The sequence below is a fragment of the Methyloversatilis sp. genome, assembly GCF_030698125.1.
In the GTDB taxonomy this organism is placed as follows: Bacteria; Pseudomonadota; Gammaproteobacteria; order Burkholderiales; family Rhodocyclaceae; genus Methyloversatilis.
In genome coordinates this window covers 1-45,270 of the sequence record NZ_JAUYNV010000009.1, presented here as the reverse complement: position 1 = coordinate 45,270, position 45,270 = coordinate 1, and the positions used below count along the sequence as shown (strand labels likewise).

Genomic DNA, 45,270 nt, shown 5'->3' with positions numbered 1-45,270 from the left:
CATCAGCCCAAAAGTCAGGATATGACCAGATTCAGGCCGCTGTGAACAGTCCCCTGCTATGCCTTTGACCGTGAACGACTTTTTCGATGGCGCTTCCATTTGGCATACCGTTAATTCGACAAATGAGAACACGCCCTAGCGTCAGGGCGACGGCAATACGCAGCATCGGTGAACGGCCAGCGACGATGGCGCGCCGCCCGGAACGCGGCGCGTCGTGCCGCCGCCGTACTCAGCCGGTGATCTGCTTGAGCAACTCTGCCTTGGCGGCGGTGTAGTCCGCTTCTGTGATCAAACCGCCATCAAGCAGGGATTTCAGCTTGCCCAGCCTGGCTTCCGGCGTGTCGGCCGCCGCCGGGGTTGCCGGGGTTGCCGCTGCAGGCAATACCGAACCGCGCATCGCTTCGGTCATCACCTGCCCCATGCTCAGACCGGCGCCCAGACTGGCGCCGATGCCGGCCAGCCCGCCTTCATTCTGCGCCGCCATCGGAATGGCCGTGGCGGTCTGATACTGGGTGAAGGCGGCCAGATTGCCCGCCATGCCCATCGACACCCGGGCATCGAAGGCCTTCTGCAGCTCTTCAGGCAGCGACACGCTTTCAACCGCGAAATTGTCCAGCGCAACGCCATAGCGTTCGAACACCGGCGCCATCGCACCCTTCATCCGTTCGCCCAGCAAGCCGAAATTGGTCGCCATGTCGAGGAACGGCAGTTCCGACGCGCCGAGCGTATTGCTCATCGCCGACACGATCAGGTTGCGCAGCTGCATCTCCAGATCATCGACCGTGTAGATGTCGCGCGTGCCGCTGATTTCCGCAAAGAACTGCTTCGGGTCGGCCAGCCGGTAGGAATACACGCCGAATGCGCGCAGCCTGACCATGCCGAAATCCTTGTCGCGCACCGTCACCGGTTGAGCCGTGCCCCACTTGCGGCCCAGTTGCAGCCGGGTACTGAAGAAATAGACGTCGCTCTTGAAGGGCGATTCGAACAGCTTGTCCCAGTTCTGAAGGTAGGTCAGCACCGGCAGCGTACTGGTCTTCAGCACGTGGCGACCGGGACCGAGCACGTCGGCGATGCGCCCCTCGTTGACGAACAGTGCCGCCTGCGACTCGCGTACCGTCAGCTGCGCCCCGTACTGGATTTCGGCGTCCTGCATCGGATGCCGCCAGGCCAGCGTGCCATCGCCGTCCTCCTGCCACTGCAGAACGTCGATGAACTGTTTCTTGATGAAGTCGCCGATACCCATTTCACATCCTCTCAGGAAAGACCTGCCATGCAGCCACCGCGCACTCCGGCGCCGCTCCCCCGGTACCGTAGCGCGTCCCGGGTCGTCGTATCAAGTTGCTGTTTCCATTTCCATTTGCGTTGATTCCGTCGAACTGTCGTCCGCCTCGCGCGCCGCCAGCCAGATCTCGATGCAGGCCCCGCAGTCGTCACGCGTGGCCGCCCGTATCCAGCCGCCGTGCAGATTGACGATCTCGCGACAGATGGCGAGGCCGAGCCCGGTACCGCCTTCGGCGCCGCGCAGGCGCGCTGCCTGCTCGAACTGATCGAAGATGCGTTCGCGATCTTCTTCAGCGATGCCCGGTCCGTGATCGGACACGCGCAGCAGCACACCCGCCACACCTTCATGTTCATGCCGCTCGAGCGAAAGCAGCACTTCGGCAGACGCTGGCGAAAAGCGGATCGCATTGTCGAGCAGCGTGCGCAGCACCTGTGCCATCCGCTGCGCGTCGGCCTGCAGCGGCACCTGCTGGAACAATCCGGTCATCCGCATATGCACACCACGTTCGACCGCAACAGCCTGCATCTGCGCAATCGCCTCAGACACCAGCGATTCCAGATCGCAGCTCGACGCGTTCAGCTTGATCGCGCCGCCTTCCAGGCGCGACAAGTCGAGCAGATCGTCGACCAGCGCAAGCAGACGGTCACCGTGTTCGCGGATCACCTCGAAGCGCCGGCGCGTGACGTCGGCCAGAGGCGGCCGATCGCGCAACGCCAGCCGGGAAAAGGCGAGGATGGCGTGAATGGGCGTACGCAGTTCGTGCGACATGCTGGCCAGGAAGCGGCTCTTGGCGCGGTTGGCGTGTTCCGCCATGCGCCGCGCCGACATGCTGTCCGACAGCTGCTCTTCGATCAATTCACTCAGGCGGTCGCGATGCCGTTTCAGTTCGGTCTCGGCGCGCTGCCGGTCACGGTCGCGAATGCCCGCCTGCAGAATCAGGCCGAAAGTGCTGGTCGCCGCCTGCACGCCGGTCCGGCACGCTTCAGGTAAAGCATGGGGCAGATCAAGACCGACCAGACCGACCAGACGCCGGTCGCTCATGACCGCGAAGCACACCCGTTCCCCCGGCGGTTCATCGAACGCAGCCAAGGCGACAATGGCGCCGGATTCCTGCTCGCTTCGATCCGCTGTCAGGGCTTCATCGATCAATTCGGGATGCGCGCCAAGCCAGTCGCTGTCGCGGCAGGCCAGCAGATTCACCTGCGGTTCGTGCCGCGGATCGTGCATGACTTCGGCGATGAAGCCATCGCTTGCGCCGGCCAGGTCGAGCAGGATGTCGAGCATGGCGGCGAACAGTGCGTCACCCGATTCACCGCGGATGAAGCGCGCCTGCAGGCGCCCCAGCATGGCCAGTTGCTCGCGGCTGCGCTCGAGCGCCTGTTCGCTGCGCTTGCGCTCGCTGATGTCGCGCGCAAAACCGACCGTGCCCAGCAGTTCTCCGTTCTCGTCGAGCACCGGTGCCTTCCACACTTCGAGGCAGATCGATGCCGTACCGGATGCGACGAAGGATTCCGAACAGCGTGGCTGGCGGCTTTCGAGCACTTCGAGATCATCGGCGCGATAGGCATCGGCACAGTCGTTCGGCCACAGGTCGTAATCCTGCAGGCCGCAGGCCTCATCCGGATCGTTCAGCCCGCCGGCCAGCGCGAGCGGCTTGTTGACCGCCAGAAAGCGCAGGTCGCGGTCCTTCAGCCACACCATGAAAGGGAAATTGTCGAGCAGCGCGCGCTGGTAGCGCATCGCGCGGTGCAGTTCGCGCTCCATGCGCCAGCGGTCGGTCATGTCCTGCACGATGCCGGCCAGCACCGGCAGGTCGGTGACCGAACCGCCTGCTGCCGCGCCAGCGGACTCGACGCGGCCTTCGAACAGCACGCGTCGTTCGCCGTCCGGGTGGCTGACGCAGAACTCGGTGCGGTAGTGCGCACCGGCCTGCGCAGCGCGCAACGCGCGTTCGAGTGGCAGACGATCGTCCGCCGCAACGTGGGCGAGCAGCTGTTCGAAAGACGCCAGTGCAGCGCCGTCGATACCAAGTATTCGCCGCGCGCGCGACGACCATTCGAACACGCCATTCGCGTACGACCAGTTGCCGCTGCGGCCCAGCGTCTGCGCCCGGTCGAGTTCGACGTGCAGTTGCTCGAGCTCGCGCCGCGCGGCATCAAGCCGCACACCGACCGCCCAGAGCGCCAGACAGACGATCAGCACCGGCACCAGCAGGGGCGCCAGACCGAGGCGGGACACGCGACCCGCACCGGCCAGTCCGGTCGCGCCGGCCAGCTCGGCCACCAGCAGACCGATCACCAGCGCGGTCAGCAAGTAGGCGAGCCAGTAACGGGCAAGATGTCGGGCAGACTGCAACGACAGGTTCATGGCGGGAGGGGGCGTGGCGGGATCGAAGTATTGAGCCATCTGAACGGCCGGCGACGCTGGTTCTTGAGTGCCGCCGGCAATGTTTCCGGCGCTCGGCCGACGAACGGGTAGAATCCGCGCCGGAAGTCCGCCGGGCAACCGCGGCGCGCAAGCGCGGAGGAAAGTCCGGGCCCCGCAGAGCAGGATGCCGGCTAACGGCCGGGCGCAGCAAGCCGTGCGAAAGCGCGGCCCAAGGCGACGGAAAGTGGAACAGAAAACATACCGCCGATGGCCGCAAGGATCAGGCAAGGTTGAAATGGTGCGCCTGCGGGCGGGCGGCAACGCCGGGTAAGAGCCCACCGCGTGCGCGGCAACGCGCACGGCACGCAAAACCCCATCCGGGGCAAGGCCAAATAGGGAAGCGATGACGCGGCTCGCGTCGCTTCCGGGTAGGCTGCTCGAGCGACGTGGCAACACGTCGCCCAGATGAATGGTTGCCGGTGCGTTCGCGCACAACAGAACCCGGCTTACAGGCGGACTTCCACTCCTTACCTGCTTGGCCTCGCTTTCGAAGACCTCCCGCCGCCTGCTCGGCCCTACCCGCTCGATTCCCAGCCCCTTCCCTTCTGTTTCCCACGCCGGTTTGCATCGGCCGGCGCTGTATTCCGCTCCACTTCCGCCCCACTTTGCCCCACCGCGTCCAGGTCTGCGCGTCGCTTCTCATCAAGCACATTCAATTCATTTTCTATCCCATTAAAAACAAAAGCTTTTTACCTGAAACAGCGTGAAAAATTCACGCTAAGTCATTGTTGCGACAACAGTTTTGCTTGCATCCGTCTATTGACCCTGGGGCAGTCGAAAGCTAAAGTGGAGCAATATTGGATATATAGTGGATTGAAAGTGGGAATGCGGTGATTCGCCAGCCAGGCCGCATTCGCGAATCACCCCACAATCAACTGTATATATCCACAGTATTCGATTCACTTTCTCGGGCATACGAATGTTCTACGGGACAACCCGGCTCACGATGGATGACAAGCACCGGCTTGTCGTCCCCGCTCGTCCGCGCAAGAATTTGCTGGATCTGTGCGGCGGCGAGGTCGTGATGACGGCGCGTACCCGCGAGTTCGTACTGCTCTATCCCGAGCCTGAATTCCTGGCGCTGATGAGCCGGCTCGAGGTCATGCCCGATCTCGACCAGGCCAGTGACGATTTCAAACGCAGCTTCACCGCCAATGCGCGCAACGAAACCATCGATCGCGCCGGCCGGCTTTTGCTGTGCAGCGACCTGCGCGAGCGGGCCGGTCTGAACAAGAGCGTGATGCTGGTAGGTCGCGGCAACCGCTTTGAAATCTGGGATGAGGCGCGCTGGAACGAAGAGGCCCGGGCGCGCGACGAGCGCGAACAGGCGGCGGAACTGCCGCCCGACGTCGTCGGCAACTTCAGGTTCTGACATGGCGCACATCCCGGTACTGCTCACCGAAGCACTCGATGCGCTGGCGGTGCGCCCCGACGGCGTCTACGTCGACGGCACCTTCGGCCGCGGCGGCCACAGCCGCGGGCTGCTCGCCCGGCTGGGCGCGAACGGCCGGCTGATCGCGCTGGATCGTGATCCGGGCGCCATCGCCGCCGGGCAAGCCATCACCGATGCGCGCTTCACGCTGGTGCATGCGCGCTTCGCCGAACTGGCCGACGTGCTGGACGAGCTCGGCGTAACCGCGGTCGACGGCGTGCTGCTGGACATCGGCGTTTCATCGCCGCAGCTCGACGACGCTGAACGGGGCATGAGTTTCAGGCAGGACGCACCGCTGGACATGCGCATGGACACCAGCCGGGGCGAAACAGTGGCGCAGTGGTTGGCGCGGGCAGACGAAGCAGACATCAGGGAGGTCATCAGGGACTATGGCGAAGAACGGTTTGCTTCAGCGATTGCAAAGGCGATTGTTGCTGCTCGGAGCGAGCGGCCTGTCGACACCACATACCAGCTTGCCCAGATCGTGGCGTCCGCTGTCCGTACGCGGGAGGCGGGCCAGCATCCGGCGACGCGGAGCTTTCAAGCTCTACGGATTTTCATCAATAAGGAGCTTGAAGAGCTTTCGCTAGTGCTGCCGCAGGCGCTGGCTGCGCTGAAGCCGGCCGGCCGGCTGGCGGTGATCTGCTTCCATTCGCTGGAAGACCGCATCGTCAAGCGCTTCATGGCCGACCAGGCCAATCCGCCGCAGCCCCCGCGCGGCCTGCCGCTGCGCGCCGACCAGCTACCCCGGCCGACGATGACCCTGATCGCCCGCATCCGCGCCGGCAGCGACGAGGTGGCGGCGAACCCGCGCGCGCGCAGTGCCACGCTGCGCGTGGCCGAGAAGGCGGCCTGACATGCTGCGCCTCCATGTGGTCCTGATCATGCTGCTGCTCGCCAGCGCCATTTCGCTGGTGTCGGCACAGCACCGTTCGCGCAGCCTGCACACGCAGCTCGAACGCGAGCACCAGCGCATGCGCATGCTGGAAACCGAGTGGGGGCAACTGCAGATCGAACAGGGCACGCTGGCTGCTCACGCGCGGATTTCCGATCTCGCCGAAACAAAGCTGAAAATGCATGCGCCGGCACGCAATCAGGTCATCGTGCTCGACAGCCCGGAGGCCGTGCAATGAAGCTCGCGCACAATCCGCTGCTGGCCGAACTGCTGCCTGCCTGGCGCGCGCGCGCCATGCTGATCATCATGATGGTGCTGTTCGGCGGCCTGTTCGTGCGCGCCTTCTGGCTGCAGGCGATCGACAACGAGTTCTACCAACGCAAGGGCGAAGAGCGCTTTTCGAAGGTGCTGCCGACACCTGCGTCGCGCGGCCGTGTGCTCGACCGCAATGAACAGGTGCTGGCGATGAGCACCCAGGTGTCGGCGATCGTCGCCGAGGCGCGACCGAGCCGCACCGAAGCAAAGGCCAAAGCCAATCCGCGCGACATCGGCGCGGAGAAACTTTCGGCGGCGCAGATCCGCCAACTGGCCGACCTGCTCGACATGGACCATCGCGAGGTCGCGCGCAAGATTCCCGAGCAGCGCGGCCGCGGCTATCTGAAGCGTCAGGTGGCACCCGACGTCGCCGAGCGCATCCTCGCCCTGAAGCTGCCGGGCATCCGTGCCGAGCCGGAGTACCGCCGCTACTATCCGCATGGCGAGGTCAGCGCGCACGTCGTCGGCTTCACCGGCATGGACGACAAGGGTCTGGAAGGCATCGAACTGGCAATGAACCGCCCGCTGACCGGGCAGGAGGGCTCGCGCCGCGTCATCACCGACGCGCGCCGCAACGTCGTCGAGGACGTCGAAACGCTCAAGCCGCCGCGCGACGGGGGCGATGTGCGTCTGTCCATCGACACCCGGCTGCAGTTTCTCGCCCACAGCCGCCTGAAGCAGGCGGTGGCCGAACACAAGGCACGGGCCGGCAGCGCCGTGGTACTCGACTCGCGTACCGGCGAGGTGCTGGCGCTGGCCAACTGGCCGACCTACAACCCGAACAACCGCGCCCAGCTGTCCGGCCCGCCGCTGCGCAACCGCGCCTTCACCGACACCTACGAACCGGGCTCGACGATCAAGCCCTTCGTCGCCGCCATGGCGCTGGACGCCGGACGCTACAGTTTCGAAACGCCGGTCGACTGCACCGGCAAGCTGCACTTCGGCCGCTACGCGATCGGCGACGCACATCCGCACGGCGTGCTGAGCGTGGCCGAGGTGATCCAGAAATCGTCGAACGTGGGCGTGGCCAAGATTGCCGCGCAGTTCACGCCGGAAGAAATGTGGCGCGTCTATGACCAGCTCGGCTTCGGCAGCCCGCTCAAGCTGGGCTTCCCGGGCGAAGCCGCCGGTCGCCTGCGCAACCCGGCCGGCTGGAAGCCGGTCGAGCAGGCCACCATGTCCTACGGCCACGGCATGTCGGTCACGCTGATGCAGATGGCGCGTGCTTATATGGTGCTGGCCCGCGACGGCGACCTGATTCCGCTGTCGCTGACCCGCGTCGACACGCCGCCGATCAACGGCCTGCAGGTTTTTTCGGCACAGACCGCGCGCGAAGTGCGTCGCATGCTCGAACTGGCCGCCGGCCCGGGTGGCACCGCACCGAAGGCGCAGATTCCGGGCTACCGGGTTGCCGGCAAGACCGGTACCGCTCACAAGCTCGAAGGCGGCACCTACGCGAACAAGTACATCGCATCGTTCGTCGGCTTCGCCCCGGTGTCCGACCCGCGCTACATCGTCGCGGTGATGATCGACGAGCCCTCGAATGGCATGCACTACGGCGGTCAGGTGGCCGCGCCGGTGTTCTCCGACATCATGAACGCAACCTTGCGCGCAACCGGCGTGGCGCCGGACGCCGCCATGCCACCGCTGCAGATGGCGCGCGTCAGCGTTCCGGTGAAAGGCGTCCCGTGAGCGCGGCCGTGATCGCACAGGTTCGCGCCGCTCTGTTCAGGCACGGGGTCGAGCCGCGCACGCTGCGCGCCGACTCGCGCCACATCGCGCCCGGCGACATCTTTTTCGCGCTGCCCGGCGAGCGCACCGACGGCCGTCGCTTCATCGACGTCGCGATCGATCGTGGCGCGGCCGCCGTGCTGTGCGAAGCCGGCACCACCACGATGGCAAACCCGCAGGTGCCGGTGATCGAGATCGACAATCTGCACCGCCATGCCGGCGCACTCGCCGATGCGCTGCTCGATCAGCCGTCGGCGCATCTGCACGTGATCGGCATCACCGGCACCAATGGCAAGACTTCGGTCAGCCAGTGGATCGCCCAGGCGCTGCGCGCACTCGGTCGCGAATGCGGCGTCATCGGCACGTTGGGCAACGGCCTGCCGGGCCGACTGACCGAGTCCGCCAACACCACGCCCGACGTGGTGAGCGTGCATCAGACCCTGGCCGACCTGCGGCGCGCCGGCGCCACCGCCTGCGCGATGGAGGTGTCGTCGATCGGCTTGCATCAGCATCGCATCGACGGCGTACGACTGCATACCGCGGTATTTACCAATCTGACGCGCGACCATCTCGACTACCACAGCGACATGCAGCACTACGCCGACGCCAAGGCGGCGCTGTTCGCCCAGCCGGGTCTGCAGGCTGCGGTGATCAATACCGATGACGCGTTCGGTCGCCTGCTGGCGCAGCAGTGCGCCGGGCAGCTCGCCGTGACCACCTGCGCCTTCGACCACGCGCCGCCGGCGGGCACGACCGGGCTGCGCGCGCGCAGTGCGGAGCTGTCGCACGGCGTATCGTTCGACCTCGTGCATGGCCTGGACCAGCATTCGGCGCACATCAGCACCGCGCTGATCGGGCGTTTCAATGTACAGAATCTGATGGCGGTGGCTGGCAGCCTGCTGCATGCCGGCGTGTCGCTGAATGACGCGGCGCACGCACTCGCGGGCCTGACTCCGCCCCCCGGTCGCATGCAGGGCATTGGCGGTCAGGGCAAACCGCTGGTCGTGGTCGACTACGCGCACACCCCGGACGCCCTCGAACAGGCCTTGATCGCGCTGCAGCCGGTCGCCGCAGCCCGCGGCGGCAAGCTGGTGTGCATCTTCGGCTGCGGCGGTGAGCGTGACGCAGGCAAACGACCGCTGATGGGCACCGTGGCGTGCGAACAGGCACATCAGGTGTGGCTGACCTCGGACAATCCGCGCGGTGAAGACCCGGACGCCATCCTCGATGACATCGCCCGCGGCACGGTCGAAGGCCGGCGCGTCCATCGCATCACCGACCGCGCGCAAGCGATCCGGCAAGCGGTCGCCGAAGCGGTCGTGGCCGATGTCGTGCTGCTGGCCGGAAAAGGTCACGAGAGCTACCAGGAACGCAACGGCCGGCGCACGCCGTGGTCGGACATCGAACAGGCACATGCCGCGCTGGCCGCCTGGGGGGTGTCCGCATGAATACGTTATGGACGGCGTCGGACGTGGCTCGCGCCTGTGCCGGCACGCTGATCGGGCCTGACGTCGCACTGGGCGGCTTTTCGACCGACAGCCGCGCCGTGACGGCGGGTGACCTGTTCGTCGCGCTGCGCGGCGAACGCTTCGACGCCCATGATTTCATCGCCGACGTGCAGAGCGCAGGTGCCGCCGCAGTCGTGATAGCGGCCGACTGCGAGCACACGGCCGGCACCCTGATCCGTGTCGCCGACACGCGCATCGCGCTGGGCGACATCGCACGCGCCTGGCGCAGTCGCTTCACGCTGCCGCTGATCGGCGTCACCGGCAGCAACGGCAAGACGACGGTGAAGGAAATGATCGCCGCCATCCTGCGCGCGCATGCACTGAGCGTCGGCTGGCCGACCGGATCGGTGCTGGCGACGCGCGGCAACCTGAACAACGACATCGGTGTGCCGCTGATGCTGTTCGGCCTGCGCGACACGCACCGGCTGGCAGTCATCGAAATGGGCATGAACCACCCGGGCGAAATCGCCTGGCTGGCCGGCATCGCGAAGCCGACCGTCGCACTGGTGAACAACGCCCAGCGCGAACATCTCGAATTCATGAACAGCGTGGCCGAAGTGGCCAGCGAGAACGGCGACGTGTTCGACGCGCTCGGCGCCGATGGCATCGCCGTCATCAACGCCGATGACGACTTCGCCGATTACTGGGCCGGCCGCAACACGGCTCGCCACACACTGCGTTTCGGTTTTTCGCCGGACGCCGACGTCGGCGCGACCGCGACGCCGGCCGGGCTCGGTTACCGGCTCGACCTGCACGGCGTATTCGGCACGGCGCAGGTCATGCTGCGCGTGCCCGGCCTGCACAACGCGCGCAACGCGCTGTGCGCCGCCACCGCCAGCCTCGCCGCCGGTGCCGACATGGCGGCCGTGGTGTGGGCGCTGAATCACTTCGAAGGCGTCAAGGGGCGCCAGCAGGTCAAGCCGGGTGCGTCCGGCAGCACGGTCATCGACGACAGCTACAACGCGAATCCGGATTCGGTGCGCGCTGCCATCGACGTGCTAGCCAGGGCCACCGGCCGGCGCGTCCTTGTGCTCGGCGACATGGGCGAGGTCGGCAACCAGGGACCGGCATTCCATCGCGAAGCCGGCGCCTACGCACGCGAACACGGCATCCATGCGCTGCATGCGCTGGGTGAAGCCAGTATCGACGCAGTCTCCGCCTTCGGTCCGGGCGCCCTGCACTACACCGATCACGCCGCCATTGCCGCCGCGCTGCGTCCGCAACTCGATGCCACCACGACGGTGCTGGTGAAAGGCTCGCGCTTCATGCGCATGGAGCGCATCGCCGAAGCGCTACTCGACCCTTCCGGACAGGATTCCCATGCTTCTTGAACTGACCCGCTGGCTGGCCCAGGACACACGCGCCTTCAACGTGTTCAACTACATCACGTTGCGCGCCGTGCTGGCCATGATGACCTCGCTGGCGATCTGCTGGACTTTCGGTCCGCTGCTCATCCGCAAGCTGACCGAATACAAGATCGGCCAGTCGGTGCGCGACGACGGACCGAAATCGCACCTGACCAAAGCCGGCACGCCCACCATGGGCGGCGCACTGATCCTCATTTCGCTCGGCCTGACCACGCTGCTGTGGGCCGACCTGTCGAACCGCTACATCTGGGTGGTGCTCATCGTCACGCTCGGCTTCGGCGCCGTGGGCTGGGTGGACGACTGGCGCAAGGTGGTGCATCGCAATCCGAAGGGCCTGTCGGCGCGTGCCAAATTCTTCTGGTCATCGATCTTCGCCGCCGGTGCCGCCGTCTACCTCGGGCTGACGCCTCAGGTGCCGGCCCAGCTCGATCTCATCGTGCCGTTCTTCAAGTCGGTCGCCTATCCGCTGGGTGCCTTCGGCTTCATGATATTGACGTATTTCGTCATTGTCGGCACCAGCCATGCAGTGAATCTGACCGACGGCCTCGACGGGCTGGCCACGATGCCGGCCGTCATGGTCAGCGGCGCGCTCGCCATCTTCGCCTACGTCGCCGGCAACGCAGTGTTTTCGCGCTACCTCGGCGTGCCCTTCATCCCGGGGGCCGGCGAACTGGCCATCTTCTGCGGCGCGCTGTGCGGCGCCGGTCTGGGTTTTTTGTGGTTCAACGCCTACCCGGCGGAAGTGTTCATGGGCGACGTCGGCGCACTGGCGCTCGGTGCTGCACTGGGCACCGTCGCCGTCGTCGTGCGACAGGAAATCGTGCTGTTCATCATGGGTGGCCTGTTCGTCGCCGAAACGCTGTCGGTGATGATCCAGGTGCTGTACTTCAAGTGGTCCGGCGGCAAGCGCATTTTCCGCATGGCGCCGCTGCACCACCACTACGAACTGGGCGGCTGGAAGGAAACGCAGGTGGTCGTGCGCTTCTGGATCATCACGCTGATGCTCGTGCTGTTCGGTCTGTCCACCTTGAAGCTCCGTTGATGAGTCTTCACGGAACCCACGTCCTCGTGCTCGGCCTCGGTGAGTCCGGGCTGGCCATGGCGCGCTGGTGCGGGCGTCAGGGCGCGGTGCTGCGCGTGGCCGACAGCCGTGCCGCGCCGCCCGGACTCGATGCACTGGCACGTGACATCCCGGGCGCCGAACTGCGCTGCGGCCCGTTCGATGACAGCCTGCTCGACGGCATCGCGCTACTCGCGCTGTCACCCGGACTGGCGCCGCACGAGCCGCTGGTGCAGGAGGCAACGCGCCGCGGCATCGAGGTGGTCGGCGAGATCGAGCTCTTTGCGCGCGCACTGCGCGCGCTCGGCTGGCGCGAACGCGCGAAGGTCATCGCCGTCACCGGCACCAACGGCAAGACCACCACCACCGCGCTGACCGGCGCGCTGTGTCGCGCCTGCGGCCTGCGCACCGAAGTGGCCGGCAACATTTCTCCGGCAGCGCTCGACGCGCTGATGCGTGTGCTTGACCAGGGTGTCGTGCCCGACGTGTGGGTCCTGGAGCTGTCGAGCTTCCAGCTCGAAACCACCGATACGCTGGATGCCGACGCGGCCACCGTGCTCAACGTGACGCAGGACCACCTCGATCGTCACCCCGAGGGCATGGCCGCCTACGCTGCGGCCAAGGCACGCATCTTCGGCACGCACACGGTGCAGGTGCTGAACCGCGACGACAGCCATGTCGGCGCCATGCAACGCGACGACGCGCGCTCGATCCGCTTCGGCGACGGCGTCCCGTCGGGCGAAGACTACGGGCTGAGCGCCCTCGACGGCAGCGTGCATCTGATGCGCGGCACCCGGCCGCTGCTGGCGCTCGACGACATGCAGCTCGCCGGTCGCCACAACGCACATAACGCACTGGCCGCCCTTGCGCTGTGCGAAGCGATCGGCCTGCCGACCGACCGCTGCATCGCAGCGCTGAAGGATTTCGCCGGCCTGCCGCACCGCGTCGAAACGGTGCTGGACATCGACGGCATCCGCTTCATCGACGATTCCAAGGGCACCAATGTCGGCGCCACGGTCGCTGCGATCGAAGGACTGGGCCGTCCGCTGAACATCATTCTCGGCGGCGACGGCAAAGGTCAGGACTTCGCGCCGCTCGGGCCGGTATGCGCGCGCCACGCAAGGTTCTGCGCGCTGATCGGCCGCGACGCGGCGGCCATCTCGTCGGTGCTGACCGCACATGGCGTGGCGCATCGCACATTCGGCTCACTGGAGGAGGCCACCCGCGCCGCCTTCGACGCCGCGCGCCCCGGCGATGCCGTGCTGCTGTCGCCGGCCTGCGCCAGCCTCGACATGTTCCGTCACTACGCGCACCGCGCCGAGGTGTTCATCGCCGAAGCACGCCGCCTCGCGACCCTGCAGGGCGCGCACTCATGAGCAGCAGCATGCGCCTCGACGGACCCCGCCTGCCGGGCAGCGGCCCGCGTGCGGCCGAACTCGACCCCTGGCTGCTGTGGCCGGCGGTTGCGCTGCTGCTGATCGGACTGGTGATGGTGTATTCGGCGTCGATCGCGGTCGCCGACAGCAGCCGCTTCACCGGTAACCGGTCGGACTTCTTCCTGATCCGCCAGGCGGTGTTCCTCGCCATCGGCGGCGTGGCGGCGCTGATGGCTTTCCAGGTCCCGGTGCGCACCTGGCAGGCGTGGTCGATGTGGCTGTTCCTCGGCGGCATCGTGCTGCTGGTACTGGTACTGATCCCCGGCATCGGCAGTGTGGTGAACAACTCGCGCCGCTGGATCAATCTCGGCCCGGTGAACATCCAGCCGTCGGAACTGGTGAAGCTGTTCACCGTGCTGTACGCCGCCAGCTACATCGTGCGCCGGCTGCCTGAAATGGGCTCGTTCCGGCGCGCCTTCGTGCCGATGGCGCTGGTCATCCTGCTGGTCGGCGCGCTGCTGGTCGCCGAGCCGGACTACGGCGCCTTCGTGGTCATCGTGCTGATCGCCTTCGGCATGCTTTTCCTCGGCGGCATCAACGGCAAGCTGTTCTTTTCACTCGGGCTGGTGGCGATCATCGGCTTCGCGACGCTGATCCGCTTCAATGAGCTGCGCTGGGGGCGCTTCATCGCCTTCCTCGATCCGTTCAACAACGATCCGCTGGGCAAGGGCTATCAGCTGACGCACTCGCTGATCGCGTTCGGGCGCGGCGAATGGTTCGGCGTCGGGCTGGGCGGCAGCGTCGAGAAACTGTTCTACCTGCCCGAGGCGCACACCGACTTCCTGCTGGCGGTGATCGGCGAGGAACTCGGTCTGATCGGTGTCGCCACGGTAATTGCATTGTTCGCCCTGGTGGTGCATCGCGCGTTCGCGATCGGCCGGCGCGCACTGCTGCTGGAGCGCGCCTACGCCGGCCTGGTCGCGCAGGGTGTGGGCATCTGGTTCGGCGTGCAGGCCTTCATCAACATGGGCGTGAACGTCGGCATCCTGCCGACCAAGGGCCTCACGTTGCCGCTGATGAGCTACGGCGGCTCGGGCATCCTGGTCAATTGCATCGCGCTGGCCATCCTGCTGCGCATCGACTGGGAGAACCGGCGATGAGCGGCACGGCACTCATCATGGCCGGCGGCACCGGCGGTCACATTTACCCCGGTCTTGCCGTGGCGGACGAACTGCGCAGCCGCGGCTGGCGCGTGGTGTGGCTGGGCAACGCCGACGGCATGGAAGGTCGCATCGTGCCGCCGCGCGGCTACGAACTGCAGTCGATCCGCTTCAGCGCACTGCGCGGCAAGGGCGTGCTGCGCAAGCTGCTGCTGCCGCTCAACCTGCTGCGCGGCTTCTGGCAGGCGCTCGGCGTGCTCGGTCGTGTCAGGCCCCAGGTGGTGCTGGGTCTCGGCGGATACGTCACCTTTCCCGGCGGCATGATGGCCGCGCTGCGCGGCACGCCGCTGGTGCTGCACGAACAGAATTCGGTCGCCGGACTGGCCAATCGCGTGCTCGCGAAAGTGGCCGACCGCGTGCTCGCCGGTTTTCCGGAGGCGCTGTCCGGCGCCGAATGGACCGGCAATCCGGTACGCGCCGACATCGCCGCGCTGCCCGACCCGGCCGCGCGATTCGCCACGCGCAGCGGTCCGCTGAACCTGCTGGTGGTCGGCGGCAGTCTGGGCGCACAGGCGCTGAACGACGCGGTACCGCAGGCGCTGGCGCTGATGCCGGAAGGCGAGCGACCGCAGGTCGTGCATCAGGCCGGCGAGAAGAACATGCCGGCACTCGAAGCGGCGTACGCGAAGGCCGGCGTGACCGGCACGCTCGCGCCCTTCATCCAGGACATGGCCGCCGCCTACGCCGGCGCCGACCTGGTCATCTGCCGTGCCGGCGCATTGACCGTGGCCGAACTGGCCGCGGCCGGCGTGGCGTCGATACTGGTTCCCTTCCCGCACGCCGTCGACGATCACCAGACCGGCAACGCCCGCTTCCTCGCCGACGCGGGCGCAGCGCTGTTGCTGCCGCAGACCGAACTCGACGCGACATCGCTGGCCGCCCTGCTCGGCTCACTCGATCGCGCGCGACTGCTCGACATGGCGCAGCGCGCCCGCGCGCTGGCGCGCCCCGGCGCCGCAGCCGAAGTGGCCGACATCTGCGCGGCCATCGCGCGCAAGGACCCGACATGAAACACAAGATCAGCCACATCCATTTCATCGGCATCGGTGGCTCCGGCATGAGCGGCATCGCCGAAGTGCTGCTCAACCAGGGCTATGTCGTCAGCGGCTCGGACCTGGCCGACAACGCGGTGACGCGCCGGCTGGCCAGCCTGGGTGCCCGGGTGGTGCAGGGCCATGCGGCGCACCACATCGCCGGCGCAGACGCGGTGGTCACTTCGACCGCGGTCAGCGCCGACAACCCCGAGGTGGTCAGCGCACGCGAAGGGCGCATTCCGGTGGTGCCGCGCGCGCAGATGCTGGCCGAACTGATGCGCATCAAGCAGGGCGTTGCAGTGGCCGGTACGCACGGCAAGACGACCACCACGTCGCTCATCGCCAGTTGCCTCGCCGAAGGCGGACTGGATCCGACCTTCGTCATCGGTGGTCGACTGAATTCGGCCGGCGCCAACGCCCGGCTCGGTACCGGCGAATTCCTGGTCGCCGAAGCCGACGAATCGGATGCGTCCTTCCTGTTCCTGTCGCCGGTGGTGTCGGTGGTCACCAATATCGACGCCGATCACATGGACACCTATGGCCACGACTTCTCGAAACTGAAGCAGGCCTTCGTCGATTTCCTGAACCGTCTGCCCTTCTACGGCGTAGCCGTGCTGTGCATGGACGACGCGAACGTGCGCGAAATCATGCCGCAGGTACCCAAGCAGATCATCCGCTACGGCCTCGATCCGGACGCACAGGTGCGCGCCGAAAACGTGCGCGCCGACGGCACACGGATGCTGTTCGACGCCGTGCGTGTCAATGGCACCACAGCGCGCATTCCGGTCGAACTGAACCTGCCCGGCGTGCACAACGTGCGCAACGCGCTTGCGGCGATCGCCGTGGCGAACGAGGTCGGCGTACCGGATGAAGTCATCGCGCGCGCGCTGTCGGAGTTCAAGGGCGTGGGCCGTCGCTTCACGCGGCATGGCGACATCGCACTGCCGGCCGGCGGCCACTTCACGCTGGTCGATGACTACGGCCATCACCCGGTCGAAATGGCCGCAACACTGGACGCGGCCCGCGGCGCCTACCCCGGCCGGCGCATCGTGCTGGCCTTCCAGCCGCACCGCTACACCCGCACCCGCGACTGCTTCGAGGATTTCGTGCGCGTGCTGTCGGGCGCCGACGCAGTCGTGCTGACCGAAGTCTATGCCGCAGGCGAAGCGCCCATCGTCGCCGCCGACGGCCGCGCACTGGCGCGCGCGCTGCGCGTTGCCGGCAAGGTCGAACCGGTGTTCGTCGAGGACATCGCCGAACTGCCGCAGACGCTGCTCGACACGGTGCGCGACGGCGACGTCGTGGTCGGCATGGGCGCCGGCTCCATCGGCCAGCTGCCATCGAAATTTGCACAGGATCAGGACCGCACATGAGCACACCCACTCCACAGTCTCTCGGCAAGGTCGCCGTGCTGTTCGGCGGACGTTCCGCCGAACGCGAGATTTCCATCATGTCGGGCAGTGCGGTACTTGCGGCACTGTGCGAACAAGGCGTGGACGCGCACGCCTTCGACCCGGCCGAACGCGACCTGTGGGAACTGAAGCGCGACGGCTTCGAGCGCGCCTTCATCGCGCTGCATGGCCGCGGCGGCGAGGACGGCACGATCCAGGGCGCGCTCGAGTGCCTCGGCATTCCCTACACCGGGAGCGGCGTGATGGCGTCGGCGATCGGCATGGACAAGTGGCGCACCAAGATGGTGTGGCTGTCGGCCGGATTGCCGACACCACGCTACAAGCTGCTGCACGCCGGCAGCGACTTCGCCGCCGTGGCGTCCGAGCTCGGGCTGCCGCTGTTCGTCAAGCCGGCACGTGAAGGATCAAGTGTCGGCGCGACCCGCGTGAATACGCTGGCGGAACTGCCCGCCGCCTACGAATCCGCCGCGCGCTGCGACCCGCTGGTGCTGGCCGAACAGTTCATCTCCGGCCAGGAACTGACCGCACCCTTTCTCGGCGAGCTGGCGCTGCCGCTGATCCGCATCGAAGCGCCGCGCGGCAACTACGACTACCAGAACAAGTACTTCACCGATGAAGTGAAGTACCACTGCCCGAGCGGACTGGACGAGGAGCTCGAACAGGAAATACAGGCCCTGGTGATGCGCGCTGCGCGCCTCATCGACTGCCGCGGCTGGGGCCGTGCGGATCTGATGCTGGGACAGGACGGCAAGCCCTGGCTGCTCGAAATCAACACCTCGCCGGGCATGACTTCGCATTCGCTGGTGCCGATGGCTGCGCGGGCCGTCGGCATCGAATTCGGCGAACTGTGCCTGCGCATCCTGGAGTCGGCCCGCCTTGGCTAGAAAGCCCTCCATTCGCCGCAAGTCCGGTGGCCCGGCCGATGAGGGCGGGCTGTGGGACAGTCCGCGCGCGCTCACGATGATTGCCGACTGCATCCTGCTGCTGGCCGGTGCGGCGCTGATCTACGCGCTGGTGCTCGGCGTCACGCGCCTGCCGCTGCTGCCGCTGCAGGCCGTCACCCTGGACCGAGCGCCCGCTCACCTGACATCCGCCCAGATCGAGGACGCGGCGCGGCGCGCGGTGAATGGCAATTTTCTGACCACCGACATCGAGCGCGCGCGCGAGGTGTTCGAACAGCTGCCATGGGTACGCAATGCAGCGGTGCGACGCGTCTGGCCCGGCTTCATCGAGGTCGAGCTCGAGGAGCACCGGGCGGTCGCGCGCTGGTGGGTGCCCGACAACACGCCGGCCCGCATGGTGAATACGCAGGGCGAGTTGTTCGCCGCCGATCACGACCGCACGCTGCCACTGTTCATCGGCCCGGACGAACAGGCACCGACGATGCTGCAGCGCCATCTTGAATGGAGCGCAACGCTGTCGCCGCTGCAGCGCCGGATCGACAAGATGGCCCTGACCCGCCGCGAAGCCTGGCAGCTGCTGCTCGACGACGGCTCGCGCATCGAGCTGGGTCGCGACGACGACAAGACGCCGATCGCCGCGCGCCTCACGCGCTACGTCACGACCCAGCCGGCCGTGTCGCGCGAGGGCGCTCAGAAAATCCTGTACGCCGACCTTCGTTACCCCAACGGCTACGCGATACGTACCGGCAGCACAGCCACCCAGGAAAGACCATGACACGAGACAGCAAGGACCTCATCGTCGGACTCGACATCGGCACGTCGAAGATTTCGGCCGTCATCGCCCAGCTGGGACCCGATGGCCGACTCGACATACTCGGCCTTGCCTCGCAGGAATCACACGGTCTGAAGAAGGGTGTCGTGGTCAATATCGAAGCCACCGTGGATTCGATTTCGCGCGTCATCCAGGAAGTCGAACTGATGGCCGAATGCAAGGTGCGCGAAGTGTTCACCGGCATCGCCGGCAGCCACATCCGCAGCTTCAATTCGAACGGCGTCGTGGCGATCAAGGACAAGGAAGTCACCCGGCTCGATCTGGAGCGGGTGGTCGAAACCGCGCGCGCCATGCCGATTCCCGCCGATCAGGAAATCCTGCATACGCTGACGCAGGAATTCATCATCGACGGCCAGGACGGCGTACGCGAGCCGATAGGCATGAGCGGCAAGCGACTCGAAGTACGCGTGCACATCGTGACCGGCGCGGTATCGGCAGCGCAGAACATCATCAAGTGCGTGCGCCGCTGCGGCCTCGAGGTCGTCGATCTGGTGCTGCAGCCGCTGGCGTCCAGTCAGGCCACTTTGTCGGACGACGAGAAGGATCTGGGCGTCTGCCTGGTCGACATCGGCGGTGGCACGACCGATATCGCCATCTTCACGCAGGGTGCGATCCGCCACACGGCGGTGATTCCGATCGCCGGCGACCAGATCACCAACGACATCGCGATGGCGATGCGCACACCGACGGCCGAAGCCGAAGACATCAAGCTGCACTTCGGCGTCGCGATGTCGGCACTGGCCGACGCGGAGGACATGATCGAAGTGCCGGGCATCGGCGACCGCGGACCGCGCCGCATGTCGCGACAGGCGCTGGCCGACGTGATCGAGCCGCGCGTATCCGAGTTGTTCGAACTGGTGCAGGCCGAACTGCGGCGCAGCGGCTACGAGGAATTGCTGTCATCCGGCATCGTGCTGACCGGCGGCAGCGCGACCATGCGCGGCATGGCGGATCTGGCTGAAGACGTGTTCCACCTGCCGGCTCGCGTCGGGGTGCCCGAATACAGCGGAAACCTCGCCGACGTGGTGCGCCACCCGCGTTACGCGACCGCGATCGGGCTGGTCATGGAAGGGGCTGCACAGCGTCGCCGCGGGCAGGTTGCACGCGACGGCCGCAATGTTCGCCAGGTGTTGGCAAACATGCGCTCATGGTTCGAAAGAAATTTCTGAAAATGCGACTCAAACGGCATCTACGTCATGCGTTGCACTATGTTTAGTCGTATACTTGCGAAAAATCACTAAATGTAGTGGTTAACCACAAGTATTCGACTTTTCGCTGCTCGCTAGCCCTCGGGCTTCGAGGCATCTTTGTATAGACAGGAGGCGGTATGTTCGAGATTCTCGACAAGGAACCCGTGGGGGCAGTGATCAAGGTCATCGGCGTCGGCGGAGCAGGCGGCAATGCGGTCGATCACATGATCCGCGAAGGTGTGAATGGCGTTGAATTCATTGCCGCCAACACCGACGGCATGGCACTGAACCGCAGCCTCGCCCCGATCAAGATCCAGCTCGGCAAGAACGGCCGCGGCGCCGGTGCCAAGCCGGAAGTGGGCCGCAGCGCGGCCGACGAATACCGCGAATACATCGCCGACCAGCTGCGTGGTGCCGAAATGGTGTTCATCACCGCCGGCATGGGCGGCGGCACCGGCACCGGCGCGGCGCCCATCGTGGCCGAAGTCGCCAAGGAAATGGGCATCCTGACGGTCGCCGTCGTGACCAAGCCGTTCGATTACGAAAACCGCATGCGTGCGGCCGAAACCGGCATCGACGAACTGGCGAAGAGCGTCGATTCGCTGATCGTCGTGCTGAACGAGAAGCTGATGGAAGTGCTCGGCGAAGATGCCAGCCTCGAAGACGGCTTCAAGGCAGCGGACAACGTGCTGCGCAACGCCGTCGGCGGCATCGCCGAAATCATCAACATTCCGGGTCTCGTCAACGTCGACTTCCAGGACGTGCGTACCGTGATGGGCGAAATGGGTCGCGCCATGATGGGTTCGGCCGAAGCGGCCGGCATGGACCGTGCGCGCATCGCCGCCGAACAGGCGGTCGCCAGCCCGCTGCTCGAAGGCGTCGAGCTGTCGGGCGCACGCGGCGTGCTGGTCAACATCACCGCCAGCCGCTCGCTGAAGATGAAGGAAGTGAAGGACGCGATGGAAACCGTGCGCGCCTTCGCGGCCGAAGGTGCCCATGTGATCTTCGGCACCGTGTTCGACGAAACGATGGATGACCGCCTGCGCGTCACCGTCGTGGCAACCGGGCTCGGCGCCCCGCGCGCGATGAGCAGCAAGCCGCCGATGACCATCATCCGTACCGGCACCGACGACATGGCCATGACGTCCGGCAACGGCACCGACTACTCGCACCTCGACATCCCGGCAGTGATGCGCGGACGCGGCGGTCGCACGGCCTCCAGCGCCGTCGAGGCGATGCGCGCCAACGGTGTCGAAACGCTCGACATCCCGGCCTTCCTGCGCAAGCAGGCGGACTGAACCGACGTTTGCAGTCCGGGCTCAGCCTTGCTGCAGCCCGGAAACGTCGTGTTACACGGGTATTACACCGAGCTGGGATAAAATCCGCTTTTCGAATCGGTCATCCCCACACGCCATGATCAGGCAACGCACGATCCGCTCAATCAGCCACGCGACCGGCGTAGGCCTGCATTCGGGATTAAAGGTGAATCTCGACCTGCGCCCGGCGCCCGTCGATACAGGCATCGTCTTTCGCCGCACCGACCTCGACCCGCCGGTTGAAATACGCGCCGATGCGCGCGCCGTGGGCGACACGCGCCTCGCGTCGTGCCTGAGCAGCGGCGGTGCGACGATATCGACCGTCGAGCACCTGATGTCGGCTCTGGCCGGCCTCGGCGTGGACAATCTGTTCGTCGATGTCGACGCGTCCGAGCTACCGATCATGGACGGTTCGGCATCCACGTTCGTCTATCTGATCCAGCAGGCCGGTGTGGTCGAGCAGGCCGCACCGAAGAAATTCATTCGCGTGCTCGACACCATCGAAGTCAGCGACGGCGACAAGTGGGCGAAGCTCGAACCCTACGAAGGGTTCAGCCTCGAATTCTCGATCGAGTTCCGGCATCCGGCGATCGAGCGCACCGGCACGAAGGTGAAGATCGATTTTGCGCACCAGTCCTATATCAACGACGTGGCGCGTGCGCGTACCTTCGGCTTCATGCACGAAGTCGAATATCTGCGCCAGAACGGGCTTGCCCAGGGCGGCAGTCTCGACAACGCGATCGTGATGGACGAGTACCGTGTGCTGAACAGCGACGGCCTTCGCTACGCCGACGAGTTCGTGAAGCACAAGGTGCTCGACGCGATCGGCGACCTGTACATCATCGGCCATCCGTTGCTGGCTGCCTTCAGCGCACACAAGTCTGGACACGCGTTGAACAACCAGTTGCTGCATGCGCTGCTGGCGCGCCAGGACGCCTGGGAATGGGCGGATTTCGCCGCTTCGCACCCTGCCCCGGCTGCGGTGTCGAACCAGTTCATGCCGCTGCCGGACAACGGGCCGTCCCTTCCGGCCTTCGCCTGAGGCCCGCCTGTGCTCATCCTGCGCCTGATCGGCGTCCTGCTGATCATTTCGATCGCCGCCTGCTTCATCACTTATGTCATCACGCGCAACAGGCGCTACCTGACACTGGCCGGGTTGCTGCTGAAGTACTCGATCATCGCGGCACTGCTGATCGGTGCGCTGTTGGTGCTGGAACGGGTGCTGGTCATCTAGGGTCTGTTCAACCCGGACTGGCCTGCGCGCACCGCATCAGCTGCGGTCGATCAGCTTCTGCAATGCACGACGCAACTCGCTGTCCGGTGCGAGCCCGGCATTGCCTTCGGCAAGCCTGGCGCGCGCCTGCTGGCTGACTTCGCGACGGGGTGCGGATACCGGAAGCTGTTGTCCTTCATGGGCTTGCACCTTGACCCTGACTTCGGTAACCTCCCTGCAACTTTCCCGGAGGGTTGTCAGTACGCTGGGTAACACTTGCCTGAGCCGGTTGGCGACGGCACCCGAAGGCGCACTGACCACCACCACTCCCTGCTTCACGTTCAATACACGGCTGATATTCGCCAGTTCCGGTGGCAGGAATTTTTCATAAGCCCGCTGCACGCGCCCGATAGTTCTGGCGTGCAGGGCAAGTTGAGCCAGGCTGTCCTGCGTTGTTAGATGGTCGTGCAGGCGGCGGGCTGACATAGACAAGAACTCGGGAGCGAGCGTGCAGATTATTCTTGTTTCCAGTCGCCTGACAACAGCAAAGGCCATCACGGTCCAGCCCTGGCACCTCGTCAGCGCGCTCGTTGCCTTCACGGTGCTGGTATTTTCCCTCGCATCGGCCTTCTCCTTCATCACCCTGAAGCACGCCAGTGAATGGAAGCTGCCGCTGATCGATGACATGATCGCGACCGCCCGCAACGAGGAAATCCGGCGCAGCGAACTGTTCGTGCGCGAAAACCTGAACACCATGGCGGTCAAGCTGGGGCAGATGCAGGCGCAGCTGATCCAGCTCGACACACTCGGTTCCCGCCTTGCGAAGTTCGCCGGCGTCAAGGCGCCGGAGCCGGTCCGCACTTCGCCACCGCCCGGCCAGGGTGGTCCGCTGGTGAGCGAAAATGCTTTGTCCGCGATCGAACTCGAAGCACAGATGAAGCACTTTGCCGATCTGCTTTCGCAGCAGGACGACTACCTCGGGGTGATCGAATCCGAACTGCTGCTCGACCAGGCCAGCCTCTCCCTCGTGCCATCCACATTGCCGGTCATCGGCAGTGCCTGGAACACGTCGGGCTTCGGTTGGCGCATCGATCCCTTCAACGGTTCGCGCGCCATGCATGAGGGGGTCGATTTCGTTGCGGAAGTGGGTACGCCCATCATCGCCGCCGCGGCAGGCGTGGTCACCGCCGCGTCGTACCATCCGCAGTACGGCAACATGATCGAAATCGACCATGGACGCGACTTGAGCACGCGTTACGCGCATGCAAGCAAGCTCTCGGTCAGCGCCGGCATGATCGTGAAGCGCGGCCAGAAGATCGCCGAAGTCGGCAGTACCGGGCGCTCCACCGGCCCGCATCTGCATTTCGAGGTCCGGGTGAAGGACGTGGCACAGAACCCGAACCGCTTCCTGGAGCTGGCGCGCAAGGCACAGCCGGCAGGTCTGCAGCAGGCGAAAGCAGGCCGGCACACACACTGAGCGCGCCTCCCGGCGCCCGGCTCTCCCCGCTTGCGCATGCACGGCTGCCCCCGGCTGGAGGCTGCGCGGTCGCATGCTAGAATCGCACCCTTTTCCGCCTTCGGTTTGCCCGAAACGGGCCCCAGTCTTCGATGATTGCTTCCCTGTTCACCAAGATTTTCGGCAGCCGCAACGATCGGTTGCTGCGCAAATTCCGCTCGGTCGTCAATCGAATCAATGCTCTCGAATCCGAATTATCGGCTTTGAGCGATGAAGCACTGGCGGGCAAGACAGTCAGCCTCCGGCAGCAACTCGCCGACGGCAAGACGCTCGACGACATCCTGCCGGAAGCCTTTGCTGTCGTGCGCGAGGCGAGCAAGCGCGTGCTGGGCCTGCGCCATTTCGACGTCCAGCTGCTGGGCGGCATCATGCTGCACAGCGGCCGCATCGCTGAAATGCGGACCGGTGAAGGCAAGACGCTGACCGCGACGCTGGCGGTGTATCTGAATGCGTTGTCCGGCAAGGGCGTGCATGTCGTCACGGTGAATGACTACCTCGCCAGCCGCGACGCCGAAATGATGGGACGCCTGTACGGTTTTCTGGGCATGACCACAGGCGTGAACCTGTCGCGCATGCAGACCGACAAGAAGCGCGTTGCCTATGCGGCCGACATCACCTACGGCACCAACAACGAATTCGGATTCGACTACCTGCGCGACAACATGGTGTATTCGCTGGATGAACGCGTCCAGCGCGGGCTCAACTACGCCATCGTCGACGAGGTCGACTCCATCCTGATCGACGAGGCGCGCACGCCGCTGATCATTTCCGGACAGGCCGACGACCATACCGACCTCTACCTGCGCCTCAATGTCGTGGCACCGCGGCTCACACGTTGCGAAACGGAAGATGGTCCGGGCGACTACTGGGTCGACGAAAAGGCACACACGGTGCTGCTGACCGAAGTCGGTCACGAACATGCCGAGGAAATCCTCAGCAGCGAGGGTTTGCTGGAAGCCGGCAGAAGCCTGTACGAGCCGGCCAACATCACTTTGGTTCACTTCCTGTACGCCAGCCTGCGCGCGCACAACCTGTATTTCCGCGATCAGCAGTACGTGGTGCAGAACGGCGAAATCATCATCGTCGACGAATTCACCGGCCGCCTGATGCCGGGCCGCCGCTGGTCGGACGGCCTGCATCAGGCCGTCGAGGCGAAGGAAGGCGTGCAGATCCAGTCGGAAAACCAGACACTGGCGTCGATCACCTTCCAGAACTACTTCCGCATGTACGGCAAGCTGGCCGGCATGACCGGCACGGCGGATACCGAAGCCTACGAGTTCCATCAGATCTACGGCCTCGAAACCGTCGTGATTCCGACGCATCGTCCGATGATCCGCAAGGACATGAACGATCTGGTGTATCGCACGGCACCGGAAAAGTATGCGGCCGTGATCGTCGACATCAAGGACTGCCACGAGCGCGGCCAGCCGGTGCTGGTCGGCACCACCTCCATCGAAAGTTCGGAACTGCTGTCCGGCCTGCTGAACAAGGACAAGCTGCCGCACCAGGTGCTCAACGCGAAGCAGCACGAACGCGAAGCGGAAATCATTGCGCAGGCCGGTAGCCCGGGCGTGATCACGATCGCGACCAACATGGCCGGTCGCGGTACCGACATCGTGCTCGGCGGCAACGTCGAGAAGTCCATCCAGGCGCTGCGGGCAGACAGCAGCATCGACGAGGCCGATCGCGCGGCGCGCATCGAAAAGCTGCGCACCGAATGGACATCGCTGCACGACAAGGTCATTTCGGCCGGCGGCCTGCACATCATCGGCACCGAACGCCACGAGTCGCGCCGCATCGACAACCAGCTGCGCGGTCGTTCCGGTCGTCAGGGCGACCCGGGTTCGTCGCGCTTCTACCTGTCGCTGGAAGATTCGCTGATGCGCATCTTCGGCGGCGAGCGCCTGAATGCCATCATGATCCGGTTGAAGATGCCGGAAGGCGAGGCGATCGAACATGCGATGGTCAACCGCTCGCTCGAATCCGCGCAGCGCAAGGTCGAACAGCGCAACTTCGACATCCGCAAGCAGTTGCTCGAATACGACGACGTGGCCAACGACCAGCGCCGCGTCATCTACGAACAACGCAACGCGCTGCTGGAAGCCGGCAACATCGCCGAAACGATCACCGCCATGCGCCACAGCGTGCTTGAAACCACATTCCGCCAGTACCTGCCGGCGGAGACCGTCGAAGAGCAATGGGACCTGCCGGGTGCCACGTCTGCCTTCCTGTCCGAGTACCGCATTGACGCGCCGCTGGCCGACTGGCTGGCTGCGGAACCGAATCTGGCTGATGACGACCTGCTCAAGCGCATCACCGGCATGTCGGACGACCTTTACGCAGTGAAGGTTGCGCTGGTCGGCGGGGAATCGTTCGGCCAGTTCGAGCACAACGTGATGCTGCAAAGTCTGGACAGTCACTGGCGCGAACACCTGGCCGCGCTCGACCACCTGCGTCAGGGCATCCATTTGCGCGGCTATGCGCAGAAGAACCCGAAGCAGGAATACAAGCGCGAAGCGTTCGAACTGTTCGAAGGCCTGCTCGATTCGGTGCGTGCCAACGTCACGCGCGTGCTGATGAACGTCGAAATCCGCTCACCGGAGCAGATCCAGGAAAGCGAACCGGTGGCGCCCGATCTCGAGAACGTGCGCTACACGCACGCCGAATTCGATCCGTCGCTGGCGGGCGAAGGCGTCGATCCGATGGCGCCGCCGGCCGGTGGCAACGCGGCCGCGACGCCGGCGGCAGCCGGTCCGAAGATCGGTCGCAACGACCCCTGCCACTGCGGCTCGGGCAAGAAGTACAAGCAGTGCCACGGCAAGCTGGTCTGAACGGCGGCCGGCAGAAGTCAAAAGGGCGACCCGATGAGGTCGCCCTTTTTCATGGTGCAGCCCGCCAGCGTGGCACGGGTCTGAACTGGCACGTGTCGTCGAAGTACGTGGCGCAGGTATTGTCCGCCGTCATGCCCGGCAGACCGAGCACCGGCAGCGGCTGCAGGTCGCGCGGCGAACGGGGCCACAAGCCATCACCGATCTGGCACGCCAGCCAGGCATCGACCCGTGCAGCGGACACGTCGGCTGCCGCGCTACCCAGCTGCCCGCTGAACACCAGATGTGCGCGGGCGCACAGCCCGACGTGCGGTGCGCGCGCCTTGTCCAGCAGCGCATGACCGATCACGAATACCCGGGCGGCCTCCAGCATGCCCCGGCGATCGAACATCGCCTCGCGCCAGCGGTGATGACGGATGGCGTCCAGCAGGGCGCTGTCGTCCGACACCAGCACCAGCCCGTCCTCATCGAACTGGGTCAGCGCATCGCGCACCGGCCCGCGGGCTCCCGCGCCATCTACCGTGTGCGCGAGCTGCTCGACGTGGCACTGGTTCATCGCCGCCTTGGTCAGCGGAAAGGCCAGCCACACCAGCGCGTTGAAGGTGTCGTGCCAGTTGTGATCGCGCGTCGGCACGCAGCCGGTGCCGGCAATTGTCGACTCGTATGGCTGATCGCCGGGTGGCGCTGCGGAAAAAGTCAGCGCGTGTCCGGTGCTTGTTCGCGGACGGCCGATGCGCGCTGCCTGCGCGTCCAGCCAGGCGGCGGCGGGCGCCGTCAGGTCGGGCAGCAGCGCATCCAGCAGCGGCCGCATGCCAGCATGCAGCGGGCCGGCCGGCAACGCAGCAGGAAGGCTCAGCGCTGCTCCGCCTCGGCCGTCGTGCTCTTGACGAAGGTGAGCACGTCATCCTTGCGACGGAACACACCGATCGCTTCCGGCACTTCAGGCGGCTTCTCGACCACCGCGAAAGCGCAATCGGTGGTGTTCACGGCATACCAGCGACTGCCCTGCCGCAACAGGTAGCGGTTCGGCTCGCCACCGCCGAATACGCTGACATTGGCGGCGGTCAGTCGTGCCGGCTTCATCACGTAACGGCGCTGGCAGGTCGGCATGCGCGACACGATGATGGCCAGCTTGTATTCGTCGCTCCAGAAATAGGTCTTTTCACGATTGAGCGTCAGGGCGTGATCCTTGTTCTCGATCATGAAGGCGGCGTTCTCGATATCGCATCCGGCCAGCAGGACGGCGAACGGCAGGATCAGCAAGGTCAGTCGTGTCATGGGATCACTCATTCAACCTTTTCAGGTTCGATGCGCCAGGCGACGCGCTCTCCCGCGCGCAGTGGCACCAGCACATCACCATCGGCAAATTCCTGCTCCGCCTTGACCTCCCACGACTCGCGCAGCAGCGTGATGCGCGACGTATTGCGCGGCAGACCGTACCAGTCCGGGCCGTTGAAGCTGGCGAAGGCTTCGAGCCGGTCCAGCGCCCCGACCGAATCGAAGGCCTCGGCATACAGTTCGATGCCGGCGTGCGAGGTGTAGCAGCCGGCGCAGCCGCACGCTGTCTCCTTCGTGCCTTTCGCGTGCGGCGCCGAATCGGTGCCGAGAAAGAAGCGCCGGTTGCCCGACGTTGCGGCGGCGACCAGTGCAACGCGATGCACCTCGCGCTTCAATACCGGCAGGCAGTAATGATGCGGCCGCACGCCACCGGCAAAGATCGCATTGCGGTTCAACAGCAGATGATGGGCCGTGATCGTGGCAGCAATGTTGTCGCCGGCTGCCACCACGAATTCCGCCGCGTCCCTGGTCGTGATGTGTTCGAACACGACGCGCAGCGTCGGGTGGCGCGCCAGCAGGGGGCGCAGCACGCGCTCGATGAACACCGCCTCGCGATCGAACACGTCCACCTCGGCGTCGGTCACCTCGCCGTGGATCAAAAGCGGCAGGCCGCGCGCGGCCATGCGTGCCAGCGCCGCATCGCAGCGCGCCACATCGGTCACGCCCGAGTCGGAATTGGTGGTGACCCCGGCCGGGTAGAGCTTCACCGCCTTGACGAAGCCGCTGTCGCAGGCGCGGTCGATTTCGTCGGCCGGCGTGTTGTCGGTCAAGTAAAGCACCATCAGCGGCTCGAAGGGCGGCAGACCCGGTGTGGCGGCGTGTGCCGCCATGATGCGGTCGCGGTAGGCCGCAGCCAGCGCCACCGTGGTGACCGGCGGACGCAGATTGGGCATGACGATGGCGCGCGCGAAACGGCGTGCCGTATCGGGCAGTACCGCCTTGAGTGCCGCGCCGTCGCGCAGGTGCAGATGCCAGTCGTCGGGGCGGGTGAGCGTCAGTCTGTTCAAAGCGGGTGTCCCATTCGTTTTCGGAGCCCGCGCGCAACACGCGCACGCTGGCTGCACGATTATCCCGCATAGTCGCTTCGCAGCCCATCGGCGCGGACAGGGTCCGCTCCTACAAGCGATGTCGCCAGTCATGAAGCCGTCGCGGTTTTCGTAGGAGCCTGCCCCGCAGGCGATTCCGGTCTCTGCAAAGGCGGCACTGCTTGATCAACGCACCTATCGCGGACAGGGTCCGCTCCTACAAGCGACGTCGCCAGTCGTGAAGCCATCGCGGTTTTCGTAGGAGCCCTCCACGGCCGGCCCAGCATGGCCGGCCGGCTCTGCGGGCAGCGAGCAGTGCTCGCCGAAACCCCCGCTCCGCCCCCGCAGGCGATCCCGGTCTCCCAACACGCGATGGCGCACGATCAACGTGCGGATCGCGGACAGGGTCCGCTCCTACAAGCGACGTCGCCAGTCATGAAGCCATCGCGGTTTTCGTAGGAGCCTGCCCCGCAGGCGATTCCGGTCTCCGAGACGGCGACGTCGCTTGATCAACGCGCCTATCGCGGACAGGGTCCGCTCCTACGAAAAACGTCGCCAGTCATGAAGCCGTCGCGGTTTTCGCAGGAGCCATCCGCGGCTGGCTCTGCGTGCGATCACACGGCATCCTCGTCCTGCGGCGCATCCGTGCCGTGCGCTATCGCGTGGTCGTACAGCAGCTTGCGCGGCGCGCCGGTGATGGCCTGCGCCACCTTCACGGCGCGGCTCGGCGGCAGTTCGTCGAGCAGCAGATCCAGCGTGCGACGCGCCGCGGCATCGAGACCTTCTTCCGGCTGCGCGGCCGCGAGCAGCAGCACGAATTCGCCGCGCTGGCGGTTGGGGTCTGCCGCCAGCCAGGCGGCAGCCTCCGATACCGGCAGGCGCACGATCTGCTCGAACAGCTTGGTCAGTTCGCGGGCGATCACCAGTTCGCGCTCCGGCTGGATCACCGCGGCGATATCGTCGACGCATTCGACGATGCGATGCGGCGCTTCGTAGAACACCAGTGCGCAGTCCTGTTCGCGCAGCGACTCCAGCACCTTGCGGCGCGCAGCCGACTTGACCGGCAGGAAGCCTGCGAAACGGAACTGTGCGTCGAGCAGACCGCTGGCCGACAGCGCCACCACGGCGGCACTCGGCCCGCTGATCGGTATCACGCGAAAGCCGGCGTCCTGCACTGCGCGCACTACCCGCGCGCCGGGGTCGGACACCGCCGGCGTGCCCGCATCGGACACCAGCGCCACGCGCCGGCCGTCGCGCAGCGCTGCGATCAGGCGTTCCGCACCGCTGCGCTCGTTGTGTTCATGCACCGCCACCAGCTGCGCGGTCAGCCCGAGGTGGCGGGCGAGACGCGACGTTTCCCGCGTGTCCTCGCAGGCGATCAGGTCGGCCGCGCGCAGCGCCGCGATGGCGCGCGCCGACAGCTCGCCCAGATGGCCGATCGGCGTGCCGACGACATACAATGCCGATGTCGTAAATTCTCGCGCGAGGTCATCATGGGGTGTCACGGCATCGGTCATCGGGTACTTTCCTGCGGGCGGGCCGCCATTCTGAGCGTGGCAGCGGTCCGCCACAAGCCGGCATGACGCTGCGCGCTGCGCACGGCGCAGCGGCCGAGGCGCTGGCTGCACGTCATCTCGAAGCGCACGGCCTGCGGGTGATCGGCCGCAACCTGCGCTGGCCGGACGGCGAACTCGATCTGGTGTGCGAACACGGCGACAGCCTCGTTTTCGTCGAAGTGCGCCTGCGTCGTGATGCGCGCTTCGGCGGCGCGGCCGCCAGCGTCGGCCCGACCAAGCAGGCGCGGCTGATCCGCGCCGCGCAGCACTATCTGGCCGAACAGGGCCGGCGTACGCGCCAGCGACCGGCACGCTTCGACGTGGTGGCGCTGTCGGGGCTGGACGGCAGGCAGATCGAATGGATACGCGATGCGTTCGGCCTGTAGCGTGCTGGCGCTGCTCGCCTCGCTCGCGGCCGACCTCGCATCCGCCCAGAGCCTGCGCCTGCTGGCGCAGCGCTCGCCACTGGCCGGCGCCCAGTTCCACCAGCTGCACGCGGTACGCCCGGGCCTGCGCGAAGGCGATGCGCTGACACTTGAACGCGAACCCGGCAATCGCCATGACCGGCGCGCCATCCGCGTGCTGTGGCGCGGCCACATGCTGGGCTATCTGCCGCGCGCCGCCAATTTCGAGGCGGCAGCCGAAATGGATGCCGGACAGCGGTTGAGCGCGCGCATCGGCCGCCTGACCGACGACCCCGACCCGTGGCAGCGCGTGCGCATCGACGTCTATGTCGAACTGGCGCCCGCGCAATGAACGCCGGCTTCGTTTCCGGCTGTAAGAAAACGGGGCAACACGGGGGATGTTGATAAACTCCGCGCTTCACCCTGCCCTGTGTCCTCATGAACCTGGTTTCACGCATTTCCGAGCATTTCTTCGACAGCGCGCAAACCAAGCTTTCGTCGGTCGAATTGCTGGCGGCACCGATCGGCGATGCCATCGAACTGATGGTGTCCAGCCTGATGGCCACCGGCAAGATTCTGGCGTGCGGCAACGGTGGTTCGGCGGCCGACGCGCAGCATTTCGCCGCCGAACTGGTTGGCCGCTATGAACGCGAACGACCCGAGCTCGCAGCCATCGCGCTGACCGTCGACACCTCCATCCTGACCGCCATCGCCAACGATTACGGCTACGAACAGGTGTTCGCGAAACAGGTGCGTGCGCTCGGCCAGCCGAACGACGTGCTGCTCGCACTGTCCACATCGGGCAATTCGGGCAACGTGATCGAGGCCATCCGCGCCGCGCACGAGCGCGAAATGCGCGTGGTGGCGCTGACCGGCCGCGGCGGCGGACGCATCGCCGAAATGCTCACCGAACGCGACATCCATATCTGCGTGCCAGCCGAACGCACGGCGCGCATCCAGGAAGTTCACCTGCTCACCCTGCATTGCCTGTGTGACGGCATTGATTGCATGCTTCTAGGAACCGAATGATGACCCACACACCGATCATGACCACCCGCGCGAAACTCGCGCGTCCGCTGCTGATTGCCGCACTTGCTGCGGCCTGCATACCGATGCTTCAAGGTTGCTTCCCGATCGTCGCGGCCGGTGCCGGGGGCGCCGTGCTGTCGGCGCTCGATCGGCGCACCAGCGGCACCCAGGTCGAAGACGAAGGCATCGAACTGCGGACCAGCTCGCGCCTGCGCGAAAAGCTGGGCAATCGCGCCAACATCAGCGTCACCAGCTACAACCGCAATGTGCTGCTGACCGGCCAGGTGGCCGACGACGCCACGCGCGCCGAAGCCGAAACCATCGCGGGTGGCGTGCCGAATGTGCGCGGCATCAGCAACGAGACCGAAATCGCCGGGGTGTCGTCGCTGACCCAGCGTTCGAGCGACGCGCTCATCACCTCGAAGGTGAAGGCGCGCATTCTCGATTCGCAGCGCGTGTCGGCCAACCACGTCAAGGTGGTGACCGAAGGCAGCAAGGTCTATCTGATGGGCCTCGTGACCGAAGCCGAGGCGAACGCCGCCAAGCAGGTCGCTGCCGCGACCGGTGGCGTCGCCAAGGTGGTGGCGATCTTCGAAATCGTCAGCCCGGAAGAAGCACGCCGGCTGGATCAGGCAGGCGCCCGCAAGTAGCCGCTCTGCCAATCGCCGGGCGTCGTCAGAGGCCCGGCACGGCGAGTCGGCGGCGCAGCCAGCGCATCGCACCGCCGATCACCGGCAGCTTTTCGTACAGCTCCTGCGCGGCATCCCAGTAATCGCGATGTTCGGCGACGCACCCCGCGTCGTCGAAGCACAGCCGCGTCGCGCCCACGATCTGCAGCGCCTGCCCGCGCATCGTGAAGTGCATCGTCCAGTCCAGCCACGCCGCATCGCTTTCGCTCATCGCCGAGTGCACCTCGAAGCGCGGTGCGCCGACCTGCTCGAACATGTGGCTGAAGATGCGCGCCACGGCAGCCCGACCGCGCACGTCATTGAACGGATCGCGGAAGCGCGCGTCGGTCGCATACAGCGCAGCGAGCGCATCCACGGTATCCGGCGTCAAGGATTCGAACGCCGCGATCAGCGTGCGCAGGCGCGGGTCGGTGTCAGCAGACATGTCGTGTCATTCCGGAATTTTTCCCATCGGCCATTCTTGCAGAGAGTGACCGTGGGTTGCATCTGTGGGAGCGGACGGCAGGCCGGTCACGCCCGCGCACGCGATTCCCATATTTTCTGCAGCCGCTTCACCGACACCGGCACCGGGGTGCGCAGTTCCTGGGCGAACAGGTTCACGCGCAGCTCTTCGAGCAGCCAGCGGAATTCATCGATGAACGGATCGGCCACGCCGGCGCGGGCACGCACGATGCGTTCGCGGTCCCACAGGGTAGCCAGTGACTGCCAGTCGGCCAGCGCGCGGGCGTCGCGTTCCGGGTCGGTGCGCAGCTTGTCGATGCGCAGGGCGATCGCCTTCAGATAGCGCGGGTAGTGGGTCAGCCGCTCGAACGGCGTGCGTTCGATGAAGTGCTTGCCGACCAGCGCATCGAGCTGGGCGCGCATGTCGGCGCCGGCGTCCGGATGCGCCTTCAGCGCGACCAGCTTCTTGCTCAGTGCGGCGTATTCGGTCAGCACGCTGCCGGCGAGGCGGCCGATTTCCTGCGCCACCAGCGAAATGCGCGGCCGGGCTTCGTCGCGGCGCGCGGCGAAGCTCGCGGCATCCTGCGGCCAGGGTTCCATCATGCAGCAGCGGTCCATGGTGGCGGCCACCAGCTGGGCGCGCAGTTCCGGTTCGCTGCCCAGATTCATGTACTGCATCGCCATGTCGCGCAGGCCGGGCAGGCTCTTTTCGATGTACTTCACCTGATCGCGCAGCTCGAGCGCGAACAGCCGGCGCAGGCCGCGCCGGTGCACCTCGAGTGCGGCCTCCGGCGTGTCGAGCACGCGCAGGCTGACCGACTCGCCTTCGTCCTGCAGCGCCGGAAACCCGATCACCCGGCGACCGGCCACTTCGACTTCCATCAGTTCGGGCAGCGGCCCGAAAGTCCATGCGCGGTAGCGTTCGTCACCGGCGGTCTGCTCGGCGACCGCCGGGGCGGCCGGTTCGGCTGCAGCGCGGCCCTTCCTGGTCGGCTGCGGTACCGGCGCCTTCGCCACGACGTCGCGCGCGCCCAGCGCAGACAGCGCGTCGGCCATGCTGCCGCGCGCCGTCGCCGCCTTCGCGGTCACCGCCTCGTTGTGCCCCGCGGCCGGTGCGTTTGCCGGCGCACTGGCAAGCTCACTGGCCAACACTCGCGCCGCATCGGCCACGGGCGCGGCCGGCGGCAGCGCGATGCGTGCCGACTCGAAGCGACGCGCCACCTCGTCCTTCAGCCGGGTGCGCAGTTCGGCCAGATTGCGCGACTGGCCGAGTACCCGGCCGTGCTCATCGACCACACGCACATTCATCATCAGATGCGCCGGCAGGTTTTCCGCGCGGATGGCATCGGACGGCAGCTTCAGGCTCACCTTCAGTTCGATCGCGCGCGCCAGCGCCTTCACCAGCGGTTCGGCCTGGTCGTGCTCCTGCGCGATGAAATCGGCGACGAAACCAGCCACCGGCTGCAACCGGTGGCGCAACTTCGGCGGAATGGTCTTCGCGAGCTGCAGCACCTTCTCTTCGATCAGGCCGGGCACCAGCCAGTCGAGCCTGGCCGCCGGAATCTGGTTCAGCAGCGTCAGCGGCACGGTCAGCGTGACGCCGTCGTCGGCCGCATTCGGCTCGTGCCGGTACTCGAGCTTCAGCCGTTGGCCCAGCAGATCCATCTTGGCCGGGAAGCGCTCGCTGCTGACGCCGGCCGCCTCGTGGCGCATCAGCTGTTCGCGCGTCAGGTGCAGCAGCTTCGGGTTTTCGCGTTCGGCGTCGCGCCGCCAGCGCTCGAAGCCGCGCAGGTCGATCACGTCGGCCGGCACGATGGAATCGTAGAAGGCGTGGATCAGCGATTCGTCCACCAGCAGGTCCTGCCGCCGCTGCTTCTCTTCCAGCCGCTCGATCTGCGCGATCAGATCGAGGTTGTGCTGCAGGAATTTCATCTGCTTCAGCGCGATGTCGGTCACGTCGCCATTGACCAGCCCTTCGCGGATCAGCAGTTCGCGCGCCAGCACCGGGTCGGTCTTGCCGTACTGCACCGCCCGCTTGGCATACAGCGTGATGCCGTGGATGACGCCGCGCTCCCAGGCCACCGTCTCGCCGCGGCTTTTCGACCAGTGCGGCTCGTAGGTCGAGCGACGCAGCAGATGGGCGCCCACCTCCTCCACCCATTCCGGTTCGATGCGCGCGATGCAGCGCGCGAACAGTCGCGTGGTTTCGACCAGTTCGGCGGTCATGATCCACTTGCCGCCCTTCTTCGCCAGCGCCGATCCCGGATGCGGCCAGAACTTGATGCCGCGTGCGCCCAGATAAGGCGGCTCGCCGGCGCGCGCGTCCTCGATGCGCAGCCCGAGATTGCCGAGCAGGCCGGTCAGCAGCGCGCGATGCAGCGCGTCGAATTCGGCCGGCCGTTCGTTCTCCTTCCAGTCGTGCTCGGCACACAGCGTGTGCAGCTGGGTGTGCACGTCGCGCCACTCGCGCATGCGCATCCAGTTCAGGAAGTTGGCGCGGCACCACTCGCGCTGCTTGGCCTGCGACTGGTGATGCCACACCTCGTCGAACGCCGCCCAGGCCTTCAGGTACCACAGGAATTCGCTGCGTTCGTCGGCGAACTTCGCGTGCGCCTGATCGGCGGCGCCGGCCCGTTCTTCGGGCCGGTCGCGCGGGTCCTGCACGGACAGGCCAGCGGTGATGACGAGTACTTCCTTCAGGGCGCCGTGATCGCGCGCCGCCAGAATCATCCGCGCCACGCGCGGGTCGACCGGCAGCTTGGCCAGTTCGCGGCCGAGCGGCGTCAGGTCGCGCGCCTCGTCCACCGCACCCAGCTCCTGCAGCAGCTGATAACCATCGGCGATGGCACGCGGCGCCGGGCGGTCGATGAAGGGGAATTCCTCGACGTCGGCCAGACTCAGCGACTTCATGCGCAGGATGACGCCGGCCAGCGACGAGCGCAGGATTTCCGGGTCGGTGTGCGCCGGCCGCTGGTTGAAGTCTTCTTCGTCGTACAGCCTGAAGCACACGCCGCTCGACACCCGGCCGCAGCGGCCGGCGCGCTGCTTCGCCGCCGATTGCGCGATCGGCTCGACCTGCAGCTGCTCGACCTTGTTGCGGTAGCTGTAGCGCTTGACGCGCGCCAGACCGGTGTCGATCACGTAGCGGATGCCCGGCACGGTGAGCGAAGTTTCGGCCACGTTGGTGGCGAGAATGACGCGCCGGCCGTTCGAACCCTGGAACACGCGCGACTGTTCCTGCGCCGACTGACGCGCATACAGCGCCAGCACTTCCGGCTTCACGCCGGCCAGCCGCGTGTGGTGCTTGCGCAGCGCCTCGGTGCCTTCGCGAATCTCGCGCTCGCCCGGCATGAACACCAGCACGTCGCCCGGGCCGGTCGAAAAAGCCTCGTCCACGGCGTCGCATACGGCGTCGTACAGATCGCGGTCTTTCTGCGCCTCGAACGGCCGCCAGCGCATTTCGATCGGGTACAGCCGGCCGCTGACCTCGATCACCGGCGCCGGCGTGTCGCCCTGCGCGAAGTGGTTGGCGAAGCGCTCGGCGTCCAGGGTGGCGGAGGTGACGATCACCTTCAGGTCGGGCCGGCGCGGCAGCACCTCGCGCAGATAGCCGAGCAGGAAATCGATGTTCAGGCTGCGCTCGTGCGCCTCGTCGATGATGAGCGTGTCGTAGGCGGCGAGCCAGCGGTCGCGCTGCGTCTCGGCGAGCAGGATGCCGTCAGTCATCAGCTTGATGCGGCTGTCTTCCGACGTGCGGTCGGTGAAGCGGATCGCGAAACCCACTTCGCGACCGAGCGACACGTTCAATTCCTTGGCCACCCGGTCGGCGGTGGCGCGCGCCGCGATGCGGCGCGGCTGCGTGTGGCCGATCAGCCCGCGCGCGCCGCGACCCAGTTCGAGGCACAGCTTGGGCAGTTGCGTGGTCTTGCCGGAGCCGGTTTCGCCACACACGATGATGACCTGGTGCGCGGCCAGCGCGGCGGCGATCTCGTCGCGCCGCGCCGACACCGGCAGTTCTTCCGGGTATTCGATCCTGGGCGCCGACGCGCGCCGCGCCGCGACCTTCGCCTGCGACGCCGCGACGCGTTCAGCCAGCTTTGCGGGCCACTTGTCGGGCGTACGCTGCCCCGGCGGCAGTTCGCGCAACGCACGGCCGATCGCCGCCGCGTCACGGCTCATGCAGCTTTCGAGGAGGGCGTTCAGATCGGGGCGCGGCACAGTCATCGGTCGGGACAGCGATCCGCCAGCGGCGGAAAGGGCGACATTGTCGTTGAAAGGTGCACCGGGCGGGCGGTTCGGATGGGTGGGGTTGGGGATCGCTGCGCTGACTTCAACGAACGGGGCGGCTGCGGGGGGTGGGTGTTGGGCATCGCCTTTGGCTCACCCCAACCTACGGGGATGGTGGGGCGGGTGTTGGGCATCGCTGCGCTCACCCCAACCTACGGACGCCTCACGCCGTTGTAGTTGTAGGTTGGGGTGAGCCAAAGGCGATGCCCAACATCCACACCCTCCGCCCCGCACCCCCCGTAGGTTGGGGTGAGCGCAGCGATGCCCAACAGCGGCCTGTCACCCTCGACACGCCCATCCCCGACGACCACCCGCGACACGGCTAGCCCACCACGTTCTTCCACATCCACCAACCGAGCGCGGTCATGGCGAGCGAACCGATCACGTGCGCGGCCACGGCGACGAAGGCCCACATCGTGTCGCCACGCTGGAAGAGCGAAAACACCTCGCCGGAAAAGCTCGAAAAGGTGGTCAGTCCGCCGAGAAACCCCGTTGTACACAGCAGTTTCACGTGCGGCGGCACATCCGGCACCGCCTGGAACACGGCGAGTGCCACGCCCATCAGCAAGCCGCCGACCATATTGGCCACCCAGGTGCCGAGCGGGAAACCCGCAAACAGTGGATTCAGCGTCAGGCCCAGCCCCCAGCGCAGCCAGGCACCGAGCGCCGCACCGCCGCCCACGGCAAGGAAGTTCTGCATGTCGCGCCGCCGGAATCATCGAAGGCGCCATTGTAGAGACAGGCAAGTCCCTGCAGGAGCCATCCACGGCTGGCCCTGCAGCCGATTCCCGTCTCCGAAACGCGGCAGCGCATGATCAACGTGCGGATCGCGGACGGGGTCCGCTCCTACGAAGGGCAGCACCGTCGCGGTTTTCGTAGGAGCCTGCCCCGCAGGCGATCCGGTCTCCGAAATACGGCATCGCGTGATCAACGTACGGATCGCGGACGGGGTCCGCTCCTGCGAAGGGCAGCACCGTCGCGGTTTTCGTGGGAGCCTTCACTGGCCAGCCGTTGGCGGGCAGCGGGTAGTGGCCGGCCCGTTCGGTCTGTCACACGATGTAAGGTTGCGCAGGCTGCGCGGGTCTGTAGGCTTGTCAGCTCATCCCCGGACGACGTCGTGATACTCGGATTCAGCAAACGCAAGAGCTTCGAACAGGCGGTGCGGGCCTTCAGCCCGGATCTTTACCGGTTCGCCTGGTGGCTGTGCCGCGACAAGTTCGTGGCCGAAGACCTGGTGCAGGAAACGTTTGTCCGCGCCTGGAAGGCGTGGGACGACATCAAGGATTCCAACGCCACGAAAAGCTGGCTGATCACCATCGTGCGGCGCGAGCACGCCCGGCTGTACGAGCGCAAGCAGTTCGATTACGTCGATGTCGAGCTTGAAGACCTGCAGATCGCCGCCGATCACGAACCGATGGAAGTGTTTGAAATGGAAAACCTGCTGGGCAGCCTGCCGCTGACCTTGCGCGAACCGCTGGTGCTGCAGGCACTGGGCGGATTTTCATGTGCCGAAATCGCCACCATGCTCGAGACCACCGAAGGCGCCATCATGACCCGCCTGACCCGCGCCCGGCAGGCGCTGCGCAGCACGCTCACCGCCCAACCGGGCACCGCCAGCCGGAGGGCCGAATCATGAGCGCCGACGGCTTCAACTGCATCGACTTCCGGCGCGAAAAGATGGCCGATCCGCGGCGTCTGACCGAAGCGGCGGAAGAGCACCTGATCGCCTGCGCCGGCTGCCAGAGCTTTTCGCGCCGGGTCAATGCGCAGGAGCGCGCGCTGCAGCAGGCGGTGAGCATCGACGTGCCCGACGGTCTGGCCGAACGCATCATCGTGGGCGGCCGCAGCCAGACGCGTACGCCGTTCAAGCTGTGGGCGCTGGCGGCCAGCCTGGTGCTGAGCCTGGGCATGGGCGCGCAGTACTGGCACGCCGCACCCGACCGCGACCGCATCGCGCTGGCGGTCGATCACGTGATGCACGAGCCGCAGGCGCTGATGAGCACGCGGCTGATCGAACCGGAACGGGTGGCACAGGTGTTCGAAAGCTTCGGCGCCGAAGTGCGGGTGCCGCTGTCGTCGGTGCGCTACGTGAAGCTGTGCCCGGTGCCCGGCGGCACCGGCTGGCACATCGTGTTCGACACCGACAAGGGCCCGGCCACCCTGCTGCTGCTGCCGCAGAACACGGCGAAGAAGGCGCGCGTGCTGACCGCCTCGTACGGTGGCATGGGCGTGCATGTCGAGCCGGGCGGTCAGGGCATGTTTGCCGTGGTGGCCGGCGACGAGGAACAGGCCCGTGCCGCGGCCGGCATGCTGCACCGGCACGTCAGCTGGGTGCGCGCCGACACGCTGACCCAGCGCGAAGGCGCCGAGCGGCCGCGCACCTGAACCCAACTGTAATGCGAGCGGCGGACGCAGGGCTTACAATCCTGCGTCCGTTTTTTTTCGCCTTGTGCGCGCCGTTTCGCAATGGAATTGACCCGCCTGCTTTCGCAGCTCGACGACCGCATGCTCGGCGAGCTGTTCTCGGAAGAGACCATCATCCGCGGCAGCGGCTATGTGTCGCGGGTGGGCGATATCGAGGTCAATGGCCCGACGCTGCGCGCGCTGGTGCGCGGCTCGCGACCGCAGCCGTATCAGGTGTCGGTGCGGCTGGAACGGCGCGAATACTTCGGCGAACGCACGCTTGAAGTGGCGTCGCGCTGCAGTTGCCCGGTCGGCAACCGCTGCAAGCACGCGGTCGGCCTGCTGCTGGCGGCGAAACAGCAGGGCGAGTTGATCGAAAAGCCGCGCGCCGAAATCCTGCGCTGGGCGCAAACCCTGGGTCAGCGCCTGGCCCGGGACACCAGCACCGGAACGAAGAAGCGCAGCAACCCGGTGCGCGATGCCATCATCTTCCTGGTCGCGCTGCGCGGTACGCAGGCGCCCGAGTTCCGGCTGCTCAAGGCGCGCCTGACGCGCGACGGCGCCTTCAGCGGCGACGGCCAGCCCTGGTTCAATTACGAACAGGCGCTGCTCAAGCCGCCCTCTTTCGTGCACGAAAGCGATCTGCCGGTGTTCCGCGTGCTGCGCGACGCCATCCGCAAGCGCCACAGCAGCACCTTCGTCCCCTTCGAACTGCGCGGCAGCGACGGGCTGGGCGTGCTGCGCAGCGCGCTCGAAACCGGTCGCACCTATGTGCTGGACAGCGGCGGTGACGGCCTCGTCCACCTGCTTGCGGCCGGCGAACCGCGCCCCGGCCAGCTCGAATGGCAGACCGAAAAGCTCGGCGTGCGCGCCCTGCTCGCCTGCACGCCACCGGCCAGCACCGTGCTGCCGACCGAGCCGCCCTGGTATGTCGACGCCGCCCGAGGTCAGGCCGGCGAAGTGCTGCACCCGGACCGCGCCGCGCTGATGGCGGTGCTGGAACTGCCGCTGCTGTCGCCGGCCGAATTGCCGCTGGTCGCCGGGGCGCTGGCCGACGTGGCGCCCGCGCTGCCGTCGCCGCTCGGTCGCGACGCCGCCAACCTGCCGTTGCTGACCGAGCCGCTGCGCCCGGTGCTGCAGCTGCAGAGCCTTGCCGTGTGGCATGTGAAGCCGCATCGCCGCTACGACAAGGCGCTCGGCCACACGCTGTACGACCTCGCCACCGTGTCGTTGCACTACGGCCAGGCGCGCTTCGCCGCCACCGACTCGTCCGATCTCGCCACCCTGCCCAGCGGGCGCGCGGTGCGCGTCAAGCGCGACCTGGCGGCCGAAGGCCGCGCGCTCGCGCTGCTGAGCGAGGTCGGTTTTGCGCCGCTGCAGGCGCGCTGGCTGCAGATGTTCGACCCGCTGCCGGTCGGCGCACTCGGGCTGGAAAGCGAAGCCGCCTGGGCGCGCTTCTTTTCCGCCGAAGCCGGCGTGCTGACCCGCGCCGGCTGGCAGATCGACTGTCCGCCAGACTTCCGCCACCGCGTGCTGGTGGTCGACGAGTGGTACGCGGATCTCGACGAAAACGAAAACGGCTGGCTCGAACTGTCGCTCGGCATCGACGTCGGCGGCCGCCGGCTCGATCTGGCGCCGCTGCTGTACGCCCTGTTCAAGCGCGACGGCCGCTGGCTCGACCCGGTCGCACTCGACCGCATGCGCGACGAAGACGCGACCGAACTGCACACGCCGGAAGGCGAGCGCATCGTCGTGCCGGCCGGGCGCATCAAGCCACTGGCGCGCACCCTGGTCGACCTGTTCGACAGCCCGACCGCCGGCGCGCTGCGCGTGTCGCGCATGGACGCCCCGCGCCTGACCGAGGCGCTCGATGCGAAGTGGACGCGCGCCGGCTTCCAGTCGCTGGAAAAATGGGTCGAGCGGCTGCGCGGCATGCGGGGCATCGCGCCGGTCGTCGAGCCGGCGGGCTTCGGCATCGAACTTCGCCCCTACCAGCGCGAAGGGCTGGCCTGGCTGCAGCATCTGCGGGCACACGATCTGGGCGGCATCCTGGCCGACGACATGGGGCTGGGCAAGACCGCCCAGGCGCTGGCCCACCTGCTGACCGAAAAGCTCGCCGGCCGGCTCGACCGCCCGGCGCTGGTCGTGCTGCCGACCTCGCTGGTGTTCAACTGGCAGCGAGAAGCCGAGCGCTTCGCGCCGCAGTTGAGCGTGCTCAAGCTGCACGGCGCCGACCGCAGCACGCTGTTCGACCGGATCCCGCAGCACGACGTGTGCCTCACCACCTACCCGCTGCTGTGGCGCGACCACGAAAAGCTGGCCGCGCACGACTACCACCTGCTCATCCTCGACGAGGCGCAGACGGTGAAGAACACCGGCAGCCAGGCGGCAAAGGCGGTGCGCCTGCTGCGCGCACGTCACCGGCTGTGCCTCACCGGCACGCCGATGGAAAACCATCTGGGCGAGCTGTGGGCGCAGTTCGACTTCCTGCTGCCCGGCTTTCTCGGCGAATCGAAGGATTTCACGCGCAGCTGGCGCACGCCGATCGAAAAGCACGGCGACCTGATCCGGCGCGAACTGCTGGCCCGGCGCGTGGCGCCCTTCATCCTGCGGCGGCGCAAGGACGACGTCGCGAAGGAACTGCCGCCCAAGACCGAAGTGCTGCGCACGGTCGAACTGACCGGCCGCCAGCGCGACCTGTACGAAACCGTGCGCGTCGCGATGGACAAGCGGGTGCGCGAAGAAGTCGCCAGCCGCGGCTTCGCGCGCAGCCGCATCGTCATCCTCGACGCGCTGCTCAAGCTGCGTCAGGTGTGCTGCGACCCGCGCCTGCTGAAGACCGACGCCGCGCTGCGCGTGAAGGAACGCGCCAAGCTCGACCTCCTGATGGACATGCTGGAAAACCTGCTGGCCGAAGGCCGCAAGGTGCTGGTGTTTTCGCAATTCACCGCCATGCTCGACCTGATCAAGACCGAACTGGACGACGCCGGCATCGGCTCGGTCACGCTGACCGGCGACACCACCCACCGCGAAGCCGTGGTGCGCCGCTTCCAGGAAGGCACGGTGCCGGTGTTCCTGATCAGCCTGAAAGCCGGCGGCGTCGGCCTCAACCTCACCCACGCCGACACCGTCATCCACTACGACCCCTGGTGGAACCCCGCCGCCGAAAACCAGGCCAGCGACCGCGCCCACCGCATCGGCCAGGACAAGCCGGTGTTCGTCTACAAGCTCATCGTCGCCGGCAGCATCGAAGAACGCATCGTCGCCCTGCAGGAAAAAAAGGCCGCCCTGGCCGAAGGCATCCTGGGCAACGACGAGGCGGCACTGGAGAAGTTCGGGGAGAACGATCTGGCGGCGCTGTTCGAGCCGCTGGCGGAGTGAGCGCGACGAGGACAGCATCCAGGAAATGCACCAAGTCGCGCGGGACACCCGACCGCGACATCAGAACCTTTACTCGCCTGCGCCCAAACGCAGCCCGAGCTTAGCCAACCTTACTCCAAGTTGAACGGGCGTTGAGGGCAAAGCTGCGCGCGCAGACGCCTTGACCCTTTTTGGTTCCGAGCAGGAACCTTGAACCGTACGTAACAGCCGCTCCCGAAAATGTTGGTTGATGTTGACGAAGGCCTTGTCATAATGCGGGCGCCGTGTGGTAGGGTTTTTCGCGCGATTTTTATGACTGAGTATTCGACCCCGTTCCACGCAAGCCATTGAGCTGAAGCTAGAAGTCCATTTAGCCAACGACATTGGCGTTCAAAATAAAAGCTCGGCATCACCAATCTCAATTGCCTAAGGTACTTGTCGATGGCCACTAAGCATGATCTGCAGGACTGGGTTAGGGATGCCTTACGAGATTGCGGCGGCAACGCAAGGCTAGTCGAGGTCGCAAAGTTCATTTGGGCGCACCATGAGGCACAACTTAAAGCATCTGGTGATCTTCTCTACACATGGCAGTACGACATGCGCTGGGCGGCCAACGTCTTGCGCAGGAAGGGCGTTATGAAGCCCGTAGCTGCGTCGCCAACAGGGCTATGGGAGTTAGCGGAGCCGGGAGAGAGACGGGCGCAAGGCGCCGAGTAATGCGCTGCATCAGACCAGAAAAAGGCTGCGCTTCTTTTCTTCGGTTGCACTAAGACGTTAAGTTATGAATATTAACCCGGCAATCAATTAGCCGATTCTGATATAATTCGTGGATGGAAAAGATCGACGCCCGAAAGCTTCCCCGCCACGCCCAAGATGAAATGCGCCGCCAGGCGATGCGAATGCGCGCCGAGCTTGGATTGACGTGGAAAGAGATTGCGCGAGTCGTTGGCGTCAATGTCGGAACGGTCCTGAATTGGTCGCGCCGCTATGCCACGGAAGGTGCAGGCGGACTGGTGTCGAAGACGCGGGGTCGGCGCTTTTTGTCGGGGCGTACGCTGACCCTGGCTCAGGAATGGCAATTGCGTTCGATCATCGTGGGTCAGAACCCGAATCAGATGAGCTTGCCGTTTGCGCTGTGGAACCGGCGAGCGGTAATGGAACTGGTCAAGGTGTTGTTCGATATCGACATGCCGATCCGCACCGTGGGCGAATACCTGCTGCGTTGGGGCTACACGCCGCAGCGGCCGATGAAGCGGGCGCTGGAACAAAACCCGCTCAAGGTCGAGCAGTGGATCAACGAGGCCTATCCGCAAATCATGGCGCGCGCAAAGGCCGAGGAGGCCACGATCTACTGGGGCGACGAGACGGCGGTGGCCGAGGACGGACACTGGTTGCGAGGCTACGCGCCCATGGGTCAGACACCCGTGCTGGCGGCTCCGAGCAAGCGGCACGGACTGACGATGATTTCGGCTATCAGCAATCAGGGACTGGTGCGGTTCGAATTCATTGAGGGGGCAATGAACACCGATCTGATGATCGAATTCATGGAAGGTCTCATCACAGATAGCGCTGGGAAAGTGTTTCTGATTCTGGACAATCTGCGCGTGCATCACGCGAAACTGGTTACCGAGTGGCTTCAGGAGCACCAGGCGAAGATCGAAGTTTTTTACCTGCCACCCTATTCGCCAGAACTCAATCCTGATGAGTATCTGAACCGGGAATTCAAGACACGGCTGCGCCTGCAGGGCTTCCGCACTCGAAACGCATAGCGCCTGAACCATGCCGAATGGGTTGTTCCGCATGTTATCCCGTTTACCGTCAATGACCTGATGCAGCCCCTTGTGGACCTTCGCGAAACGGCGTCTACTCTCGTCTTTTGGAC

37 protein-coding genes and 1 other RNA gene are annotated in these 45,270 nt (G+C 66.1%); 28 read left to right on the top strand and 10 right to left on the bottom strand.

Going from position 1 to position 45,270, the window contains the following annotated elements:
- Positions 1-229: 229 nt before the first annotated feature.
- Together Q8Q80_RS04755 and Q8Q80_RS04750 are read right to left on the bottom strand one after the other, a co-directional pair.
- On the bottom strand, positions 230-1,243 hold the full coding sequence (locus Q8Q80_RS04755; RefSeq protein ID WP_305631821.1) for an SPFH domain-containing protein: 1,014 nt from the start codon (positions 1,241-1,243) through the stop codon (positions 230-232).
- A 90-nt stretch (positions 1,244-1,333) separates the two neighbouring features.
- Complete coding sequence (locus tag Q8Q80_RS04750) at positions 1,334-3,649, bottom strand: ATP-binding protein (RefSeq protein ID WP_305631820.1); 2,316 nt, start codon at positions 3,647-3,649, stop codon at positions 1,334-1,336.
- A gap of 122 nt (positions 3,650-3,771) precedes the next feature.
- On the opposite strand from Q8Q80_RS04750, the gene rnpB reads away from it, so the two are divergent.
- From rnpB to Q8Q80_RS04660, 18 genes are all read left to right on the top strand, one after another.
- An RNA gene (gene rnpB, locus Q8Q80_RS04745) (RNase P RNA component class A) lies at positions 3,772-4,174 on the top strand.
- A 454-nt stretch (positions 4,175-4,628) separates the two neighbouring features.
- A complete protein-coding gene (gene mraZ, locus Q8Q80_RS04740; protein ID WP_305631819.1) occupies positions 4,629-5,081 on the top strand; it encodes a division/cell wall cluster transcriptional repressor MraZ in 453 nt (150 codons plus the stop codon).
- A 1-nt stretch (position 5,082) separates the two neighbouring features.
- Positions 5,083-5,997 (top strand): 16S rRNA (cytosine(1402)-N(4))-methyltransferase RsmH, encoded by a 915-nt coding sequence (gene rsmH / locus Q8Q80_RS04735; protein ID WP_305631818.1) that lies wholly within the window; start codon positions 5,083-5,085, stop codon positions 5,995-5,997.
- 1 nt (position 5,998) lies between these two features.
- Positions 5,999-6,274, top strand: coding sequence for a cell division protein FtsL (gene ftsL, locus Q8Q80_RS04730; protein WP_305631817.1), 276 nt, complete (start codon positions 5,999-6,001; stop codon positions 6,272-6,274).
- On the top strand, positions 6,271-8,043 hold the full coding sequence (locus Q8Q80_RS04725) for a penicillin-binding protein 2 (protein WP_305631816.1): 1,773 nt from the start codon (positions 6,271-6,273) through the stop codon (positions 8,041-8,043). Before ftsL ends, Q8Q80_RS04725 begins: the two co-directional genes overlap by 4 nt.
- Complete coding sequence (locus tag Q8Q80_RS04720; protein ID WP_371132698.1) at positions 8,040-9,530, top strand: UDP-N-acetylmuramoyl-L-alanyl-D-glutamate--2,6-diaminopimelate ligase; 1,491 nt, start codon at positions 8,040-8,042, stop codon at positions 9,528-9,530. The genes Q8Q80_RS04725 and Q8Q80_RS04720 overlap by 4 nt, the downstream gene beginning before the upstream one ends.
- A complete protein-coding gene (murF, locus tag Q8Q80_RS04715; protein ID WP_305631814.1) occupies positions 9,527-10,921 on the top strand; it encodes a UDP-N-acetylmuramoyl-tripeptide--D-alanyl-D-alanine ligase in 1,395 nt (464 codons plus the stop codon). Before Q8Q80_RS04720 ends, murF begins: the two co-directional genes overlap by 4 nt.
- Positions 10,911-11,999: a phospho-N-acetylmuramoyl-pentapeptide-transferase gene (gene mraY, locus Q8Q80_RS04710; protein ID WP_305613940.1), complete on the top strand. Its 1,089-nt coding sequence runs from the start codon at positions 10,911-10,913 to the stop codon at positions 11,997-11,999. Before murF ends, mraY begins: the two co-directional genes overlap by 11 nt.
- Positions 11,999-13,393, top strand: a complete 1,395-nt coding sequence (gene murD, locus Q8Q80_RS04705; RefSeq protein ID WP_305631813.1) for a UDP-N-acetylmuramoyl-L-alanine--D-glutamate ligase — start codon at positions 11,999-12,001, stop codon at positions 13,391-13,393. Before mraY ends, murD begins: the two co-directional genes overlap by 1 nt.
- Positions 13,390-14,553 carry a putative lipid II flippase FtsW gene (gene ftsW, locus Q8Q80_RS04700; protein WP_305631812.1) on the top strand — a complete coding sequence of 388 codons (1,164 nt, stop codon included), beginning with the start codon at positions 13,390-13,392 and terminating at the stop codon, positions 14,551-14,553. The genes murD and ftsW overlap by 4 nt, the downstream gene beginning before the upstream one ends.
- Positions 14,550-15,623: an undecaprenyldiphospho-muramoylpentapeptide beta-N-acetylglucosaminyltransferase gene (gene murG / locus Q8Q80_RS04695; protein WP_305631811.1), complete on the top strand. Its 1,074-nt coding sequence runs from the start codon at positions 14,550-14,552 to the stop codon at positions 15,621-15,623. Before ftsW ends, murG begins: the two co-directional genes overlap by 4 nt.
- Complete coding sequence (gene murC, locus Q8Q80_RS04690; protein ID WP_305631810.1) at positions 15,620-17,020, top strand: UDP-N-acetylmuramate--L-alanine ligase; 1,401 nt, start codon at positions 15,620-15,622, stop codon at positions 17,018-17,020. Before murG ends, murC begins: the two co-directional genes overlap by 4 nt.
- A complete protein-coding gene (locus Q8Q80_RS04685) occupies positions 17,017-17,943 on the top strand; it encodes a D-alanine--D-alanine ligase (protein ID WP_305631809.1) in 927 nt (308 codons plus the stop codon). The genes murC and Q8Q80_RS04685 overlap by 4 nt, the downstream gene beginning before the upstream one ends.
- Positions 17,936-18,736: a cell division protein FtsQ/DivIB gene (locus tag Q8Q80_RS04680; protein WP_305631808.1), complete on the top strand. Its 801-nt coding sequence runs from the start codon at positions 17,936-17,938 to the stop codon at positions 18,734-18,736. Before Q8Q80_RS04685 ends, Q8Q80_RS04680 begins: the two co-directional genes overlap by 8 nt.
- Positions 18,733-19,962 (top strand): cell division protein FtsA, encoded by a 1,230-nt coding sequence (gene ftsA / locus Q8Q80_RS04675; RefSeq protein WP_305631807.1) that lies wholly within the window; start codon positions 18,733-18,735, stop codon positions 19,960-19,962. The genes Q8Q80_RS04680 and ftsA overlap by 4 nt, the downstream gene beginning before the upstream one ends.
- 158 nt (positions 19,963-20,120) lie before the next feature.
- Complete coding sequence (gene ftsZ / locus Q8Q80_RS04670) at positions 20,121-21,281, top strand: cell division protein FtsZ (protein WP_305631806.1); 1,161 nt, start codon at positions 20,121-20,123, stop codon at positions 21,279-21,281.
- A gap of 115 nt (positions 21,282-21,396) precedes the next feature.
- Positions 21,397-22,341, top strand: a complete 945-nt coding sequence (gene lpxC / locus Q8Q80_RS04665) for a UDP-3-O-acyl-N-acetylglucosamine deacetylase (RefSeq protein ID WP_305631805.1) — start codon at positions 21,397-21,399, stop codon at positions 22,339-22,341.
- Between the two features lie 9 nt (positions 22,342-22,350).
- Positions 22,351-22,533: a hypothetical protein gene (locus tag Q8Q80_RS04660; protein WP_305614506.1), complete on the top strand. Its 183-nt coding sequence runs from the start codon at positions 22,351-22,353 to the stop codon at positions 22,531-22,533.
- 36 nt (positions 22,534-22,569) lie between these two features.
- On the opposite strand, the gene Q8Q80_RS04655 is transcribed toward Q8Q80_RS04660, so the two are convergent.
- Positions 22,570-22,998 (bottom strand): DciA family protein, encoded by a 429-nt coding sequence (locus Q8Q80_RS04655; RefSeq protein ID WP_305631804.1) that lies wholly within the window; start codon positions 22,996-22,998, stop codon positions 22,570-22,572.
- A 22-nt stretch (positions 22,999-23,020) separates the two neighbouring features.
- Between Q8Q80_RS04655 and Q8Q80_RS04650 the strand changes: the two genes are divergently transcribed.
- On the top strand, positions 23,021-23,989 hold the full coding sequence (locus tag Q8Q80_RS04650; protein WP_305631803.1) for a M23 family metallopeptidase: 969 nt from the start codon (positions 23,021-23,023) through the stop codon (positions 23,987-23,989).
- Between the two features lie 131 nt (positions 23,990-24,120).
- On the top strand, positions 24,121-26,859 hold the full coding sequence (secA, locus tag Q8Q80_RS04645; RefSeq protein WP_305631802.1) for a preprotein translocase subunit SecA: 2,739 nt from the start codon (positions 24,121-24,123) through the stop codon (positions 26,857-26,859).
- Between the two features lie 49 nt (positions 26,860-26,908).
- On the opposite strand, the gene Q8Q80_RS04640 is transcribed toward secA, so the two are convergent.
- From Q8Q80_RS04640 to rsmI, 4 genes are all read right to left on the bottom strand, one after another.
- Positions 26,909-27,667, bottom strand: coding sequence for a DUF3025 domain-containing protein (locus Q8Q80_RS04640; RefSeq protein WP_305631801.1), 759 nt, complete (start codon positions 27,665-27,667; stop codon positions 26,909-26,911).
- Between the two features lie 41 nt (positions 27,668-27,708).
- Complete coding sequence (locus Q8Q80_RS04635; RefSeq protein WP_305631800.1) at positions 27,709-28,134, bottom strand: hypothetical protein; 426 nt, start codon at positions 28,132-28,134, stop codon at positions 27,709-27,711.
- 8 nt (positions 28,135-28,142) lie between these two features.
- Entirely contained in the window at positions 28,143-29,201 is a 1,059-nt protein-coding gene (gene pyrC / locus Q8Q80_RS04630) for a dihydroorotase (protein WP_305631799.1), read from the bottom strand.
- 632 nt (positions 29,202-29,833) lie between these two features.
- Complete coding sequence (gene rsmI / locus Q8Q80_RS04625; protein WP_305631822.1) at positions 29,834-30,679, bottom strand: 16S rRNA (cytidine(1402)-2'-O)-methyltransferase; 846 nt, start codon at positions 30,677-30,679, stop codon at positions 29,834-29,836.
- 119 nt (positions 30,680-30,798) lie between these two features.
- On the opposite strand from rsmI, the gene Q8Q80_RS04620 reads away from it, so the two are divergent.
- From Q8Q80_RS04620 to Q8Q80_RS04605, 4 genes are all read left to right on the top strand, one after another.
- A complete protein-coding gene (locus Q8Q80_RS04620; protein WP_305631798.1) occupies positions 30,799-31,161 on the top strand; it encodes a YraN family protein in 363 nt (120 codons plus the stop codon).
- Positions 31,145-31,531: an HIRAN domain-containing protein gene (locus tag Q8Q80_RS04615; protein ID WP_305631797.1), complete on the top strand. Its 387-nt coding sequence runs from the start codon at positions 31,145-31,147 to the stop codon at positions 31,529-31,531. Before Q8Q80_RS04620 ends, Q8Q80_RS04615 begins: the two co-directional genes overlap by 17 nt.
- Positions 31,532-31,617: 86 nt before the next feature.
- Positions 31,618-32,208 (top strand): phosphoheptose isomerase, encoded by a 591-nt coding sequence (locus Q8Q80_RS04610; protein WP_305613344.1) that lies wholly within the window; start codon positions 31,618-31,620, stop codon positions 32,206-32,208.
- Positions 32,208-32,858 carry a BON domain-containing protein gene (locus Q8Q80_RS04605; RefSeq protein WP_305631796.1) on the top strand — a complete coding sequence of 217 codons (651 nt, stop codon included), beginning with the start codon at positions 32,208-32,210 and terminating at the stop codon, positions 32,856-32,858. Before Q8Q80_RS04610 ends, Q8Q80_RS04605 begins: the two co-directional genes overlap by 1 nt.
- A gap of 25 nt (positions 32,859-32,883) precedes the next feature.
- Here Q8Q80_RS04605 and Q8Q80_RS04600 read toward each other — a convergent pair whose 3' ends face one another.
- From Q8Q80_RS04600 to crcB, 3 genes are all read right to left on the bottom strand, one after another.
- Positions 32,884-33,321: a nuclear transport factor 2 family protein gene (locus tag Q8Q80_RS04600; RefSeq protein WP_305631795.1), complete on the bottom strand. Its 438-nt coding sequence runs from the start codon at positions 33,319-33,321 to the stop codon at positions 32,884-32,886.
- A gap of 86 nt (positions 33,322-33,407) precedes the next feature.
- Positions 33,408-37,517 carry an ATP-dependent RNA helicase HrpA gene (gene hrpA / locus Q8Q80_RS04595; RefSeq protein ID WP_371132697.1) on the bottom strand — a complete coding sequence of 1,370 codons (4,110 nt, stop codon included), beginning with the start codon at positions 37,515-37,517 and terminating at the stop codon, positions 33,408-33,410.
- A gap of 430 nt (positions 37,518-37,947) precedes the next feature.
- The gene (gene crcB / locus Q8Q80_RS04590) at positions 37,948-38,325 is read right to left on the bottom strand and encodes a fluoride efflux transporter CrcB (protein ID WP_305631793.1); all 378 of its coding nucleotides are present in this window, start codon (positions 38,323-38,325) and stop codon (positions 37,948-37,950) included.
- Between the two features lie 417 nt (positions 38,326-38,742).
- On the opposite strand from crcB, the gene Q8Q80_RS04585 reads away from it, so the two are divergent.
- From Q8Q80_RS04585 to Q8Q80_RS04570, 4 genes are all read left to right on the top strand, one after another.
- The gene (locus Q8Q80_RS04585) at positions 38,743-39,261 is read left to right on the top strand and encodes a sigma-70 family RNA polymerase sigma factor (protein WP_305631792.1); all 519 of its coding nucleotides are present in this window, start codon (positions 38,743-38,745) and stop codon (positions 39,259-39,261) included.
- Positions 39,258-40,010, top strand: a complete 753-nt coding sequence (locus Q8Q80_RS04580) for a DUF3379 family protein (RefSeq protein WP_305631791.1) — start codon at positions 39,258-39,260, stop codon at positions 40,008-40,010. The genes Q8Q80_RS04585 and Q8Q80_RS04580 overlap by 4 nt, the downstream gene beginning before the upstream one ends.
- 81 nt (positions 40,011-40,091) lie before the next feature.
- Positions 40,092-43,409: a DEAD/DEAH box helicase gene (locus tag Q8Q80_RS04575; RefSeq protein WP_305631790.1), complete on the top strand. Its 3,318-nt coding sequence runs from the start codon at positions 40,092-40,094 to the stop codon at positions 43,407-43,409.
- 809 nt (positions 43,410-44,218) lie between these two features.
- Complete coding sequence (locus Q8Q80_RS04570) at positions 44,219-45,157, top strand: IS630 family transposase (RefSeq protein ID WP_305631789.1); 939 nt, start codon at positions 44,219-44,221, stop codon at positions 45,155-45,157.
- The last annotated feature ends 113 nt before the right edge of the window (positions 45,158-45,270 follow it).

Bases quoted from the DNA above. Each gene is read 5' to 3' on its own strand.
- Q8Q80_RS04755 (WP_305631821.1), bottom strand. From the start codon at position 1,243: ATGGGTATCGGCGACTTCATCAAGAAACAGTTCATCGACGTTCTGCAG.
- Q8Q80_RS04750 (WP_305631820.1), bottom strand. From the start codon at position 3,649: ATGAACCTGTCGTTGCAGTCTGCCCGACATCTTGCCCGTTACTGGCTC.
- mraZ (WP_305631819.1), top strand. From the start codon at position 4,629: ATGTTCTACGGGACAACCCGGCTCACGATGGATGACAAGCACCGGCTT.
- rsmH (WP_305631818.1), top strand. From the start codon at position 5,083: ATGGCGCACATCCCGGTACTGCTCACCGAAGCACTCGATGCGCTGGCG.
- ftsL (WP_305631817.1), top strand. From the start codon at position 5,999: ATGCTGCGCCTCCATGTGGTCCTGATCATGCTGCTGCTCGCCAGCGCC.
- Q8Q80_RS04725 (WP_305631816.1), top strand. From the start codon at position 6,271: ATGAAGCTCGCGCACAATCCGCTGCTGGCCGAACTGCTGCCTGCCTGG.
- murF (WP_305631814.1), top strand. From the start codon at position 9,527: ATGAATACGTTATGGACGGCGTCGGACGTGGCTCGCGCCTGTGCCGGC.
- mraY (WP_305613940.1), top strand. From the start codon at position 10,911: ATGCTTCTTGAACTGACCCGCTGGCTGGCCCAGGACACACGCGCCTTC.
- murD (WP_305631813.1), top strand. From the start codon at position 11,999: ATGAGTCTTCACGGAACCCACGTCCTCGTGCTCGGCCTCGGTGAGTCC.
- ftsW (WP_305631812.1), top strand. From the start codon at position 13,390: ATGAGCAGCAGCATGCGCCTCGACGGACCCCGCCTGCCGGGCAGCGGC.
- murG (WP_305631811.1), top strand. From the start codon at position 14,550: ATGAGCGGCACGGCACTCATCATGGCCGGCGGCACCGGCGGTCACATT.
- murC (WP_305631810.1), top strand. From the start codon at position 15,620: ATGAAACACAAGATCAGCCACATCCATTTCATCGGCATCGGTGGCTCC.
- Q8Q80_RS04685 (WP_305631809.1), top strand. From the start codon at position 17,017: ATGAGCACACCCACTCCACAGTCTCTCGGCAAGGTCGCCGTGCTGTTC.
- ftsA (WP_305631807.1), top strand. From the start codon at position 18,733: ATGACACGAGACAGCAAGGACCTCATCGTCGGACTCGACATCGGCACG.
- ftsZ (WP_305631806.1), top strand. From the start codon at position 20,121: ATGTTCGAGATTCTCGACAAGGAACCCGTGGGGGCAGTGATCAAGGTC.
- lpxC (WP_305631805.1), top strand. From the start codon at position 21,397: ATGATCAGGCAACGCACGATCCGCTCAATCAGCCACGCGACCGGCGTA.
- Q8Q80_RS04655 (WP_305631804.1), bottom strand. From the start codon at position 22,998: ATGTCAGCCCGCCGCCTGCACGACCATCTAACAACGCAGGACAGCCTG.
- secA (WP_305631802.1), top strand. From the start codon at position 24,121: ATGATTGCTTCCCTGTTCACCAAGATTTTCGGCAGCCGCAACGATCGG.
- Q8Q80_RS04640 (WP_305631801.1), bottom strand. From the start codon at position 27,667: ATGCGGCCGCTGCTGGATGCGCTGCTGCCCGACCTGACGGCGCCCGCC.
- Q8Q80_RS04635 (WP_305631800.1), bottom strand. From the start codon at position 28,134: ATGACACGACTGACCTTGCTGATCCTGCCGTTCGCCGTCCTGCTGGCC.
- Q8Q80_RS04620 (WP_305631798.1), top strand. From the start codon at position 30,799: ATGACGCTGCGCGCTGCGCACGGCGCAGCGGCCGAGGCGCTGGCTGCA.
- Q8Q80_RS04615 (WP_305631797.1), top strand. From the start codon at position 31,145: ATGCGTTCGGCCTGTAGCGTGCTGGCGCTGCTCGCCTCGCTCGCGGCC.
- Q8Q80_RS04610 (WP_305613344.1), top strand. From the start codon at position 31,618: ATGAACCTGGTTTCACGCATTTCCGAGCATTTCTTCGACAGCGCGCAA.
- Q8Q80_RS04605 (WP_305631796.1), top strand. From the start codon at position 32,208: ATGACCCACACACCGATCATGACCACCCGCGCGAAACTCGCGCGTCCG.
- Q8Q80_RS04600 (WP_305631795.1), bottom strand. From the start codon at position 33,321: ATGTCTGCTGACACCGACCCGCGCCTGCGCACGCTGATCGCGGCGTTC.
- hrpA (WP_371132697.1), bottom strand. From the start codon at position 37,517: ATGAGCCGTGACGCGGCGGCGATCGGCCGTGCGTTGCGCGAACTGCCG.
- crcB (WP_305631793.1), bottom strand. From the start codon at position 38,325: ATGCAGAACTTCCTTGCCGTGGGCGGCGGTGCGGCGCTCGGTGCCTGG.
- Q8Q80_RS04580 (WP_305631791.1), top strand. From the start codon at position 39,258: ATGAGCGCCGACGGCTTCAACTGCATCGACTTCCGGCGCGAAAAGATG.
- Q8Q80_RS04575 (WP_305631790.1), top strand. From the start codon at position 40,092: ATGGAATTGACCCGCCTGCTTTCGCAGCTCGACGACCGCATGCTCGGC.
- Q8Q80_RS04570 (WP_305631789.1), top strand. From the start codon at position 44,219: ATGGAAAAGATCGACGCCCGAAAGCTTCCCCGCCACGCCCAAGATGAA.